The sequence below is a fragment of the Deinococcus planocerae genome (assembly GCF_002869765.1).
In the GTDB taxonomy this organism is placed as follows: domain Bacteria; phylum Deinococcota; class Deinococci; order Deinococcales; family Deinococcaceae; genus Deinococcus; species Deinococcus planocerae.
In genome coordinates, this window is record NZ_PNOR01000008.1 from 1 (window position 1) to 54132 (window position 54132).

Genomic DNA, 54132 nt, shown 5'->3' on the forward strand with positions numbered 1-54132 from the left:
GGAGTACGTCGCAGCTAAAACCGTTGGGAGCCGCAAGGCAGACGTCTAGGTTGTGGCGCATGACTGGGGTGAAGTCGTAACAAGGTAACTGTACCGGAAGGTGCGGTTGGATCACCTCCTTTCTACACGCTCCGCTTTGCTCTTCACCATCCTTGTCCTGTATCCCCACACCCCCCGCCCCCGCGGGGGGTGTGCGTTTTGGCCCCGGTCCAATTGGTTCGTGCCAGTTTGTACTGACTTGTCCCGAACCCAGGCGGATCACGGTAAGCTGCGGGGGTGACGCAGGGCCAGCCTCCCTCAGACTCGGTGCCGGACGTGACGGCCCCCGCGCTCGGGCCCGCCAAGGCGCGGATGCGGGAGTTGGCGGCGGCCTACGCGCGGACGTTGCCGGGGCTGGATACGCATAGCCTGATGAGCGGGCTGGACGCCACGCTGACCTTCATGCCGATGGGGGACCGGGACGGCGCCTACGACCCCGAACACCGCGTCGTGCTGATCAACAGCCGGGTCAGGCCCGAGCGGCAGCGCTTCACGCTCGCGCACGAGATCAGCCACGCGCTGCTGCTCGCCGACGACGATCTGCTCAGCGACCTCCACGACGCCTATGAGGGTGAGCGGCTGGAACAGGTGATCGAAACGCTGTGCAATGTGGGCGCCGCCGCCCTGCTCATGCCGGGGCCCCTCATCGACGAGGTACTCGCGCGCTTCGGGCCGACGGGGCGCGCCCTCGCGGAACTCGCCCGCCGGGCCGACGTGAGCGCGAGCAGCGCCCTGTACGCCCTCGCCGAGCGCACACCGCAACCCGTCTTGTACGCGGTGTGTGCGCTGAGCCGGGTGGACGCCGAACCCGACGAGGAGGAGGCGCGTCCCTCCCCCGCCAAGGCCCTCACCGTGCGGGCGAGCAGCGCCGCCCCCGGCGTCAAGTACAGCCTGCGGCCCGGCACCCCCATCCCGGGAGACCACCCGGTCGCCGTGGCGCTGAGCACCCTCCTGCCTATCGGCCAGGAGAGCTACGTGCCCTTTCGCTCGGGGCGGCGGATGCCCGCCTACGTGGACGCCTTCCCCGACCGGCAGCGCGTGATGGTGAGCTTCGCCCTGCCCGCGCGGGCGGCCAAGGGAGAGGACGACCCTGCGGGCTGAGGAGCCTGCCCGGGGAGGCTGGGGGGCACGGGGGTGGCCGGCACGGACGCACCGCCTGACCTTCGGGTTCGCGGTGCCCGGCGCAGAGCGGACGCCCGGCGGCTGGCAGGTGACGTGGCGGGGCTGCGCCGTGATGGGGGTGCTCAACGTGACCCCAGACAGTTTCAGCGACGGTGGGCGGCACGCCACGCTGGAGGCGGCGCTCGGTCAGGCGCGGTCCATGCGGGACGCGGGCGCCCTGATGATCGACGTGGGCGGTGAGAGCACCCGCCCCGGTGCCGATCCCGTCCCTTTGGAGGAGGAGCTGCGCCGTGTGCTGCCGCTCATCCGCGCGCTCGTGGGCGAGGGGGTCTTGCTCAGCGTGGACACCATGAAGCCCGAGGTGGCGGAGGCGGCCCTCGCCGCCGGGGCGCACCTCATCAACGACGTGACCGGGCTGCGCGACCCGGCCATGCGGCGGGTGTGTGCCGAGCGTGGGGCCCCCGCCTGCGTGATGCACATGCAGGGCGAGCCGCGCACCATGCAACGCTCCCCGCACTACGACGACGTGGTGGAGGAAGTTCACGCCTTCTTGCGGGAACGGGCGCGGGAGGTTCTGGCGGCGGGCGTTCCGGCGGTCCTGCTCGACCCCGGGCTGGGCTTCGGCAAGACGCCCGCGCACAACCTCGCCCTGCTGCGATCCCTGGAGGAGTTCACGGCGGAGCCCCATCCGGTCCTCGTGGCGGTGAGCCGCAAACGTCTGATCGACACGTTGGCGGGGGTGCCCGACCCCCAGGACCGGGACCCGGGCACACTCGCCCTGCACCTGCACGCCGCACGGGCGGGGGCCGCGCTGGTGCGGGCGCACGCGGCGGGGGCGCACGTGCAGGCGCTGCGGGTGCAGGCGGCGCTCGACGGCCCAGGCCCGCTAGAATTCCGCGCATGAGCCGTGTCGTTCTGGAGGGCCTGGAGTTTCACGCGCGGCACGGCGTGTACGAGACGGAGGCGGCGCTGGGGGCCCGCTTCGTGATCGACGCGGAGTTGCACTGGGCCTTCGCGGGCATCCCCGACGACCTGGGCGCCGCCGTGAACTACGCCGCCGCCTACGACGCCATCCGCGAGGAGGTCACCGGGCACCGCTGGAAGCTGATCGAGGTGCTCGCCGACCGGGTTGCCCGGCGCCTGCTGCGCGACCATCCCCGGCTGGAGCGCGTGACGGTGCGGGTCCACAAACCGTTCGCGCCGCTGCCGGGCGTCTTCCGCGACGTGTACGCCGAGCTGACCCTGCGCCCGGGCGAGTGATGCCCCGGGGCGAGGTCGCCTACGTCGCCCTGGGGGCCAACCTGGGCGACGCCCACCGCACCCTGCGCGGCGCGCGGGACGCGCTCGCCCGGTTGGGCCCGCTGACTGGGGTCAGTCGGCTGTACCGCACGGCGCCCGTCGGTGGGCCCCCCGGCCAGCCCGACTACCTCAACGCCGCCGTCCGGCTCGTCACGCCGCTGGGGCCCGCCGAATTGCTCGGGGCGCTGCACGAGATCGAGCGCTCTGCCGGGCGCGTTCGCCGGGAGCGGTGGGAGGCGCGCCCCCTTGACCTCGACCTGATTCTCTACGGGCGTGAGGTGCGGGACACGCCCGGCCTGACGTTGCCCCATCCGCGCGCCTGGGAGCGGGCCTTCGTCCTCGCGCCGCTGGCGGACCTCGACGCCGCACTCACCCATCCGGAGAGCGGGGAGACGGTGGCGGCGGCCCTGGCGCGGGTGGGCTGGGAGGGCGTGGCGCCCGTGGCGCCGGACTGGGAGGGGAAGACGGGCAGGGCAGCGGGCGGGTGAGGGCGCTTTCCGGGTGACAGGGCTTCCTGTCGGCGGGGGCGGTCCACGCTATGCTGCGCCTTGACATGAGCGAGCTGACCTCCCCTAAGCGTCACGGCAAGCTGGGGCGCACCCTGCTGTGGGTTTCCATCGTCTTGAGCGTGTTGCTGCTGGGCTTCGTGACGGCCCTGAGCATCCGGACCAACCCCTACGACAGTAACGCCGAGGCAAACGGCATCAGCAAGTTCAAGTTCATCGAGGAATGCCGGGCGCAACTGGCCGAGGCCCAGGAGCTGGAGACCCTGCGGGGCGTCCTTCAGCAGACCGGTCAGTTGCGCCCCAACCAGAACCTGCATGCCGACATCGGCGCCGAGCCGGCGGAGATCGTCGCCAACACCCAGGCGGCCCCGCAGGGCGGCTGGACCTTGAGCGCCCCCGCCAACATCAGCATTCAGGGCCAGCGGGCCGTGCTGGGTCAGCTCGGAATGCAGTGCGCCCACGACCGGGCCCAGGGCCGGACGATTGCCCAGATTCAGCTTCCCGGCGCCCAGTAAGTCGGCCTTCTGCGCCCGGTTGCCACCACGCCGCCCTGCGAAAGCTTGGGCGGCGTGGTCGTTTCCTCGCGCCTCAGATCACCACGTCGAGCCCGCTGAGGCACTCCTCGGCGATGGCGCGGGCCAGCGGATCGCGGGTGGAGCGGGCGTAGCTCACGCCGAGGTGCAGATGTTCCTGTCCCTCGGCGGCGCCCGAGAGGGCGAGCGTCTGGTAGTAGGCGAGGTGGGTGTGGGCGAGGAGCACGTCGCGGGTGCGCTCGGGCGGCAGGGCGCGCAGGATGCCCAGCGCCTCCTCGTAGGCGTCGGTGGCCCGGTCCTGGTCGCCCTCCACCGCCCACTCGCGCCCCAGTTGCAGGCTGCGGGCGGCGGTCAGGTAGGCGGGCCTCATGGGATGGATTCTAGCCCAGGCTATCCTGCGCGCATGACCGGCTGGCTGGGGGCCGCGCTCCTGATCCTCGCGGGGTTCGGCTGGGGCACCCGCCTCTCGGGCCGGGGTGAATCCCCCGTGCCGCTCTGGGCCGTCCTCCTTCTCACCCTGGGTGCCAGCGTGTTCGGCCTGGGGCTGACCATCGAGGCGTTTCTGGCCGGGCAGGACGGGCCGCTCCTCGTGGGCGCGGTCGGGGCGCTCGCGGCGGCGATGCTGGCGGTGTTCACGGGGCGGGAGTAGGGAAGAGGGCCGCCCTCCCGACGTGGGAAAGCGGCCCCCCGGGTTTTCTCCTGCTCAGTCCCGGCGCGGCGGGCGCGGTCCCCGGTCGCCCCCACCCCCGGCCCGGGCCGGACGCGGTTCGCGCGGGGCGATCTTGCCCTCCAGCTCGGGGCGGATCAGGTCGATCTTGCCGCGGTCGTCGATGTTGGCGATCTTCACGCGCAGCTTGTCGCCCACGTTGAGCACGTCCTCGACGGCGTTCACCCGCTGCTCGCTCATCTGCGAGATGTGAAGCATCCCGTCTTGCCCCGCGAAGAGGTTGACGAAGGCGCCGAAGGGGGCGGTCTTGACGACCGTGCCCTCGTACTCCTCGCCGACGCGGGCGGTCTTCGTCAGGCCCTCGATGCGCCCGCGCACTGCCTCGGCGGCCTGGCCGTCGGCGCTGAAGATGCGCACCGTGCCGTCCTCCTCCACCGTGATCTGCGCGCCCATCGCCTCCAGCTCGCGGATCTGCTTACCGCCCGGGCCGATCACCTTGCCGATGAGTTCGGGGTTGATCTTGAGGGTCAGGATGCGCGGCGCGGTGGGGGAGAGTTCGGGCCTGGGGGCGGGCAGCACCTCGGCCATCTTGCCCAGGATGTGCAGCCGCGCCTCGCGGGCCTGCGTGAGCGCCTCGCGCATCACGGCGGGGGGGATGCCGCCCCCCCTGATGTCCATCTGGAGGGCCGTGACACCGCCCGCCGTGCCGCACACCTTGAAGTCCATGTCGCCCAGCGCGTCCTCCAGCCCCAGGATGTCGGTGAGGATGCGGTACCGTTCCCCCTCCATCACCAGGCCCATCGCCACGCCCGCGACCGGGGCCCGCAGCGGCACGCCCGCGTCCATCAGGGCCAGCGTTCCGGCACACACCGTCGCCATGCTCGACGACCCGTTGGACTCCAGCACCTCGCCCACCACGCGGATCACGTAGGGGAAGTCGTCGAAGGCGGGGAGGACCGCCCGGATCGCCCGCTTGGCGAGGTGGCCGTGCCCGACCTCGCGGCGCGACTGGCCGCCCATGCGTTTGACCTCGCCCGTCGAGTACGGCGGGAAGTTGTAGTGCAGCAGGAAGCGGTCGTTCTCCTCGGCGGTCAGGTCGTCCACCAGCAGTTCGTCGCGCTCGGTGCCCAGGGTGGCGATACCCAGCACCTGCGTCTCCCCGCGGGTGAAGATCGCGCTGCCGTGGGCGCGGGGCAGGGGCCGGGCCTCGATCCAGATGGGCCGCACCGTGCGGGTGTTGCGCCCGTCGGCGCGCAGGTCTTCTTCGATGATCAGGCGCCTCAGTTCCTGCTTCTCCACCTTGGCGAAGGCGTCCTTGAGGGCCTGAATCTGCTCTCCGGCTCCCTCGGCCTCGGGATCGGGCACGCGCGCCTCAATCAGGCGGTTGCGCAACGCCTTGAGGTTCGTGCTGCGTTCCTTCTTCTTGGTGGTCAGCAGCGCGTCACGCAGTCCCTCCGCCCGCGCCGCCTCGGCGAGTCCGGGCACGAGGTCGGGGCTGAGGTCGCCGTCGGCGAGGAAGTTGAACTTCTCGCGGCCCAGCTCGGCGCGCATGGTCTCGATCAGGTCGAGCACCCCCTGCATCCCCGCGTGCGCGAACTCGATGGCGCCCACCAGGGCCTCCTCGTCCACCTCCTGCGCGCCCGCCTCCACCATGATCACGGCTTGCTTCGTCCCCGCCACCACGAGGTCGAGGGTCGAGCGGGTGAGCTGGTCGCTGGTCGGGTTCAGGACGTACTCGCCGTCCACCTGCCCCACCCGGACGCAGGCGGTCGGCCCCTGCCAGGGAATGTCACTGATGCTGAGGGCCGCCGAGGCGCCGATGGGGCCCAGCACGTCGGGGAGGTTCTGCTGGTCGGCGCTGATCACCGTGATGATGACCTGGGTCTCGTGGCGGTAGCCCTTGGGGAAGAGGGGCCGAATCTGGCGGTCGGTGATGCGCGCCGAGAGAATCGCCCGCTCGCCGGGCCGCCCTTCCCGGCGGTGGAAGGAGCCGGGAATCTTGCCCACCGCGTAGTGCCTCTCCTCGAACTCGACGGTCAGCGGCAGGAAGTCCAGGGTGCTCTTGTCGTCGCGCGCCTGGGCGGTCACGAGGAGCATGGTGTCCCCGTAGCGCAGGGTGACGCTGCCGCTGACGAGCTTCGCCAGCCGCCCCGTCTCGATGCTCAGTTCCCGTCCGCCGAGCATGGTGGTATACGTTTTGCCTATCACCGAGAAAGTCTATCCTGTGCGCCCGCTGGAAAAAGGGCTGGGGGACAGGGTGGAGAAAGGCTCAAGTGCCGCGAACCGGGGGCAGGTTTGCCACACTCTGAGGCATGTCCGAGCACATGTCTTTGGGGAGGGAAAAGTTGGAAGAGCTGGTCCGTACCTGGCAGGCCCTCCTCGGCCTGAACGAGTGGACCGTCCGGCTGGAACTGGTGCGGTTCAAGCGCCCCTGGCAGAGCGGTGACGTGAAAGTCGATCCGGTTCACCGTACGGCGCTGCTCCTGCTGTCCGAAGAGCCCTTCCGCGACGAGGAGGAGACCATCGTTCATGAGCTGGTTCATGTGGTGCTGTGGCCCCTCGACACGGCGGCGATGGACCTAGCGGAAGTCACCGGGCCGGAAGGGTCGGCAATGCGAGAGTTCGCACGCTCGACCGTGTTCCGCGCCCTAGAACCCGTGACGGAGCAGCTTACGCGGGCGCTCCTCAGGGCACGGGGACACGCGGCCCGCCCTGTTTGGGATGTGCTGGAGGCCGAGGCCGCCGAGCGCGCGGAGTTCGGGCGGGTGGCTGCCTCCGGAGAAGGGGGAGAAGCGACCGAGCCGCACAAGGGTGAAGCGTGAGGAGTGTTCAGTCCGCGTCGTCCCCGGGGTTTTCGGCGGTGTGAGCGGCCAAGGCCCGCGCGAGGATTTCTCGGATCAGCGGGGCTTTGGCGTTGTTGTACTCGTGCATGTAACTGAAGTCGCGCCCCGCCAGTTCCCGTTTCAGCTCCCCGTACCGCCGTCGGTCGTCCCCCTGCGTCCTGAGCCAGTCGCGGAAGATCGGGTGCCGCCGGGCCTCCGGGCTGCCGAGGGTCCAGACGTGCAGGTTGCTGTCCGTGTCCGGTCCCCCCAACATCCGGTGCTCGTGCCAGTCGGGCTCGCGGAGGACGAGACGGTAGCCCGCGCCCTCCAGGATGGGCAGATAGGCGGCCTCGTCGGTGGAGTCGGCCAGAGACAGGTCGAGGTCGATGATGGGCTTGGCGGGCAGGCCCGGCACCGCCGTGGAGCCCACGTGTTCGAGGGCCAGCACGCGCTCGCCCAGCAGGGCGCGGAGGCGGGCCGCCTCCCGCTCGTACAGGCGCGGCCACTCGGGGTCGTATTCCGTCACCTCCACCCGGCCCGTGAGCCTGGGCATCTCGCCCACCCAGGCGGCCTGCGCCTGCTCTGCGGTCAGGGGTTCGTCGTCCGGCAGGAGGGGATGTTTGCTCATCGGGAGGATTGTCTGCCTTGGCCTGGCCCCGGGACAATGCGCTGAATGGGCTAGAGGAAGGTGCCCGGTGGACGACTTCCGCCTGGCAGGTCCGCGTAGACTTGCCCCGATGACCGCCCCCTTCACCCGCGACGTCTTCCTCACCTGTCCGCTCGACTGCCCCGACGCCTGCCGCCTCCGGATTACGCTGGCGCGTGGCGAGGACGGGGTGGAGCGGGCAGTGAAGCTCACGGGCGACGCGGACCACCCCTACACGAAGGGTTTCGCCTGCGCCAAGACCGTCCACTACCCGGCGCGGCAGAACCACCCGGACCGGCCCCTCTACCCGATGCGGCGCGTCAATCCCAAGACCGACCCCGAGCCCCACTTCGAGCGCGTGAGCTGGGACGAGGCGCTGGACGATATCGCGGCCCGGCTGAGGACGCTGCTCGACACGCGCGGTCCCTCCTCCATCCTGCGCTACCACTACGCGGGCACGATGGGCCTGCTGGAGAACTCGCACGCCCACGCCTTGTGGCGCGCGCTGGGCACCCCCGAACTCGACGAGACGATCTGCGCGACGGCGGGCTCGGCGGCGTGGGCGATGGGTTACGGCCCGCGCTACGGGGTCGATCCCCTCGACGTGCCGCACGCCCGCCTTATCATCCTGTGGGGCATCAACTCGCTGAGCACGAACATCCACCTCACCCCGCAGATGACGGCGGCCCGCAAGAACGGTGCCCGGATCATCCACATCGACCCCTACCGCAACCGCACGAGCCAGTACGCCGATACCCACCTCAAGCTCAGGCCCGGCACCGACGCCGCCCTCGCCCTGGGGGTGATGCACGAACTCTTCGCCCACGGCTGGACGGACGAGACGTACATCGCCGGGGCGACGCGGGGGGTGGAGGAGCTGCGCGAGGCGGCCTCGGAATGGACGCCCGAGCGCACGGCGGAGGTCACCGGCCTGACCGTGGAGGAGGTGCGCGACCTCGCCCACGCCATCGGCACCACGCGGCCCACGTATATCCGGGTCGGCTACGGGATGACGCGGCACGAGAACGGCGGGACGAACCTGCGCGCCGTCACCCTCATTCCTGCGCTGACGGGCGACTGGCGGCACCGGGGCGGAGGGGTCGTGCTCAGCACGAGTGGGGCCTTTGCGCTCAACAGGACGCGGTTGGGGGGAGCGCACCTCGTCAAGCCCGAAACGCCGCACGTCAACATGAACGAGCTGGCGAACGCCCTCGCACCGGAAGCCGGGTTCGGCGCCGTCGTCGTCTACAACTGCAACCCCGCCGTCGTGGCGCCGGATTCGGGCCGGGTGCGTGCTGGGTTCGCGCGGGACGACCTCCTCGTCGTCGTGCTCGAACAGGCGATGACGGAGACGGCGCGGCTGGCGGATTATGTGCTCCCGGCGACGACCTTCATGGAGCACCCTGACCTGTACCCCAGCTACGGGCACCACTGGCTCGGCTACAACGAGGCTGTGCTGGAGGCCCCCGGCGAAACCCGGCCCAACACCTGGGTGTTCCAACAACTCGCCCGCCGCCTGGGCGTGACCGAGCCCAGCGTGTATTGGACGGTGGACGACCTGATGCGCGAGGTGCTGGCGACCGACCATCCCCACCTCGCGGGAATCACCCCCGAACGCCTCAAGGCCGAGGGGAGCGTGCCCCTGAATCTGCCCGAGACGTTCCTGCCCTACGCCCACGGCGCCCCGACACCCAGCGGGAAGGTGGAACTCTCGCCCGCGCCAAGGCATCACGAGCCGCAAGCGCAACTGAACGCCGACTACCCCCTGCGCCTGATCACCCCGCCCGCGCACCACTTCCTGAACAGCACCTACGGCAACCTGGATCGCCTCAACCGCGCCGAGGGGGGCGAGCCGCAGGTTCTCGTCCACCCCGAGGATGCCGAGGCGTATGGCCTGGCGGACGGCGAACGCGCGGTGATTCGGAGCGAGGTGGGGCAGGCCCTGCGCCGGGTGAGGGTGACGGACTCGGCCCAGCCCGGCGTCGCCGTGGTGGAGGGGACGTGGTGGGGCCTCTCGGCGCCCGATGGCACGAGCATCAACGCCCTGACGGCGCAGACGCTGACCGACCTGGGCGGGGGGAGCACCTTCCACAACACGCGGGTGCGGATCGAGGCGGCGGGGGACTGAGGGGGTAGGGGTTTGCCCGCCCGTTAAGCTGGGCCATGACCAGAGTCGTCCTGATCACGGGCGGGAGCCGGGGGATCGGCGCGGCCACGGCCCGGCTCGCGGCGCTTCAGGGATACGCGGTGGGGGTCAACTACCGGCAGGACGCCGGGGCTGCCGGGGAAATCGTGCGCGAGATCGAGTGTTCGGGCGGTCGGGCACTCGCCGTGCGGGCCGACGTTGGGCGTGAGGACGACGTGGAGCGGCTTTTCGGTGAGGTCGAGGCGGGGCTGGGCCGGGTCACGGCGCTGGTGAACAATGCGGGGGTGCTGGAGCGGCAGACGCGGGTGGAGGAGATGGACGCGGCCCGGCTCGCCCGGGTCCTGACGACCAACGTGATCGGCAGCTTCCTGTGTGCGGGGGCAGCGGTGCGGCGCATGTCCACCCGGCGCGGGGGCGCGGGCGGCGTGATCGTCAACGTCTCGTCACGGGCCTCCGTGCTGGGGTCACCGGGCGAGTATGTCGATTACGCGGCCTCCAAGGGGGCGGTCGATACCCTCACGGTCGGCCTCGCGCGTGAGGTGGCCGCCGAGGGCATCCGGGTCTGCGCGGTGCGGCCCGGATTGATCGAGACCGAGATTCACGCGCTCGGTGGGGAACCGGGTCGCGTCACCCGGCTGGCCCCAGGCATCCCGCTGGGGCGCGGCGGCAGCCCGGAGGAGGTCGCCCAGGCCATCCTGTGGCTCCTCTCGGACGAGGCGAGCTACGTCACCGGCGCGCTGCTCGACGTGGGCGGCGGACGCTGACGGCCCCCGGGAGTCCCGGGCCGCGAAGCTCATCCCTATCCCTACCTATACCTATACTGAGCCCCGCCATGACGACGCCTTCCGCACCCGCCGACGCTTCCCTGCCCACGACGGTGCCCGGAAAGCGACAGGACGCCGGGGACCGTCTTCCCGCCGTGGACGTGTTCCGGGGGCTGGCAATCGTGGCGGTCGTGGCGCACCACCTCACCGGGCTCGCCCTGCGGCACGCGGAGGCGGGCTCGACCCTGAGTACCGGCATCGCCGTCGTCAACCGCTCGCTGCATTTCGTCGTGCCCGCCTTCGTATTTATGACGGCGCTGGTGCTCACCCGCTCGGCGATGCGCCGCCTGGACCTCGGCAAGTATTACGCGGCGCGCATTCGCACGGCGCTGCTCCCCTACCTGCTCTGGACGGTGCTCTACGTGCTCTTCCGGGTCCTCACCCGTCAGGACCCCCCCTCGGTCCTCGCCGACCCGGAACGCTGGCAGGTGTGGGTGCAGTACGGTAAGGGGTACTTCCACCTCTACTTCCTGCTGATCGTCCTCCAGTTCTACCTCGTGCTGCCGCTGCTGCTGCCCCTGTGGCGGCGGCGCTGGCCCTTTTTGGGGGTGTTGATCGCGGCCTTCACGTTGCAATTTCTGGTGTTCTGGCTTAACCGCGCAGGTGTCCTGAGCTTCCGCTTCCCCGGCACGATGGCGCTGTGGTACGTCCCCGCCCTCACCCTGGGGATGTACTTCGGGGCCAACGAGGGAGCGTTCGAGGCGCTGTGGGCACGGTGGCGTTGGTGGTTCGTGGGGGCTGCCGTGCTGGCGCTGGCGTGGTACGTGCCCGTCGCCGTTACCCTGCTCCAGGGCGGGCGGGTGAGCAGCGTGACGTACAGCGCGGCGAACTGGACCTTCACGGCGGCGGCGGTCCTCGCCCTGTTCGGGCTGGCGCAGGTGCTGGCTCCCCTCCAGACGCGGTGGAGAGGGGTCCTCGTCTACCTGGGCACGGTGAGCCTCCAGATCTATCTGCTCCACCCGGCGGTGCTGGGGTTCCTGGAGCGGCTGGGCTTTCCGGGCCACTCGGCCACGTTCCTCGCGGTGCTCGCCCTCTATGGCCTGATCGCCCTGGGCATCCCGGTGCTGATCGCGCGGCTGCTGGAAGGCAGGGCCCTGTCGCGCTGGCTGTTCGGTCGCTGACGGCCCCGGCTCCCGGCTTCTGTTAGTCTCTGCCGCGATGAAGCGCGTGGTGCTCTCCCTCTTCCTGTCGTCCGCCGCCCTCGCCGCCACGCCTCCCGTGCCGCCTGCGGCCACGCTCCCGTCCGCCCCGCTCGCCCAAGCCCAGCCGGGTTCGGAGGTCGCCCTGCCCGAGCCCCTGCGCTTTCCGCATCCGCTCGGCGACGCTTTCTTGTTTCGCCCCGCCGCGTGTCCCCCCGCCTGCCCGCTCGTGGTCGTCTCGCACTCGCGCGGCATGACCTCCGAGGTCAGCCTGACCCGGCCCCACCTGCGCTCCCTGTACGCGCGGCTGCTCGGGGCCGGGTATGCCGTCCTCGTGAGCAACGACGCGGGGGCCACGACCTGGGGGGCGCCGCAAACGCTGACCTACCTCGCCGACATGCGCTCGCGGGCGATCCGCACCTTCCCCTTCAACGGGCGCACCTACAACTTCGGGTATTCGATGGGGGGCTTGCCCGCCCTGCTCACGGCCTTTTACCCGGTCTACCCCGTGTCGGGCGTGGTGCTGCTCGACGCCGAGGTCAACCTCCGCGACGTCTGGCAGGGAAGCAACGCCACCTTCCGGAGCGACATCGCCGCCGCGCACGGGGTGAGCCAGGGGACGCCCCTTCCCCCCCGGCGCGACCCCTTCAACGATTTCAACACTCCCCAGGCGGCCCAGGTTCCGCTGCTCGTGGCGGGCAGCCCGGAGGATCAGGTCGTGCCCTTCGCCCGTCACGGCGAGGCCATCTTCGCCCGCACCACCTCGCCCGAGAGCCGCCTCGTGCGTCTGACGGGGCCCCACCTGGGTGGCTCGCACTTCGGGGACGCCCTCGTGAACGAGATGCTGGCCTTCCTGAACCGACTGGAGCAGCGGGTCACGCCCGATCAGGGCGCCCTTCCCGGTCCGTCGGGCGAGGTCAACTAGGGCCCCTCACCCCCCCAGCATCCGCGCCCAGCCCTCCGGGTCCTCGCCCACCGTCAGCACCTTGCCGCCGCGCACCAGAGGCAGGCGCAGCAGTTCCGGTGTCTCGATGATCCGATTGATAATGGCGTCTTCCGTCGTGCGCAGGTAGGCGAGGTTGCTGCGCTCGTACGCCTTGCCCTCCGTGTCGAGCAGCGCATTGAGACCGAACTTCTGCACGAATCGGGTCAGTTCCCCCCTGGCGATGGGCTTGGCCGCCAGATCGACGAAGTGAATCTTGATCCGCCGCTCCTTGAAGAACCGCTCGGCGGCGCGGGTGGCCGCACTCTTCTTGAGGCCGAACATCTGGACCTGGAGGTCGGGCATGGGGGGAGTGTAAGGGTCCTGGTGCGCTCAGGGCAGCGGCAGGAAAAAGTTCTGGCCGTGCTGTGGACCAAAGACCGAGTACACCGCGCCGTCTTCAGGAGCGCGCGGCTGATTCCGTAGATTGAACCGCAGGTGATCGATCCGGCAGGCCAGTCGCTCGTTCGGCAGGCCGCATACCACCTCGCGATTGTGCCCATCCAGCGAGGCCACGGCTCCCGGGGTCAGCCTAGTGACCGGAAACAGATTGGCCCGCGCCACCGCGTCGAGTTCCGCCCCAGTGGGCGGGCGGCCCCGCCAGGCGATCAACTCTTCCGTGATCTGGTCATCTCCCATATTGGGGTGCAGGAACACCACCGGGCCGTCCACCTCGCGCATGACCCGCGCGGCGGCCTTGCAGTACAGGTCGATGCGGCTGCGCGCGCACACCTTGATCCACTGACGCGACGAGGCCGGACTCTGAAGGTCCAGCCCCGCCTGCCAGATATAAGCGCCGATAAGTCCTACCGGGACCAGAAAGATCAGGATGGCCAGGACGAAAAGAAGCCGCCGTGCCCCCGACCGCCTCAGTTCGTGTACACCCCCGCCCCGTCCTCGTCGCGCCCGCCCACCGGCAGCCCCAGGTGGTCGTAGGCGTGGGCGGTGGCGACGCGGCCACGGGGGGTGCGCTTGATGAAGCCGAGCTGGATCAGGTAGGGCTCGTACACGTCCTCCAGCGTCAGGGCGTCCTCCGAGATCGCGGTGGCGAGGGTGTCCACGCCGACCGGCCCGCCCGCGAAACGGTGGATCAGGGTCTCCAGGTACTTCTTGTCGCGGTCGTCCAGGCCCGCCGAGTCCAGTCCCAGGCGGTCGAGGGCGTCCAGCGCGCGGGGCAGCTCGATGAGCTTCTCGCCCGCCACCTCGGCGTAGTCGCGCACGCGCCGGAGCAACCTCTTGGCGATGCGCATCGTGCCGCGCGAGCGGGCGCCGATCTCCACGGCGGCGTCTTCCGTCAATCCGAAGCCGAGCAGCCGGGCGTCACGCAGCAGGTTCGTGCCGATCTCGCTGGGCGTGTAGTACTCCAGGTGCTCGATGATGCCGAAGCGCGACCGCATGGGTGCGGTGATCAGCCCCGGGCGGGTGGTCGCCCCCACCAGCGTGAAGCGCGGCAGCGGCAGCTCGATGGTCCTGGCCGCCGGTCCCTGCCCCAGCACGATGTCGAGCTTGTAGTCCTCCATCGCGGGGTAGAGGTGTTCCTCCGCCACCCGGCCCAGCCGGTGAATCTCGTCGATGAAGAGCACGTCGCCTTCCTCCAGCGAGTTCGTGAGGATGGCGGCGAGGTCCCCCGGCTTCTCGATGGCCGGGCCCGAGGTGACGCGGATGTTCACGCCGAGCTCATGCGCGATGATGTGCGCCAGCGTCGTCTTGCCCAGCCCGGGCGGGCCGAAGAGCATCGTGTGGTCGAGCGCCTCCCGGCGGCCCTTGGCAGCCTGGAGATACACCGTCATCTTCTCCTTGAGCCGCTCCTGACCGACGTATTCCGTCAGCGTCTTGGGCCGCAAGGCGGGGTCGTTCGCTTCAGTCATGGGGTCATATTACGCTATTTCCGAAAAACAGGGAGAGGGTACGGCAATACAGAGGCTGGGGCTGGGGCTGGGGCTGGGACCGAAAAGAGACCCCCGCCGGGAGGGAGCGGGGGCCGTGCTCTCCGGTGCGGTGCGGCTCAGCCTCCGTACAGCCGGATCAACGCGGGCAGGTCGCGCCGCAGCTCCCCACTGGTCACGTTCGCGTTGCCGTACACCCGGACAAAGCGCCCCTGCGTGTCCACCACGCTGACCTGATCGCCGTGAACGCGGGCGGCGACGTTCGCCCCGCCGGGCACCTCGTCGCTGTGGTCGTCGGAGGGGGCGGCAGACCCGGCCCTAGCGCCCGCGTGCTCCCCATGCCCGCCCCGGTCCTCAGGTTCGGGCAGGGGCTTGATGTTCGCCACGAACATGACCCGCGCCGCCTCGTCGATGGTCCCCGCGTCGCCCGTCAGGCCCGTGAAGCTCGGGTCGAAGCGGCCCAGGTAATCCCGCAGGACGTTCGGCTGGTCGTGTTCGGGGTCCACGGTGACGAGCTGGACCTGCACCCGCTCCCGCTGCTGAGGAGTCAGCCCCGCGAGGTCGTTTTTCAGCCCCGCCAGCGTCGCCGGGCACACGTCCGGGCAGCGCGCGAAGCCGAAGAAGACGAGCCGCAGCCGCCCGCCCGAGTCCTGAAGATTGGCCGCCTGCCCCCGCTCGTTCACCAGCCGCAGCGCGGGCAGGGGAATCGGCGTGTCGATGGCGGTGCCGCCCGTCGGGGTCGGCGAGGCGTTGCGGGAGAGGAGCAGCCCTCCCAACGCTGCGGCGAGGGCGAGGAGTACGGCGGTGAGCCACTTCATGGGTGCAGGCTAGGGCGGGGGCGGGGGGCGGGGTGTCCCAGGAGCGCTCGGCTCTCAGCCGTCAGCGGTCAGCGGAAGAAGACAAAAAAAGAGAGGTGGGAACGCTTTTCACGTCCCCACCCCCAAGAGCTGAAAGCTGATGGCCGACCGCTACCTCACCACGCGTAGAAGATCGCCACGATGAGCAGCCACACCACGTCCACCAGGTGCCAGTACAGGCTGGCGGCGGTGAGCGAGCCGTGGTTGTACTTGTCCATCTTGCCGGTCAGCGCCTGGTAGTACGGCAGCGCGATGCCCGTGCCGCCGATCAGGATGTGCAGACCGTGCAGCCCGACGATGGTGAAAAAGCACGCCTGCCACAGGTTCTGGCGCCAGTCGCTCTCCACGCCGAAGAGCGTGAACTCGTAGACCTGGAAGAGCATGAAGATCACGCCCAGCAGCAGGGTGAGAAAGAGCCCCAGCCGGAACCAGGTGTAGCGCCCGTGGTGGTGGTCTTGCTCGGCCTTGTGGATCACGAAGGAGGACGACACCAGAATCAGGGTGTTCAGCGCCGCGAGCCACACGTTGGGACGCAGGGCGGGCGGTTCGGCGGCCCCGATGATCCGCAGGTACACGTACCCCGCGATCAGCACGCCGAAGAGGCTGACTTCCGAGATGATGAACCACGCCATGCCCATGAAGCCGTTGTCGTACTTCGTGAGGTGGTGGTGCTCGACGGGTACGGCGTACTCACGCGTCCCGGCCCACTTGAACAGCGACCAGAAGAACAGCGGGAGGCTGGCGTACAGCACCAGGCTGGCGAAGACGTGCCCGAAGCCCGCGCTGAAGAAGGGCTGGAGCCCCTCGCGGACGTCGTAGTTCACGAACCACCCGAAGCTCAGGCCGTAGCCCATCAGCAGCAGGCTGAAAGCCGTCATGAAGGGCCAGATCGAGTCCACCGGCAGGTGGATCGACTTCGGATCGACCGGCGTGAGCTTGTCGCCGTTCTTCTCCCAGTCGTACAGCGGGCGCTCGGTGGGAAAGGTGGTCGGGAACTCGTGCGCGAAGTTGTACGCGGCGGGCGGCGAGGCCGCCGTCCACTCCAGCGTGAAGCCGCCCCAGGGGTTGGCCGACGCCGTGATGGGCCGCCGCAGGCTTTGAAGCATGTTCCACACGAACACGATGCCGCCCGCGAGCAAGACCAGCGCGCCCACGGTGGAGATGAAATTCAGCTCCGTCCAGGTGAAGTTGCCCGCCGGGTAGGTGTAGTAACGCCGGGGCATCCCCATCAGGCCCAGCACGTACTGCGGCAGGAAGGTCAGCCACGAGCCGACCATAAAGAGCCAGAAGTGCCACAGCCCGACGCGCTCGTCCATGAAGCGGCCCGTCATCTTCGGCCACCAGTAGTACAGGCCGCCGAAGGCGAGGAACGCCGTGCCGAACATCATCACGTTGTGGAAGTGCGCCACAACGTAGTAGCTCATCGTGACCTGATAGTCGAAGGGCACCATCCCCAGGGACACGCCCGTGATCCCGCCGATCAGGAAGTTGAAGATGAAGCCCACCAGCCAGTAGGTCGGCGTCTTCATCAGGATGCGCCCGCCCCACAGGGTGCCGATCAGGTTGAAGATCTTCACGCCCGTCGGCACGGCCACGATCAGGGTGGCGACCGCGAAGGCGATCTGCCACGCTTCCGGCAGCCCCACCGCGAAGAGGTGGTGGACCCACACGAGCAGGCTGACGAGCACGATGCCGAGCAGCGAGTACACCATCACCCGGTAGCCGAACAGCGGCTTGCGGGCCATCGTGGAGGCCATCTCGGCGGCGATCCCGAGGTACGGCAGCAGCATCACGTACACGGCAGGGTGTGAGTAAAACCAGAAAAACTGCTGCTGGAGAATCGGCGAGCCCCCGATGCCGGGGTTGAACATGCTGATCCCCAGCTTGAGTTCGAGGTACACGACGAGCGCGGCGGCGGTCAGCCCGCCCAGGCTGATGAGCTGGAGGATCGCGGTGGCGAAGATGCTCCACGAGAAGATCGGCATCTTCCACAGGCTCATGCCGGGCGCGCGCAGGTTCACGATGGTCGCCGCGAAGTTCGCGCTGCCGAGCAGCGAGCTCAGACCGTTGAGGATGATGGCGACCATGAAGACGGTGGCGCCCGTCTGGTTGCCGTCGACGACGAGCGGGTAGGGGAAGGTCCAGCCCACGCCGGGCACCCCGCCGTTGGGAATCGCCAGAAGCAGCAGCACGAGGCTGAAGACAAAGCCCCACACCGCGAAGGTGTTGATGCGCGGCAGGGCCACGTCCCGCACCCCGAGTTGCAGCGGCAAGAAGAAATTCCCGAACCCGAACAGCCCGATGGGAATCAGGAAGAAAAAGATCATGACCACCGCGTGCGTGGTGATGACCTGGTTGTAGGCGTTGCCCACGAGCAGCGTCTGGTCCGGCAGCGCGAGCTGCAACCGGATGGCGACGGCCAGGAGCCCCGCGAGGGCGAAGCCCACCAGGGACGTGAGGATGTACAAGATCCCGATCTTCTTGTGATCGGTGGTCATCATGTAGTCCTTGACGACCTCCCACGCGCCCCGGCGGATGGTGGCGGTGGTTTGCGGCGCTTGCTGAACCGTCACGGAGTTCCTCCTTCGTCGCCGATGGCGCGGTCGGCGCGGCCCTGGGTGTTGCCCGCCCCGATCACCGGCACGCCCCGCCAGTAGTCGGCCTCCTCGGGCAGGCGCAGGGTCCGCAGGTAGGCGGCCACGTCCTCCAGCTCACCTCGGGTGAGCACGCCGCCGCGGCGCACCTCTCCGTTTACCCGGTAGGTCGCCCCGTTGTAGGTCGGCATCTGGCTGCCGGGCTTGACCCCGGGGCTGTTCGCCAGCCAGGGAATCAGCATCTCCTGGGCCTCGCGGCCCTCCCACATCCCCGCGCCCAGCGTGCGGCGGGTGCCGAAAAAGCTCAGGTCGGGCCCGGCGGCGCCGTTCGCGGGCGTGCCCTGCACCCGGTGGCACGAGGCGCAGGCGAGCGCCCCCGTCGAGGGCTTGCCCTGCATGAAGATCGTGTACCCGCGCGCCTCGGAGCTGCCGGGAGCGGGGGTGGGGGCGCGGTAGGTCTGGGCCGTGCGCAGAAACGAGTTGTAGCGCTCCGGCTCCAGCGCGATCACCCGGTAGCGCATGTTCGCGTGGCTCGCCCCGCACAGCACCGAGCACTCGCCGTAGTACACGCCCACCCGGTCGGTGTCGATCTGCCACGTCTTCTGCGAGCCGGGAATCGCGTAGCGCTGCCCGCCCAGGTTGGGCGCCCAGAAGCCGTGGAGCACGTCTCCGGCGGTCATCGTGAGCGCAATCTGGTTGCGGGTGGGCACCACGAGTTCGTTGCCGTTGGTGACCGTTCCCCCGGCGGCGGCGGGCGCGCCCGGGTAGCCGAAGTTCCACCAGAACTGCCGGGCGAGCACGTTGATGTCCACCGCCTCGCGCGGGGTGGGGTTGATGCGCGCCATCGTCCGCACCGTGAGGACGCTCAGCAGCACCACGATCAGGACGGGCACGACCACCAGGATGACCTCCAGGCGGTTGTTGCCGTGAAACTGTGCGGGCGGGGCGTCGTTGCGGTCCGAGCGGAACTTCTGCACGCTGTAAAACAGCGCCCACGACACGGCGACGAAGATGATGATCGAGAAGGCGATGGCGGGCACGCTCATCCAGAAGACTTCGCGGTTGCTGGCCGACGCCATGTCGCCGATGCTGATCAGCCTCTCCGACTGACAGCCTGAAAGCAGCGTCGCGGCCAGCCCCAGCAGACCCGCCTGCGCGGCGCGGCGCGGCAGACCCCCCGGTGGTCCGCGTCTAGGGCGGCTATGGTTGGTGTTCAACTTCACTCCTTTCCTCTTTCCTCTTCCCCCCAGTCTAAGGCGTTCTTCAAGGTTGTGTGCCTTCCGAACTATGCCGCCGTGTGTGCCTCCACACGCAGTTCGACCGAGCGGTCAGGGGTAGCCGTATGAGACCAGATGAAGCGGTGGGCAAGTGTCCTGAACCTCGCGCCAGGGGCAAAAACTCTGGGGGGACGGCTACCGTCGCCGCGCCCCCCCCCGTGGCCCCTGCCCCGCCCGCTACGCCGTCAGCACCCGGTCGACCGCTCCCGCCACGAAGAGCAGCGCGAGGTAGAGCATCGAGTACAGGTACAGCGGCACGGCCACCCGCCGCTCGACCGCCTGCCCCCCCATCACGTGCCGGTACAGCCGCCACGAGCGCGCGAGCAGCAGCCCGCCGAGAAGGAGCGCGACCACGAAGTACAGCAGCCCGACCTCCCCGATGAAGACGGGCATCACCGAGAGGACGACGGTGTAAACGGCGTACAGCCCGATCTGGGCCACCGTGAGTTTGTCGCCGTGGACGACGGGCAGCATGGGGATGCCGACCTCGCGGTACTCCTCCTTGATCATCAGGGCGAGCGCCCAGAAGTGCACGGGCGTCCAGAAGAAGATGATCGCGAAGAGAAACCACGCGAAGAGGTTGAGGTCTCCCGTCACGGCGGCCCAGCCTACCAGGGGCGGAAAGCACCCGGCGGCCCCGCCGAGCACGATGTTGTGCCACGTCGTGCGCTTGAGCCACAGGGTGTACACGACCACGTAGGTGAAAAAGCCCGCGAGGCTCATCCACGCGGCCAGGGGAGTCGCCCACACCCACAGCGCCACGAACGAGGCGACCTGGAGGGCGGTGCCGAAGATCGCCGCGTCGCGGGTGGAGATCAGGCCGCTCGACGTGGGCCGCCCCGCCGTGCGCTTCATCAACAGGTCGATGTCGCGGTCCACGATCATGTTGAACACACCCGCCGACCCCGCCGAGGCGTACCCGGCGAGCGACACGACCACGAGCAGCCCCAGGCCCGGCCAGCCGCGCGCCGCCATCACCATCGCGGTGAGGGTGGTCCACAGCAGCAGGCTGATGACCTTGGGTTTGGTCAGCGCCAGGTAGTCGCGCCAGGTCGCGCGGGGGGCCTCGGTCACGGGGGAGAGGATATCGCCCCCGCGCATGGGTTCCGTCGTCATACGTTCACTCCTGCCCGGGCGGGCACGGCCTGGTGCCGCACCGCCGGGGCGCTCAGGGCGCGGTAGGCCAGCGTCACCGTGACGAGCCACATCACGCACGCCAGGAAGAGGTGCGTGAGCTGCATCCACGCCGGGGCCTTGAGCGCCACGTTCAGGAAGCCCGCGAGCATCTGCACGCCGATGATGCCGATCAGGGCCAGGCCCCAGCGGGTCACCTCCGGCGAGGGCCGCAAGCGGCGCAGCGCCCCCACCATCCAGACCAGATACGCGCTCGTGAGGACGGCGAGCATGGGGTGGATCACCCGCAGGTTCTCGATCAGGGAGGCGGTCGCCCCGAAGTCGCGCCGCACCGTGTCGAGCGGCGTGCCGGGCGCGGGAGAAAAGAGCAGGTCGCCGAGCGCGGTCACCGCCCCCGCCATGCCGAGCACCAGGGTCAGCCCCAGCCCGAGCACGGTCAGCCCGAGCGCGCGGCCCTGGCCCCGCAGCCTCAACCTCGGCCCGCCCGACGCCCAGAAGGCGGTGAGGAGCAGGGCGCCGAGCAGCAAGAAGGTGTTGGCGAGGTGGACGCCCTGCACGAGCCCGCGCGCCGGGTCGGTGGAGTCCGCCGTCAGACCCAGCAGCACCTGCACGCCGCCGACCAGACCTTCCAGCACGATGAGTCCCAGGCTCAGCAGGGCGCCCAGCCGGACGGGGTGGCCCTTCGGCGTCGCCCGGAAGGCCAACCCGGCAAGGGCGAGGGCGAGCAGGCCGCTCAGGCCGCTCGTGAGGCGGTGGCTGAATTCGATGACCGTGTGCAGGGCCGGGCTCTGGGGCACGACCACGCCGTTACACAGCGGCCAGTGGTCGCCGCAGCCCGCTCCCGCCCCCGTGATGCGCACCACCGCGCCCCAGAGGATCACCAGCACGTTGTACGCCAGGGCCGCCCAGGCCAGCCGGGAGAGCCACATTCCCGCGCCCGGGCGGGACGCCGCCACGACACGACTCACTTCCATGCACCGTCCTTCCCATCGAAAAACGGGCGCCCTGAGCACAACGCCCCAGCGAGGGGTCCAGGGGCCCGGTGAGGTCAACGCCTCCCATTCTAGGCGGGCGCGGCTGAAGATTGTCCCCCGCCCACGCCCTTGCGCGTCTCACCGCCCCGGGGTCACCTGCCCCGGCCCCGGGGACCTACACTGCGGACGTGGCGGCGATCATCAACCAGTGGGCAGTCATCACCATCGTCCTGAGCGGCATCGCGCTCGTGGCCGGGGTGTATTTCATCAAGCGCGGCAACCGTGAGGCGCACCTGCGCGCGATGGCGACGGCGAGCGCGCTGGCGACCGTCTTCCTGGTCCTCTACCTCACCCGGCTGGGGCTGGGTTACGAAAAGAAGTACGTCGGCCCGGACGCGTGGCGCGGCGCGTACTTCGCCCTCCTGATCAGCCACATCATCCTCGCGGCGGTCAACCTGCCGCTCGCCCTCGGCGCCCTGTACAACTCCGTCAAGGGGCTGCGCCTGGCCGGGAACCTCGGCAACATCGGGGCGCCCGCCGCCCGCAAGTACTTCAACCGCCACCGCGCCTGGGTGCGCTGGACGGTGCCCGTCTGGCTCTACGTCGCGGCGACGGGCTGGATCATCTACCTCGTGCTGGGGCGCTACGGGGAAGTCGTCAAGGGCTAGCGGGAAAGCGGCCCGTTCCCGGCGACCAGCCGTCAGCGCAGGCGCCTAGTGGCCGACCGCTGGCGGCCCAAAGCTGCTACCTTCGCCCCATGAAACGCAGCGTTCCCGACCTCCTGCACGCGGAGCAGCCGCTCGTGATGGTGACCGCCTACGACTACCCGGGTGGGCGGCACGCCCAGGCGGCAGGGGTGGACCTGATCCTCGTCGGGGACTCGCTGGGAAACGTGGTGCTGGGCTACGACTCGACCGCGCCCGTCACCCTGGGCGACATGATCCACCACGCGCGGGCCGTGCGGCGGGGGGCGCCGGAGACCTTCATGGTCGTGGACCTCCCCTTCGGCACCTACCACACGGGCGTGACGGACGCCATGCGCGCCGCCGTCCGCGTCATTCAGGAGACGGGCGCCGACGCCGTGAAGATGGAGGGCGCGACCCCCGAGGTGCTGGAGGTCGTCTCGGTGCTCACCCGCAACGGGGTGCCCGTGATGGGTCACGTCGGGCTGATGCCCCAGACCGCCACCGCCCAGGGCGGCCTCAAGGTGCAGGGCAAGGACGAGGAGAGTGCCCGGCGCACGGTGGACGGGGCCATCGCGCTGGAAGCTGCCGGAGCCTTCGCCGTCGTGCTGGAGGCCGTGCCCGCCCGCCTCGCCCGCCTCGTCACCGAGCGGTTGCACGTCCCCACCATCGGCATCGGGGCAGGGGTGCACTGCCGGGGTCAGGTGCTCGTCTACCACGACCTCCTCGGCGTGTACGAGGGCGAGGAGAAGAAGATTTCCAAGCGCTACGCCGAACTGGGCCGGGAGGCGCGGGAGGCCATCGCCACCTACGCCGCCGAGGTGCGGGCGCGGCAGTTCCCGACGAGGGAGCAGAGCTTCGTGATGAAGGACGAGGTGCTGGGGAAGCTGTACTGAGGGGTGAGCCAGACAAAAAGAAGCGTTCGCCTGTGCACGGGCGAACGCTTTCTCTTGCCGATTGCCTGTGACCCTCAGTTCCAGCGCCCGCCCCGCTGCTGCCGGGTCTCGGGCTCGGGCGCCGCGTAGGTCTCCTCGGCGCGGCTGAGCTTCTTGCGGCCATAGAGGCCTTCGAGGATGAACTCGGCGGCGGCCACGCGCACGGCGTCGTCGTTGCTGCCCGCCACCGTGACGGCGAGGTCGGTCAGGCCGGGGACCTGACGGGTGGCCTTCATGGCGCCCGCAGCGTCCCCCGACTGCGGGAAGCGGAAGACGTTGCCGTCCTCGAACCACTTCTCCAGCTCGCGCGTGTCGGCGCTGCCGAGCTGGCGGGCGTACACGGCCCCGGCGGCCTTGCGGATCACGTCACGGGCCACCGTGTCGGCGCCCTTGAGTTCGCCCTCGTACTCCAGCTCCATCTTGCCGGTGATCGCCGGAAGCCCCGCGTACACGTCGCTGACGCGCACGACCGGGTGGTCGCCCTGGGTCAGGGAGCGGCGCTCGGCGTTGGCCGACGCGACCTCCATCAGGCTGATCGGGAGGCGCTGCGAGACGCCGGACATCTTGTCCACCCGCCCGTCCTCGCGCGCCTGGAAGGCGATCTCCTCGATGAGTTCCGCCATGAAGTCGGGCACGATCACCCCGGTGTCGCGCACCGCCTCCTGCGCGGTGATCTCCATGCCCTGCCGCACGTCGGTGGGGTAGTGGGTACGGATCTCCGAGCCGATGCGGTCCTTGAGGGGCGTGACGATCTTGCCGCGCGCCGTGTAGTCCTCGGGGTTGGCCGAGAAGACGAGCATCACGTCGAGTTCCAGCCGAATGGGGTAGCCCTTGATCTGGACGTCGCCCTCCTGAAGGATGTTGAACAGCGCCACTTGCACCTTGGGCGCGAGGTCGGCGAGCTCGTTCACCGCGAAGATGCCCCGGTTGGCGCGCGGCAGCAGGCCGAAGTGCATCGAGCGGGTGTCGCCGAGCGAGGTGCCCAGCCGCGCCGCTTTGATGGGGTCCACGTCGCCGATCAGGTCCGCGACCGTCACGTCGGGGGTGGCGAGCTTTTCCACGTAGCGGGCGTCACGCGGCAGCCAGCGGATGGGGAGCTCCAAGCCGTGGACTTCGAGCAGGTGACGGCCCTCCGCCCCGATGGGGTTGAGGGGATCGTCGGGCATGTCCACCCCGTCGATCACGGGCACGAACTCGTCGAGGAGGCCGGTGATCGCGCGCAGGATGCGGCTCTTGGCCTGACCGCGCAGGCCGAGCAGGATGAAGTTCTGGCGCGCGAGGAGCGCGTTGGTGAGCTGGGGGATAACGGTCTCGTCGTAGCCGATCACACCGGGGAAGAGGTCCTCGCCGCCCCGCAGCTTGCGCGTCAGGTTCTCGCGCACCTCGTCGTGGACGAGACGAACGCGACCGTCGAAGGGCGTGCGGCCCGCGTATTCCGGCGTCTGAAGCAGTTCTCCGAGCGTCCTGGCCCTCACCTGTCCCTGTACGGCAGTCATGATTGGGGGAAGCTAGCACGCACGTCTGGGCGCGAATGTGCGGCTGAGGGGAGAAAGGGAGGGTCGGCCCCTCTCAGGAGGACAGGTGGACCGAGGTGCTCGCGGCGGTCTGCTCGTCCTCCAGCACCTTGTAGGCGCACAGCGCCGCCAGGGCTGCGAGTTCCGCAGGAACGCCGCCGAGGGACAGCCCCACGTCCTTCCCGTCCACCACGCCGCCGATGCGTCCCTCCAGCCGGTCCCCGCTGCGGCGCAACTCCACGTCCTTGCCGCTGACGCGGCCCGAGAAGCGTCCGGTCATCCGGTCCCCGTCCGCGGTCAGGCGCACGTCGTCCCCGCCCACGCGCCCGCCCAGCCGCACGCGCGCCCCCTGCGGCGTGACTTCGCCGTCCACGTCGAACCCGGCGAAGGTGCCCCCGACGCGCCCGTCCACGTTCCCGCCATGCAGCGTCAGCGCGATGTCCCTGCCCTGGAAGGGCCCGCCGACGCGCCCGCGCAGCTTCTCCCCGTCCCAGTCCGCGCGCAGGTCGTAGCCCAGCCGCGGGCCCCCGATCCGTCCGTTCAATTCACCCATGCGCCCGGGTACGCTCTGCGCCGCACAGGAGTTGCCGCGGCACACTGGCCGGGTGCCTCGACCCGCCTGTCCCGCCGACGCCGACACCATCGCCCTTCACCGCTACCTGGACGAGGCCGACGCCGCCGAGCGCCCCACCTATGCCGCCTGGGTCGCCGACGCCCTGAGACGCGGCGTGTACGCCGGGTTTCTCGCCAGGGACGGAGGAGAGGTCGTCGCGGGCGCGGGCCTGACCCTGCTGGAGTGGGGCCCCACGCGCGGTGACCCCAGCCCCTACCGAGCCCGGATCGTCAACGTCTGGACGCACCCGGGGCACCGGCGGCGCGGCCTCGCCTGGACCCTCGTCACCCTCTGCCTGGACGCGGCCCGGGAGCGCGGCGTCACCCGGGTCGGCCTGGGCACGAGCGAGACGTCCCGCCCGCTGTACGAGGCGCTGGGCTTCCGGGCGAGCGGGACGGAGATGCACCTCAGGCTGGAAGACGTGCCCTTCTGAACGTGCCCCACCGCCCTCCCGGGTCCCCGACGCTACACTCCCCCCATGTACCGGGCGGTCATCGGCCTCGAAGTTCACCTGCAACTGCGCACGCGCACCAAAATCTTCAGCGCGTGCCCCGCCGACTACCACGGGGCCGAGCCCAATGCGTTCACCGACCCCCTCACCCTCGGGCTGCCGGGCACCCTGCCCACCCTCAACCGCGAGGCCGTCGAACTCGCCATGATGTTCGGCCTCGCCCTGGGCTGCGACGTGTCGGGGTTCACCCAGTTTCACCGCAAGAACTACTTCTACCCCGACGCGCCCAAAAACTTCCAGCTCTCGCAGTACGACCGCCCCATCGCGCGGGACGGGGTTCTGGAGGTGGGCGGGGGCCGCGTCCGCATCAAGCGCGCCCACCTGGAGGACGACGCCGGGAAGCTGCTGCACCCCACCTACGCCCCCTACAGCCTGCTCGACCTCAACCGCGCCGGGTCTCCTCTGATCGAGATGGTGACGGAGGCGGACATCCGGGGGGCGGAGCAGGCCCGCGCCTTCCTGGAGGCGGTGCAGGCCATCGCCCAGTCCCTGGGGGTCAGTGACGCCACGCCCGAGGAGGGCAAGATGCGCTGCGACGTGAACATCAGCGTCCACCACCCCGGCGAGCCCTGGGGCACCAAGGTGGAGGTCAAGAACCTCAACTCCTTCCGCTCGGTGGGGCGCGCCATCGAGTTCGAGGCGGCGCGGCAGGAGCGGGTGCTGAGCACGGGGGGCCGCGTCACCCAGGACACGCTGGGCTGGGACGAGGGGGGGGGCAAGACCTTCCTGATGCGCACCAAGGAGGGCGAGGCCGACTACCGCTATTTCCCCGAGCCCGACCTCCCGCCGCTGGACATCACGCCGGAGTGGGTCGAGCGCGTGCGGGCCCGGATGCCCGAGCTGCCCGCCCAGAAGCGCGAACGGCTGGTGCTCGCGGGCGTGCGCGAGAGCGACGCGGAGACGCTGAGCCTCAACGTCCCCCTGGGCCGCTTCTACGACGAGGCGCTGGCGAGCACGCCCGCCCCCGACGCCCAGAGGCTCGCCAACTGGCTGCTGACGGACGTGGCGGGGTTCCTGGCCGCACGGGAGGAGACGATCCGTGACACGGGCCTGAACCCCGCCCACCTCGCCGCCCTCGTGCGCCTGTTGGGTGCGGGCACGATTGGCGGACGGGTCGCCAAGGACCTTCTCGCCGACGTGATGGCGGGGCAGGACCCGGAGGCGCTCGTGCGCGAACGCGGCCTGAGCGTGGTGACCGACACCGGGGCCATCGACGCCGCCATCGACGCGGCGATGCGGGCCGACCCGGCGACCGTGGAGAAGGTGCGCGCCGGAAACGCCAAGGCGATGAACGCCCTGTTCGGCCCGGTGATGAAGGCGACCGGGGGCCAGGCCAAGCCGGAGGTCGTGCGCGAGCGGCTGCAAGCGAAGTTGGGGCTGTGAGGGGGGGCGGTAGGCTCTGCGCCGTCCGCCGTCCGCCTGGGTCCCCGGCGACGGGAGACGCCCCGTGACCCCGGCCCGCTGGCGCTCCGCCGCGCTCGCCGCCCTGACGGTCCAGGTGATGGGCCTGTTCGCCCTCGTCGCCTACGCCCTGTGGCGCGGGAATTTCTCGACGGGGGCGTGGTTCACGGCGGTGGAGGCGTTCTTGTCGGGGCTCGTGCTCGCGTGGTGGACGGCGGTGTTTCGGCGCTTCACGCGGGGGCGGGCGGTGGCCCCCGGCGACGGGGCGCTGCGGGCGCTGAGCCTCGCTTTTCCGTGGCTGACGTCCTTTCGGCTGGTGCTGTGGTTTCTGCTCCTGCTCAGCCTGGCGAACGGCGGGGCGCCCGAGGCGAACGGCGTCGCCCTGACGGCCCTGATGACGGTGTGGCCTGCGAGCATCCTGGCGGGGAACGCGGTGTACGGTACCCTCGCGCGCCTCGCGCCCCAGCCGGGGGACCCCCTGCGGCGCAAGCGGCTCGCCGACTGGCTCAACGTGGCCGCCGCGCTCAGCCTGGCGATGGCGGTGTTCAACGTGGTGCCCATCGCGGGCTTCAGCGACCGGCCCACCCTGGGCGCCCAGCTCGTCTACGGGCTGAGCGGCGCCCTGGACGTGCTCGCCACCCTGCTCGCCCTGCGCGCGGTGCAGGTGGCCCCGGCGGGCGAGGAGCGCTGAGCGGTAGCTAGTACTCGACCTTCGCCACGCTGCCCTGCCACGCGCGGAAGGCGGCCAGCGCCTCCTCGCGGCCCTCCTGGGTGGTCGGGAGCTGGCGCTCGGCGTGGGGTTTGGCAATCTCCCCGTAGATGAACTCGTCGGAAAAACCGATGGCGTCCGCGTCCGACTGGGTGCAGGCGTAGTGCAGGGCGCAGAGGCGGGCCCAGTAGATCGCGCCCAGGCACATCGGGCACGGCTCGCAGCTCGTGTAGATCTCGCAGTCGGAGAGGTGGAAGCGGCCCAGGAGCCGGATCGCCTCGACCTCGGCGTGGGCGGTGGGGTCGCTGTTCTGGGTCACGCGGTTGACGCCCGTGGCGACGATCTCGCCGTCCCGGACGATCACCGCGCCAAAGGGGCCGCCCTGCCCCTGCAACACGTTCTCCAGGGCCAGGCGGGCCGCCTCGCGCATGGGGGAGCTGGCGGGGAGGTCGGGGGTGGGAGTCGGGTCGGTCATGGGTCACCTTCCAGGTGGCCCGGGGAGCAAAGAGCGGGCCGCGCATGGTTGGTCGCCTGCGGCCCCGCTGGTTATCCATGCAGAACAGTGGGCGCCCCCAGGGTACGGCGGCGGCGGGGCGGGGACAAGCCGGGCCCCCCGCTCCCCAACATCCTCATTCCCGGCGAAGGGTATGCTGCGCGTCAGTCATGACTCAGGAAGACCTCAAGCACGGGCGCGGTTTGCCAGGGCCGCTGGTGTCGCTGGGCGACCTCGCGTGGGACGTGCTCGCCAAGCCCGACACCATGCTGATGGCCGGGGGCGACACCACCGGACGCCTCGAACTCTCGGGCGGCGGCTCGGCGGCCAACCTCGCCGTCTGGGCGAGCCGCGCCGGTTTCCCCTCCGCCTTTGTCGGCAAGATCGGGCGCGACCGCTTCGGCGAACTCGCCACCGCCGAACTGGAGGCCGAGGGCGTGACGGGCCACCTCGTCCTCAGTGACGAGCACCGCACGGGCGTCATCCTCGCCCTGATCGACCGCCGGGGCCAGCGCGCGATGCTCACCGGGCAGGGGGCGGACTGGGAGCTGCTGCCGGGGGAATTGCCGCGCGACCTTCTCGCGGGCGCCGGGCACCTGCACCTCACCGCCTGGAGCCTCTTTCGCGACCCGCCGCGGGGGGCCGCGCTGGAGGCCGCGCGGGTCGCCAAGGCGGGCGGGGCGACGCTGAGCCTCGATCCCGGCAGCTTCCAGATGATCGGGCAGATGGGGCGCGAGGATTTCCTGGAGATCGTGGACGCCGTGCCCTTCGACGTGATCTTCCCCAACGCCGACGAGGCCCACGCCATGAGCGGCTGCACCGACCCGGACCGGGCGCTGGGCTGGCTGCGCGGGCGCTACCCGCACGCCCTGGTGGTCCTCAAGCTCGACGAGGAGGGCGCCCTGCTGGAGGGGCCCGGTCAGCCCCGCACCCATGTCCCGGCGACCCGGGACCGCCTGATCGACGCGACCGGGGCGGGGGACGCCTTCGGGGGCGCCTTCCTGGCCGGGTGGCTGCGGCACGGGGACGCCGCGCAGGCCGCCCGCCTCGCCGTGCAGGTGGGCGGCTGGGTGGTCGCCCGCTTTGGGGCCCGGCCCCCTGCCGACGCCGACCTCGGGGCCCGGCTCGCCGCCTTCCGCCCGGAGGTGGGGGCGTGACGCGGCTGCAAGGGAAGGGCACGCCCCTGTGGGTGTGGCTGCTCCTGGTCCTCTTCATTCTCCTGCTGCTGGCGGCGGGCGGGGTCTTCGCCTTCCTGCGCAGCCTCACCGGCCCGGCGGGCGGGCAGGCGTACACGCTGGAGGTCAAGCCGGGGGACACCCTCCCGGCCATCGCCCGGCGGCTGGAGGCGCGCGGCATCGTGAAAAATGCCCGCGCCCTGCGCTTCGTGATGGACCGCAACGGCACGGCGGGGAGCCTCAAGGAGGGGCTCTACGACCTCAGCGGCACCATGAACGTCTATCAGGTCGCCGAGAAACTGGCGGGCCCCGCGCGCATCCCCACCGTCAGCGTCACCGTCCCCGAGGGGCGGCGAATTCAAGACATCCCGCCCATCTTCGAGAAGGCAGGCTTCGCGGCGGCGCAGGTACAGGCGGCCCTCAATGACGCTTCCCTGAGCCAGTACGCGCGGGGCAAGCAGAAGAACCTCGAGGGCTTCGTCTTCCCGGCCACGTACGAGTTCCGGGTGGGCGAGACGCCCAGGAGCGCCGTGCAGGAGATGGTGGCCCGGATGGAGCGGGAGTTCACCCCGGCGAACGTGGCCAAGGCCAAGGCGCTGGGCCTCGGCGTGCGCGACTGGGTGATCCTGGCGAGCATGGTGCAGGCCGAGGCCGCGAACGACGAGGAGATGCCGATCATCGCGGGGGTGTTTCTCAACCGCCTGCGGGACGGCATCAACCTGGGCAGCGACCCCACCGTCGCTTACGGGCTGGGCAAGGACCTCCCCGAACTCGACCGCAGCGCCGGGGACTTCACCAAGGACACGCCGTACTCGACCTACACCCGCCCGGGCCTGCCCGCCGGACCGATCAACAACCCCGGCCAGGCCGCCCTGCTGAGCGTCCTCTCGCCCGAGCGCAAGCTGGACGACGGGCGCGACGCCCTGTACTTCCTGCACGGGCTGAACGGCAAGATCTACGTCAACCACGACTACACCGCCCACCTGCGGGACATCGACCGTTACCGCTGAGGTGTCTGGCGCCGCCAGACGGCCCTGACACCTAGACTCGCCCCATGCCCTCCCGCGACTTCCTGGAACGGCGCAACGCCCTGTGGGCGCGGCTGCGCGAGTTGACTCCGGGCGCCCCCGACTTCGAGGCGACCCTCACCGAACTCTCCACCCTGATCGGCTGGGAGAGGGAGCGGGTGCTCGCCGGGCTGGGGTTGACGCCCGAGGACGCGCCGCCGCCGGGTGAGGAGCGGTCGTGAGCGCCGGAGGTGGCTCGGAGGTCGTTCCCTTCGACCTGGGGCGGATGTTCCTGGGGGACGTGCCGCCGCTCTTCTTGCTGGAGATCGTCTTCCGCACCGGGGTGATCTTCCTGTGGCTGGTCTTCTTGCTGCGGGTGACGGGCAAGCGCGGGCTGGCGCAGCTCAGTCCCCTCGAACTCGCCATCGTGATCGCGCTGGGGTCGGCGGCGGGGGACCCCATGTTCTACCCCGAGGTGCCGCTCCTCCACGCGATGCTGGTGCTCGCGCTCGTGGTGGGCTTTCAGCGGCTGCTCGCCTTTCTCGTCGTTCGGAGCGAGCGGGTCGAGACCTTCGTGGAGGGCACGCCCGTCGAACTCGTGCGGGGCGGGGTGATGGGGCGGGAGGCGCTGGGCCGCGCGGGCCTGAGCCGCGAGGACCTCTTCGAGCGGCTGCGGGCCCAGGGGGTGCGCCAGCTCGGGGAGGTGCAGCGCGCGTACTTCGAGCAAGACGGCAACCTCTCCGTCTTCCTGCACGGGGAAGGCGCCCCGGCGGGCCTCCCGGTCGTGCCGCCGTGGGACCTGGAACCCCCGAGGCGTCTCCCGGTCGGCGAGCGATACGCGGGCGAGGTCGCCTGCACGGGCTGCGGCACCCTCCTCACGCCGGAAGGTCCCCTGCCCCCCTGCCCGGGCTGCGGGTGCGACACCTGGACGCCCGCCACCACCGATCCGCTCGGCGGCGGCGGCGGAGCGCCCCAGGGCGGTGGGGGCAGCGGTCACGGCCCGCCCGGCATGGGCCCCGCCTGAGGCTCAGGCCTGCGCCCCGCGCGGCACCCACTGCGGCTCGGGCTCGATCTGCTCGGCGGGCGCCTTGCCCGGCTCCAGGCCGCTCGACCGCGCCGTCTGGAGGGGCGTGAGGCTCATCTCGCCCCGGCACTCGATCTGGCACGAGAGGCGGGCCGTGCCCAGGAGCCCCTTGTCCGCGAGCTTGTCGCGCTCGGCGACCGTCATGGTGTCCGGCTCGCCTTCTGAAAAGCTCACCCGGCAGGTCGTGCAGCGGGCCTGCCCCCCGCAGCGGTGCAGGATGTCCACCCCGCCCCGCTCCAGCGCCAGGACCAGCCGCTCGCCTTCCCGCCCTTCGATCATCCCGTACCCCTCGACCGTGATCTGCGTCATGGGTCAGGATGGCACGGGGAATGGGCCGGGGGAGGACACGACCCGCGACGCTCGGCCTCACCGGGTGGGGGAGGGAGGTGGGTGTGGGCCCGTCGGCAGCGCCTCAACGGGAGGCCGGGGGCTGGGAGAGCCGGGTCAGGGCCCGCTGCCCCGCGCGCACGTAGGCGCCCTGGCCGCTTTCCCTCCCGAAGGTGAGGTCCGCGACCGCCCGGCACGCGGCGAACCAGCGGGCGCGTTCCAGGGTGGGTCCGTCCACCGGGCCGTACGCCCCGAGGGCCGCGTGGAGCAGCGCGTCCCCGCCCCAGTGGAGGAGGCCGGAGAGGTCGCGCGCCGGGTCGCCCAGCGCGGCGTCGCTCCAGTCGATCACGCCCGTCACGTTGCCCCCCTCGTCGAGCAGGACGTGCTCGGCTGCGAGGTCGCCGTGGATGAGGCATCCGGCGACGTGCCCGGTGGGGGGCGGGTGGGCGAACACGTCCCGCCAGCGCCGCCCCACCTCCGGGGACACCTCCCCGCCGTCCACCGCGAGGGCGAGGTCACGGGACGCGTCGCGCGACCACTCTTCGAGCCGGGGGTCGTCGTCCTCCTCCACCCCGAGCGCGCGGGCCTCCCCCGCCGGGAGGTCGTGCAATCGGCGCAGAAAGGTGCCGAGGTCGTGTCCGATGACGGCGAACCCGGTGGGCCCGGTCTCCAGCAACAGGGCGGGCGTTCCCGCGAGCCTCGCGTAACCGGCGTAGGTCACGCCCGCGTCCGGGCGGGGCGGACGGACCACCCCGTCCACCGGGAGGGCCAGCGGGAGCCGGGGGGCCAGCCACGCCGTAAGCCTCGCCTCGGTCAGGAGGGCGGTGGCCGCGCCCGCGCGCTTCGGAAACCGGAAGACGTACTCCCCGCCGACATCGAACGCGAGGTGATCGGTCCCCTCCCCGAGCAGCGTGACGCCCAGGTGCGCCAGCTCGGGAAAATCCGCCCGGATGAGCGCCGCAGCCGTAGGCAGGTCGACCCTTCGTGCCGAGTCGGTCATGGGGAGAGGGTACAGGGGACCGGCCCCCATGACGAAGGCTCGGTCCTGGTCGGGGGCGCCGCCTAGGTCGAGGACCCGGACAGGAACTCGGCCAGGAGGTTGTTCACCCGCACGGGCTCGTCGCGCATGACCCAGTGGCTCGCGCGGGGCAGGCGCACCACCCGCACCCCCGGCACCCAGCGCTCCAGCCCGTCCGCGTGCTCGGGAAGAAGGGCCACGTCACGCTGGCCCCAGATCACCAGCGTGGGCACCCGCACCTGCCCCCCGGGCGCGCCCTTCCGGCGGACCTGCCGGGAGCGCCGCAGCGCCCGGTAGTAGTTGATCATGCCCGTCGCCGCACCCGGCTGGTCCCACGCCTGGCGGTACAGGCGCCGGTCTTCATCGGTGTAGGCCCGCGGGTTCGTGCCGCGGAGCGCCCACGCGCCGAAGCGGTGCAGGAACCGTTCGGGCAGCCAGGGGAGCTGGAAGAAGAAGATGTACCACGACCGCCGCCACTGCTCGGGCTTGCGGGCCACCTGCCGCGCCCGGGCCGGATGCGGCGCGTTGAGGATCACCAGCCGCCGCACGACCTCCGGCTGCCGGATCGCCAGCGCCCAGGCGACGATGCCGCCCCAGTCGTGGCCCACCACGTGCGCCCGCCCGCCCCCCAGCGCGCGGATCAGGGCCGCCACGTCCTCCTGGAGGGTGCCCACCCGGTAGGCGTCCACCCCGGGCGGCTTCTCGCTGAGGTTGTAGCCCCGCAGGTCGGGGGCGACCACCCGGAAGCCCGCGCGCGCGAGGGGCCCGATCTGCCGCTCCCACGACCGCCAGAACTCGGGAAAGCCGTGGAGCAGCACGACGAGGGGGCCCCGGGGATCGCCCGCCTCGACGTAGTGGAGGCGCACCCCGTTCACGACGATCTGCTGATGGGTCGGCATACCGGGCAGTCTTCCCGACGGGCGGGCGGGATCGGTGCGAGGAGGGGAAACGTTTCTTGACCTGGGCGGCATGACCTTTCCCGCCTCACCCCCCCGCCCGTTCGAGCCGCGTTCCGGGGGCGCCGGGGTCCGCTTCCCCCTCGCGCGGGAGCAGCCGCCACGCCCCCACGTCGAGCAGGCCGCGCGGGGTGAGCTTGAGGGCCGGAATGACGCTCAGGCCCAGGAAACTCAGGGTGGTGACGGGGTAGGGGAGGGTGCAGCCGAGCGACCGGACCGCCGCCGTCACCCCCGCGAGCCGGGCGGCGGCCTCGTCCGGGGGCAGGTCGCTCATCAGCCCCGCGAAGGGGAGGGGGAGATGAGCGCGCACCTCACCCCCCGCGACGACGACCACGCCGCCGCCGAGGTCCTCCAGGGCCCGGCCCGCCGCCCGGACGTCCGCGTCCGTGCCGCCGAGCACCGCGACGTGGTGGGCGTCGTGCAAGACGCTCACCGCCAGGGCGCCCCCCGTCATCCCCGTGCCCGAGGTCCAGCACGCCGCGTGTTCTCCCCGCCCGTAGCGGTCGGCGACGACGAGCCGCGCGTCCCCGGTGCCCGGCCTGCCCGCCCCGGTCGTGATCTGCCCCCGGCGCACCTCCATCACGGGCCAGTGACCGGGAACCTCGAAGGTCGCCCGGTCCCACCCCGGCCCGAGGTTCACCCCGCCGCCGGGCAGGGGTGGGGTGACGCCCCCGGCCCGCGCCTCCTGCCCGCCCACGAAGGTCTCCAGCACCTCGAAGCCCTGAAGGTCGCGCAACAGCACGAAGTCGGCGTGGTAGCCGGGCGCGACGAGTCCGAGGTCGTGCAGGCCCCAGTATTCGGCGGGGTTGCAGGTCACGAGCGCCACCGCGTCCGCGGGGTGGAGGCCGCCCGCCACGCACGCGCGCAGGAGGCGGTCGAGGTGCCCCAGCGTCAGCAGCTCGTCCACGCTCACGTCGTCGCTGACGAGCATGGCGCGGCGGGGGCGCTCACGGAGGACGGGGAGCAGGGCCTCCAGGTTCCGGGCCGCCGACCCCTCGCGGACCATCAGCCACAGCCCGGCGCGCAGCCGCTCGCCCGCCTCCTGCGGGGTGGTCGCCTCGTGGTCGGAGTGGACGCCCGCCGCCGCGTAGGCCATCAGGTCGCGGCCCGTGACGCCCGCCGCGTGGCCGTCCACCCTACGGCCCCGGCCCGCGCCCAGCACGTCCCAGACGCCGGGGTCGCCGCCGAGCACGCCGGGGTAGTTCATCAGCTCGGCGAGGCCCAGGACGCCGGGGAGGCGCAGGGCGGAGGCCACCTCCGCCGCGTCCATCCGCGCCCCGCCCCGCTCGAACTCGCTCGCGGGCACGCACGACGGCACCGAGGCGAAGACGCGCAGGCCCGACCCCCGCCCCGCCTCCAGCATCCAGGCGAGGCCGGGTGCCCCCAGCACGTTCACGACCTCGTGCGGCTCGGCGACCACCGCCGTCGTGCCGCGCGGCAACACGGCCCCGGCGAAGCGGGCGGGGGTCAGCAGACTCGACTCGATGTGGACGTGGGCGTCCATGAAGCCCGGCGCGAGGAAGGCCCCGCGCGCCTCCACCGTCCGCGCCGCCCGCGCGCCCGCGCCCGTCCCCACCAGGGCGGCGACCCTCCCCTCCGCGACAAGCACGTCCGCCCCGAAGACCTCGCCCGTCGCGGGCTGCACCACACTCGCCCCGCGCACGAGGAGGTCGCCCTCCTCCAGCCCGCGCGCCACGCGCACCAGCCGCTCGCGCCCCGCCCGTTCCCCGCCTGCCTCCGGTGCCTCCATGTCGCAGTCTAAGCGGGGGGTCGTCATCCCGGCTACCTCCCCTTGAGGGGCCCCGGCCCCGCGCCCCGCTCGGCGAGGGCCCACGCGAAGGCCTGGGCGTCGTTGAGAGGCGGGGTGGAGGCCGCCCTGGTCGGCGTCTCCCCGCCCTCGGGGGAGGCGAGGCGCCGCGCCCGGAACATGCCCGGATGCTCCTCGAACACGGCCACCACATCGTCGGGGAGCCCCGCGAGGTGCGCCGCAAAGGCCTGTTCCTGGGCGAGTTCGGCCTGCGCCGCGCCCGGCCCCAGCTCGGTGAGCAGGCGGTCGATCAGCCCGAAGACGCGCGCCGCGTACGCCTCGACCTCCTCGCGGCGCGGCAGGGCGCCCCGGTGAATCACCCGGTTGCGGAAGTCGCTCCCCAGCGCCCCCGGGGTCAGGAAGTCGGGCGCGCGCCCCTCGCGCAGCAGGTAGGCCAGGGCGAACATCCCCAGTTGCCGCTCGGACTGGCTCGCCACGTGCCGCCAGGTGCCGTCGAGCGCCGTCAGGGCCTCCCCGAAGCCCAGCGCCGTGTCCGCCGAGCGCTCCAGCGCGTACGCCCGGACGTAGAACTCGAAGAACCGTTCGAGCGCCGCCGAAAAAGACGCCACCGCCTCGCGCGCGTAGCCCTCCAGCAGGGCCCGGGTGCCCAGGTCGAAGAGCACCTCGAACTTGTGCTTGCGCACGAACACGACGTAGCGCGCCCCGCACGCCGGACACGTCAGGTCGTGGATCAGGCTGTCCGCGAACTCGGCGGGCACCTCACGCGCGCACCCGGGGCAGGTGGTGGGGAAATTCATGGGGGAAGTCTAGGGCCCCGGCTACTGCACGTTGCGGGCGAGCATCTGGAGGGTGTAGGGGCCGGTCGTCGGCGTGAAGGTGGTGATTCCCCGCGCCCGGTGCTTGCCCTGGAAGGCCAGCGAGACGACGCCCGTCCGGGCCACCGGGTCGTACGTGTACCCGAAGGGGGTGATGGTCCCGCCCGCCTGGTCCCGCGAGGTCAGCAGGTCGGCGACGAGGGAAGGCGTCATGTCCACGAAGGCGCCGGTCGTCTTGAAGCCCGCGAGGAAGGGGGCGCAGTCGGCGGTCGGCGTCGGCGCGCAGCGGGCGCGGTACTCGCGCAGGATCACGACGCGGTTGGCCGGGTCGTCCGCCCAACTGTCCGCCACCTTGTCGGGGTCGGTGGCGGCCCACCCGGAGCGGGGTTCGACCCGGTAGACGAGCTGGAGGTACTGCCGGTTGTAGACGACCGAGCCTCCGCTGGCCTCCGCCCGGTCCTCGGGCACGAGGACGGCGAGGCAGGGGGTCGTGGCGTCGCACCCGCCGCCGTTGACCGTGAAGCCGGAGGTCCGCACGGCGAGCGCCGACCGCACCCGGTCTCCCACGTACCCGGTCACGTCGTTGAGTTCGCCCAGGCGTTGCGAGAGCGCGTTCGTGCGCGCCGAGACGCTCAGGGTGGAGGTCTGCCAGTTCGTCACGAGCGCGAAGATGATCCCCATCAGGCTCATCGCCACGAGGAGTTCGACCAGGGTCAGGCCCGCCCGGGCCCCCCTCACGCCGGTCTCCCCACGTCGAGCACGAAGGTCTGGGTGGGCTGGCTCGGGTGCGTGCAGCTCAGGGTCACGCGCTTGATGAGCACGGGCGACGTGCCGAGCTGGTTTGCGACCGCCCCCGTGCAGGTGTAGCCCGCGCCGGACGGGACGGGGGGAAGGGTGCCCGTGTCGAAGCCCGCCTGGGTGCTGTACCTCACCCGCACCCCCTCCATGAACCCCTTGGCCCCGACCGTCACCGCCTGATCCGCCCGGGTCTGCCCGTTGAGCTTGAAGATCGCCGGGAACGTCGCCAGCACGGCGACCGACACGACCGCGAAGATGGCGAGTGCGACGAGCACCTCGATCAGGGTCAGGCCCCGCTCCGAGCCTCCCCTCACTGGAAGATCACCTTCCCGAAGACGCCCGTCAGGCGCAGCGTCCGCTTGAGGGTGAGGTTGGTGGCCCACGTCACCTCGTAGGTCGCGGGCGTGTTCTCGGTCGTGCCGTACGGGGGGGTGAAGCTCACGGTGCCGCCTCCCCCCGTCACGCTGAGGGTGGTGCCGGGGGGCAGGGCGTAGGTCTGGGCGGTGCCCCCGCTCGGCAGGCACACGGGCGTGCTGAACCTCCTGATCTCGTACCCGGTGGCGCCCGAGGTGGCCCCCACGGGGGCGATCTGCCAACACGCGTTGGCCCGCTTGGCCCCGGTGCGCGCCCGGCTCACCGCCTGCGCGAACTGCTGCGCGCCCTCCGTCACGGCGGTGCTCGCCCGCCAGCGCGCGAGATTCACCATCCCGACCGCCGCGAGAATCCCGATGATCGCCACGACCACGAGCAGCTCGATCAGGGAAAAGCCCCGGGTCCTCACTGCTGCCTCCAGGTGCCGGGCTCGGTCTGCACCCGGAAGACGCCCCGGGCGTTCAGAAGCTGGCTCCGGAGGGACACGGCGTCGTAGTTGATGAGCAGGCTGCCCGTCGCCTGGGTGGTCGTGTCGTCGGTGGTGATGCCCTCGATGGGCCCGCCGCGCACGGCGATGGCCCCGTTGAGGGTCATGTTGCCGTTGAACTTCCCGCCCTGGTTGCCGCGGATGTAGATCATACCGTCGAAGGTCACGTTGCCGTTGATGTTGGAGTTGATGTCGCCGTCCACGATCAGGACGCCGCTGCCCCGCGCGTTCCCCGAGAAGATGCGGTCGAAGTCGGCGGCGGAGACGCGCTTGATCTCGCCCTGGGGCAGGGTGGGGTCGTTGTCCAGCGGCACGAGGTCGTTGAGTTCCTCGTCGCTCAGCCCGAAGAGCTGCTCGGTGAAGAAGGGGTCGGAGGGGTTGCCGGGGGTGGGCGAGGCGAGCAGGGGATCGCGCTCGCCCGCGCAGAGGGTCGAGGTCGTGCAGTCGTTCGTCGTCTGCCCGCCGCTCGTCATGCTGATGTCGTCGAGTTTGTTGCTCTTGGCGGTGATGTCCGCGGCGCTGCGCATCCCGGTCACGTCCCGGAAGACCTGCGTCCCCTCGGGCAGGCTCGCCGGGGCGCCCGAGGGCCAGCCCAGCCGCACGGTCCCGTTCCCCGCGTCGACGGCCTGAACGGTGGCCGCCTTCCCGGCGATGGTCAGCTCCTCGCCGACGAGGAAGTCCCCCGCGTTGGACACCCTGAGGTCGCCCGGGTTCCCCACGGTGGGGGAGGTCTGCGCCACCGCGTTGAGCATCACCGTGACGTCGCCGCTGAGGGTGAGCGGAGCGGTGGGCGAGGTGGGCAGGACGCGCACGAGGCTCAGCGAGGCCTCCTCCTTGCCGTCCACCCGGAAGGTCGCGCCGTTGACCCGCACGTAGTCGCCCACCAGAACGGCGCCCGTGTCCTCGACGGGCAGGGTGACGCCCGGTTGCAGCGCGGGCAGCGAGAGGGGCGTCCCGCCGCTTCTGACCCGGGTCGCCACCCCGTCGTTGGCGCGGCCCTCGGTGCGCTGGTTGCCATTGCTCGCGTCGATGGCGGGCAGCGAGGTCAGCCCGGCCCGCGAGCGGAAGGTGCGCGGCAACCGGGCGTTCGTCACCACGTAGTCCTGAACGACGACCTTCGCGGCGCCGGGCGCGCTCCCCTGCGACCGCAGGGTGAAGGTGGCCCCGGTCGTCTTGGGCGTGACGTTCAGCAGGCTCAGCTCCGCCGTCCCCGCCGTGCCCAGGGAATACGTGCCCAGCGTGCCCAGCCAGGCGGTCAGCTCGCTCGTCCGCGTGCCCGTGTAGGGCGACGTTCTGGCGAGGCTCCCGACCCGCGCGGCGAAGGTGTTCTGCCCGCTCTCGGCCACGAGCAGGGCCTGGTAGGCGCCGCGCTCGTCCACCCCGCCCCCCCGCGCCCCGAGCGCGAGGGTGGCCGTCGTGCTCACCACGGCCATCAGGATGATCGCGGTGAACAGCAGCACGACCACCAGGGCGACGCCCTCCTCGTGGCGGTCTCCGGGAGCGCGGTCAGCTTGTTGTCTCATGAAGTCAGCTTAAGGTCGAATGAGAACAGGCGGAACACCCGTCTGGGGGTCACCCGGCGGGGCGAAAACTTCACGGCAGGCGCGCGTGGGTGCGCCGGGGCTCACCTCGGGGAGGTACCCTCCGGCAGCCGCGTTCCGGACGGCGCGATCACGTAGCCCAGCCCCCCGCTGTGGGTCAGCCACAGCCGCTCGAAGGCCGCGCGCGGGTAGGTCCGGCGCACACCCGCGTCGCTGGGGGCGGCGGGGTCGTTCAGGACCGGGTTCCCCGCCGCGTCGAAGCCCACGAGGACCATCAGGTGCCCGTCGCTGTAGCTCAGGGGCGCGCCGGGCAGTTCACCCTTCTTCCACCCCAGGCTGACCGCCAGCGGCACCCCCGCCGCCGTGTACCGCTCGGCCTCCGCGAGGCTGGGCAGCCGGGTGACGTAGGCGCGCAGGCCGTGGGCCCCCGCGTAGGCGGTGTTAAAGGGCCAGTTGCCCGTGCCGTCGTACGCCCGGTCGTAGGTGCCCCTCGCCGCCTGGGGCACGGTGACGTTCACCCCGTACCCCGCGAGGATCATGGAGACGCTCGTCGGGCTGCACCACACCTCGCCGCCGCCCTCGTAGAGCATCTGCGAGCGCCCGGGCACGTCGTTCACCTTGCCCCAGGCCCGGCGGTCGCCCGGCTGCCCCAGCCCCGCCGCCCGCTTCGCGCGGTCACTCGTGTTGAAGGCGAGCAGGCGCACGCCCGTCCCCGCCCCCCGCAGGGTCACCCGGTACTGGTAGGCGCCCGCCTTGCCACTGAGCCGCAGCGTGTCCGTCAGGACCTGCCCGGCCCCGTCCTTCTGCCCGTTCAGGCTGGTGCGCCCTTCGGCGCTGCTCCAGGTGCCGAAGGAAAACCAGCGGCTCCAGCCCGCCCCCGTCTGCGCCCGCACCTCCACGCTCACGCTGCCCCCGCCCGGCGTCACCGCGTTCCACGACGGCACGAGTTCGTCGAAGGGGGCGACCCCCAGCGGCGCACCCGTCAGCGTGCCCGTTTCCGCGCCGGGGGCGAGGGTGAGGAGGTCGCCGCGCACCTCCACCCCGCGCCGCTCGCCCACCGCCCAGTCGCCCGCGCGCTCGTGGAGGATGGTGGTGGAGTTGGGGTACGTCATCGTGAGGGCCTCCGCGCCGCCCGCGAGGAGCAGCGCCAGGAAGAGGATTGGGCGCATATGGGCGTGATTGTGACGTGCGCAGGGCTGGAGCGGGTGAGTCCGTCCCGCCTCACCCCCCCTGCATGGACAGGAACGCCTCCGGCAACGCCCCCCGCCACGTCACCCAGTTGTGCCCGCTGGGATACTCGCGGTACTGGTGCTCGATCCCGGTGTCGGCGAGGAGGGCGGCCATGCGGCGGTTCGGGCCGGTCAGCCACTCCAGCGTGCCCGTGTCGAGGCTCAGGCGCAGGTGACGGGGCGGCTCCTGTTCCAACCTCTCCCGCAGCCACTCGCCCGCCGTCGTCGTGTCGATGGTGCCGTCCGGGTCCGTCGCGCCGGGCCGGGCGATGAAGGCCCCCGAGTGGCTGACCACGCGCCGGAAGAGGTCCGGGTGCGCGCTGCCGAGGTGCAGCGAGATCAGCCCACCCAGCGAGGCACCCCACAGCCCCCGCTCGGAGACGGTGGCGTGTTCGCCCTCCACCTGCGGGAAGACCTCCTCCCGCAGAAAGTCGAGGTAACGGTCATTCAGGTAGTACTCCTCGCTGCGGTCCCCCGGCTCCACGAAGACGAGGACGGCGCCGGACGCCAGCCCCCGCTCCACCGCCCGGTCCATCACCTCGCCCAGCCGCCCCGTGCGGTAAAAGGCCACCCCGTCCTGCACGTAGTAGACGGGGGTGGGGGCGCTCGGGTCGTGTCCGTGCGGCGTGTGGACGATGGCGCGGCGGGTGCCGGGGAAGACGCTGCCGGGCCAGCTCAGGCGATGGGCCGTGCCCTTCTGCGTCGCGTCGGGCCCCTGCCAGAGGGGATGCTGTACGGACTCGCCCACCACGGCGGCGCGGGGGTAGGGCCACCAGGGGTTGAGGGACCGCTGCGGGTTGTCGGGGTCGGCGAAGGGCTCGCCCGCCGCGTCGAGCCAGGCGTACTCGACCCAGGCGCCGCGCGGGAGGGTCAGGGTGATCGCCTGGCCGCCCTCCACGGGCAGGGCGGGTTTCTTGCGCCAGTCGGTGAAGTCGCCGACCAATGCCACGGCGCCCGGCGGGGGGGTGAAGGTGACGCGGGTGCCCTGCACGGAGACGGCCATAGGGGGGATTGTAGGGGGAGAGCGCCCGCCCCCGGCCAGCCTGCGTCGAAGGGCACGGCAGAGGAGCGGGGCGTCACCCCCCTCAGGAAGATGACGCCCCGCTCCGCCTGCCCCTCAGGCCCCGGAGGTCTGCTCGCCCTGCCCCCCCGCGTTCCCGTGGCCCCGGTACTGCTCGCGCAATTCGCGCTTGAGGAACTTGCCCGTCGCGCCGATGGGAAGGCTCTCGGCGACGGCGGTCGCGTCGGGAAGCCACCACTTGGCGAACTTCGGGGCGAGGAAGCCCACGATCTCCTCGTGGGTGACCGACATGCCGGGCCGCAAGACGACGACCGCCAGGGGCCGCTCGTCCCACTTGGGGTCGTCCATCGCGATCACCGCGCACTGGGCGACGGCGGGGTGGGCCATGATCGCGTTTTCCAGGTCCACGCTGCTGATCCACTCGCCGCCCGACTTGATCAGGTCCTTGGCCCGGTCCTGGATGTGCATGAAGCCCCGTTCGTCGAGCGTGGCGATGTCCCCCGTGTCGAACCACAGCTCGCCGCCTTGCTCGAAGAAGTTGCCGCCCCCCTCGCCCTTGAAGTACCCCGAGGCGATCCACGGCCCGCGCGCGACGAGGCGCCCCATCGTCTTGCCGTCGTGCGGGAGGCGCTCTCCGTCCTCGCCCAGGATGTCGAGGAACACCAGCGGCGCCGGTCGGCCCTGCTTGGCGCGCAGGGCGTAGCCCTCGTCGCTGCGCTCGTCCATCCCGGCGGGAACCTTGCTCGCGGTGCCGAGGGGATGCGTCTCGGTCATGCCCCAGGCGTGGGCGAGCGAGAGACCGTGGCGGTCCTCGAAGGCGCGGATCAGGCTCTCGGGGGCCGCGCTGCCGCCGACGACCAGCCGCTCCAGGCGGTGCAGGTCGTAGGGGTGGCCCTCCGCCTTGGCCCGGTCGAGTTCGGCGAGCAGGCCCATCCAGATCGTCGGCACGCCCGCCGTGATCGTGACCTCCTCGTCTTGCAACAGTTGCGCCACGCTCCGCCCGTCGCTGAAGACCCCCGCGAAGACCTGCCCCGCCCCGTACATCGCGCAGGTGTACGGCAGGCCCCAGGCGTTGACGTGGAACATGGGCACGATGGGCAGCACGGTGTCGCTCTCGCCCACGTCGAGCATGTCCTTGGGCGCGGCGGCGAGCGAGTGCAGGATGGTCGAGCGGTGGGTGTACACCACGCCCTTGGGGTTCCCGGTCGTGCCGCTCGTGTAGCACATGCCCGCCGCGTCCCGCTCGTCGATCTGGGGATACTGGCTCAACGGCTCGTGACTCATCACCCAGGCGTCGTAATCCTCGGCGCCCTCGATGGGGGCGGGCGTGGGCCCCAGCACGAGGATGCGCTCGATGGTGGGGCAGGCGGCGCGGATGGCCGGGATCAGCCCCGCGAAGACGTTCTCGACGATGAGCACGCGGTCTTCGGCGTGGTTGAGAATCCAGGCCACCTGATCGGCGTGGAGCCGGATGTTCACCGTGTGGATCACGAACCCGCCGCTGGGCACGCCCAGGTACGCCTCCAGGTGTCGGTAAGAGTTGACCGCCAGGGTCGCCACCCGGTCACCGGGTTGCAGGCCGAGCCCCTGCAATCCTGCCGCCAGCCGCAGCGCCCGCCCCGCGACCTCGCCGTAGGTCGTGCGGTGCTTGCGCGGGATAGGCTGGCCCGCCTCGTCGCGCCCGCCCGGCAGCAGGCTCACGACCTCTCTCCCGGCAAAGAGCGTGCGCGCCCGCTCCAGGATGAAGGGGATCGTGAGCGGAACGTCCATCATGTTGCCTTGCATACCTGACCTCCGAAAGGGGACGGCGCCGTCCGCTGTGGGCGCGGGCGCCGCAACTTGACCTTGAGTACGGGCGGCATTCTAGCGGCAAGCTGAACCGAGTCCAATCAAACCGGCCCGGCCACCGGGTCCCGCCCGTGCGGCGGCCTCGCCCATGCGCCATCCCGGGAGGGACGCGCAGACGCCGGGACGAGCACGCCTCAGGTCTCCCACCCACGCCAGGAACCGCCAGAACCACGCCCGCCTCCCCGAGTGGTGTCTCATGCCCCAGCGTACCCGGCCCGGGTCACTCCGGTGCCGTCTCCCGGTCGCGCCCCATCAGGTACAGCTCCAGGATCTGCACCGCCGCCGCCTCGTCCTCATCGGAGGCACCCAGGGCGCGGGCGCGGCGGGTGGTAAAGCGCTCGTCCTGGTACTCGACCCGGTAGCCCTTCTCGGCGAGGATTCTCCCGAAGGCGCGCACCCGGTCCGCCGAGGGGCTGTGCGCCCCGTCCGTGCGCAGCGGGAGGCCCAGGAGCAGCAGCCCCGCGCCCGTCTCCTCGACCTTGAGCCGCACCGCCTTGAGGTCCAGCGGCAGCCTCTTCCGGTCCACGCTGCCCCGCCCGAAGGCCAGCCGCCCCGTGCTCACCGCGAAGCCGATGCGGCTCTTGCTCACGTCGAGCGCGAGGACGACGGGGGCGGGGGCGGGGGCGGCGGGCGGGTCGGTCATGGGGGCGAGTGTAGCGAAGGGGGGAGGCTTCTCGGGTAGGCTGGCCCCCATGACGGCCCACCCTGTGATCCTCGCCCAGACCCGTGCGGGCGTGCGCACCCTCACCCTCAATCGCCCGGAGCGTCTCAACGCGGCGAACGACGCCCTGCTCCTCACCCTGACCGAAGAGCTGAAGCGCGCAGGCGCCGACCCCGCCGTCCGGGTCGTGGTGATCACGGGGGCGGGGCGGGGCTTTTGCGCCGGGCAGGACCTCGGGGACGTGTCGGGGCGGGACATGACCTTTACCGAGCACCTGCGGGCGACCTACAACCCCTTGATTCGCACCATCCGCACGCTCGGCAAACCCGTGGTCACGGCGGTGAACGGGGTGGCGGCGGGGGCGGGGGCGAGCCTCGCGCTTTCCGGCGACGTCCGGCTGTGGGCGGGGTCGGCCAGCCTGATCGAGGTCTTTTCCAACATCGCCCTCGTGCCGGACTCGGGGAGCACCTGGTTTCTCCCGCGTCTCGTGGGCTACCACCGCGCCTTCGAGCTGATGGCCCTCGCTGAACGGGTGGGACCGGAGGACGGGCTGCGGCTGGGCCTGTGCGAGCACGTCTACCCCGACGAGACTTTCGCCGACGAGGTGCAGGCCTACGCCGAGCGGCTGGCGGCGCGGCCCGCCCACGCCCTGGGGCTCACCAAGCAGGCGCTCAACTTCGCGCTGAACAGCACCCTGGAAGAAGCGCTCGACCGGGAAGCCGAACTTCAGCAGCTCGCCGGGGACCACTGGGAGCACGAGGAGGGCGTGCGCGCCTTCAAGGAGAAGCGGGCGCCGGACTTCGTGCGGGAGGGGTGAGGCGCCCCGTCCTTTTCCCCTGCACCCGAGGAGCCGCCGGGGAGGGCGGCGGAGGCCCCTCGCTACGTCGTGGTCTTGTTGATCAGGCGGTCGCAGGGGGCGGATGGCGCCTGCCCCCTCGCCCTTCCCATACCCGCGTGCAGAGGTTGACAACCTCTGCATACCACGCTATTTTTCTCCTATCACCGCCCGAGAGGCGGCTTTTTTATTGTCCCGACTGTCCGGCTGAGGTTGGCATCTGAAGCCGCAGGGTTCCTTTCAGAGAAGAGGAAAGGCCCGGCTTTGCTCGGCGTCCTACCCTTCCCGGGGCAACCGCTCCGACCCAACCCACGTCTGGGGGAGACGGAGCCCGCCTGAGGGTGGCTGGCGCTGTGCCGAGGTCGGCATGAAAAACGCCGCCCAGCCGGGTGGCGAGGCGGCGCGTTGGGGCAGATGGTCCGGCGCGGGTCAGTTGCCGCCGTTTTCCTGGGGCGTGGACTCAGGGGTGCCGCCGACCTCGGCGGGGTTGTTCTCCAGGCCGCCCTCGCCGGTGGTGGCGGGGTTGCTGTCCACGACCTCGCCGGGGTTGGTCAGGCCCGCGCCCTGGGTGGGGGCGAAGGAGTTCACGTCGTCCGCCGTGCCCTCGGCGCGCGCCACATCCGAGCCCGAGTCGCCCGTCGGGGCCACCGTGGCGCCCGTGCCGGTCTGCTCGGCGACCGAGCGGGTGTCGGGAGTGCCGTTGGATTCACTGTCGCCGTCGCCCGCCGCGCCCGTGGCCCCGGGGGTCCGGTTGCCCGACGCCTGCCCCGCCGTGCCCTCCGGGGTGCCGTTGGGCGCCGTGCCCTGGTCGCCCACCTCTCCGGCCTCGGCGCCCTGCCCGCCCCCGCCCCCGGTGGCCGCCGTGCCCGAAGCGCCGTTCGCGGTGCCCTGCCCACCGCCCTGGGTGCCCTGGCCCGTGGCCTGTGCGCCGCTCCCCTCACCCTGGGCGGCCTGCTCGCTTCCGCCGCCAGTTTCGCCGGAGGTGGCGCCCTCGCCGCCCCCCTGCGTGGCCCCGGCTCCACCGCCCGCGGCCCCGGCGCTCTGGGGGTTCCCCGTACCGCCGCCGCCCTCGGTGCCCGCCTCGCCCGCCGTCTCTCCGGCAGGGGCGGCGATGGTGCCCTCGCCGGAGGGGGCTGCCGCGCCCTGCGCTCCTCCCAGGCGCGGCAGGATGATGAGCATCGCCACCCCCAGGATCAGGCCGAGCGTCACGCCCAGCGCCCACGACATCACGTCGCCCGCCACCCATCGATTCGTCCTCGTTCGCTTCATATCCGTCAGCATACGCCGCGTCCCTGGGGACGTTTCTCTCCCAGGAAGCCCAGGCGCTCACCAAACCTCCAGGGACTTAGAGGGCGCGCAGCCGGTCCCCCGCCCGCTCCGCCGCCGCGATCACCCGCGCGTCCGGGTCGTCCCCGGCAGCCTCCAAAGCGTCGAGCGCCGCGTCCGTGGCGGGTCTGCTGCCCAGGGCGCGGCAGGCGGCCTCGTGCACGCGCCACCGGGGGTCGTGGCAGAGGGTCAGCAGCACGTCCTCCGCCCCCGGGCCGCCGCGATCATGGTGGGCTAGACCTTCTTCGCGAGCCCCACGCTGACGCCCCACGCTGACCAGGGATCGCAGGGGCCTCACCCGGCCCCAGTCGTCCTGCACGAGGACACTCCTCCTCTCCCGGGTCACGCCGACGCGCGCCTCCAGCGTCGGCGCTGAGCGCAGGGTCTGCCTCTGCGCCCCGAACTCTGAATCAGAGCAGGGCGTCCGGCGGGGCATCCCGGCCCTCCTCCTCCGGCCACCACTGCAACCGGGCGAGGTCGCAGCGTCCGGCCTCGTCGAAGGTGATCCCCTCGGCCTCCAGCAGGCGCTCCTGCACGTCGCCAAAACCCAGTTTGTGCGTGCTCACGCGGCCCTGGGCGTTGATCACCCGCTGCCAGGGAAGCGCCTCCTCGCCCGTCTGGGCCTTTCCCGCGAGGCTGCCCAGGACGAAACCCGCCAGCCGCGCCCCCCCCGGCCCGGGTCGCCCCGCCAGGAGCGCGAGTTGCCCGTACGTCATCACCCGTCCCGGCGGAATGCGGGCCACGAGCGCGAGGACCCGCTGATGGAAGCTCGCCTCCGTCACCTCGCCCGGCACGTCACTCGCCACGGGGCGGCCCCCACATCGCGTCCTCGTCGGGAAGGGGGAAGCCGGAGCACTTCAGGGCGAGCAGAATCTGCCCCCGGTGGTGCGCGTCGTGGATGAGCATGTGGGTGACGAACTGCGCGGCGCTGGGGTGGGAGAGATTCCCGGTGCCTTCCGGGTTAATCGCCGTCTCCAGCGTCGTTCCCCACACCGCCCGCAAGACCTGGGCCGCCCGGCCCGGGTCCTCCTGGGCGACAAAGGCGTCCTGCCGCGTGTCGTCGTAGAGGATGGGGAGGGGCTCGGCGGCGCCCGCGTCCAGTGGCGAGAGCCATCCCTTCGTCACGCCCGCCATGTGCGCGAGGTGCTGCGCCACGGTCATCCCGCCGCCCGGCGTCACAGCCCGCATCATCTCGGGGGTGAGGTGCACGCACAGCACGTCGTTGACTCGAACGTTGCCTCCTACCGCCTGCACCGTCGCCCCCGCCAGTTCCCCGGCCATCGCATTTGGCATGGGCCCAGCCTACCCGCCAAAGCCGACAGGACGTGTCGTATCCGGCCCTTACCCCACCAGCATTCCGGCGAGGGTGCCGCTGAGGAGATTCGCCAGCGTGCCCGCCGCGACCGCCCGCAGGCCGAGCCCAGCGATGTCGGTGCGGCGCGAGGGCGCGATGCCCCCCAGGCCGCCGAGCAGGATGGCGAGGCTCGACAGGTTGGCGAAGCCGCACAGGGCGAAGGTGATGATCGCCTCGACCTTGGGTGAGAGCCCGCCTTCCCTGAGCACCTGCGCGAACTCGACGAAGGCCACGAACTCGTTCGTGACGAGTTTTTGCCCGATGAAGCTCCCCGCTGTCGGTGCGCTCTCCCACGGCACCCCCATCACGAAGGCGAGCGGCGCGAAGACCCACCCCAGCAGGCCCTGGAGGCTCAGGTCCGGCGCCCCGAAGAGCCCGCCCACCCAGCCGAAGAGGGCGTTCAGCAGCGCGATCAGCCCGATAAAGGCGATCAGCATGGCGCCCACGTTCAGGGCCAGCCGCAACCCGTCGCCCGCCCCGCGCGCCGCCGCGTCGATGACGTTGACGGGCCTCCCCTCCGGGTCGTCGGGGACCTCGCCCCGGTAGTCCTGCGGGGTGTCGCGCTCGGGCAGGATCAACTTCGCCATCAGGAGGCCCGCCGGGGCCGCCATGAACGACGCCGCGATGAGGTAGTCGAGCCGCCCCCCCAGCAGCGAGTAGCCCACGAGCCCGCCCCCCGCCACGCTGGCGAGCCCGCCCACCATGACCGCGAACAGCTCCGAGCGGGTCATGCCCCCGATAAAGGGCCGCACGACGAGGGGCGCCTCAGTCTGCCCCACGAAGACGTTCGCGGTCGCCGACAGGCTCTCGCCCCGGCTGGTGCCCAGCAGTCGGCTCAGCCCGCCGCCGAGCACCCGCACGACCGCCTGCATCACCCCGAGGTGGTAGAGCACCGCGATCAAGGCGCTGAAAAACACGATGATCGGCAGCACGTTGAAGGCGAAGACGAAGCCCACCCCCTCCAGCGCCCCGTTCGTCAGGTTCCCGAACACGAAGTTGATCCCCTGCTGGGCGTTGTTCACCACCGCCTGCACCCCCGCCGACACCGCGTCGAGGGCCTGACGCCCCAGCGGCCAGCGCAGCACCGTCAAGGCGAAGGCGACTTGCAGGGCCAGCGCCAGCCCCACCGTCCGCCAGTTCACCGCCCGGCGGTCCGCGCTGAGCGCCAGCGCCAGCCCCAGCAGCACGGCCACGCCGCCTACCCCCCACAGCAGGTCTGCCATGCGCCCACCGTAAGCGCCCGGGCTCCGCGCCGGGTGAACCCCCTGTGAAGCGGCGTCCCCTCAGCCCAGCCCTCAGCCCAGCGGGGCCGCCTCTACCCGCACCTCGCCCGGACGAGGCCCGAAGCGCAGCGGCGCGTGGCCGGGCACGGCCTTCGCGGCGAACTCACCCAGCCCCAGGCGGTCGGGCGCCTCCAGGTGGTAGCGGAAGTTCCACAGGTAGTGCTGCACCACCCGCTCGGGCAGGCCCAATTTGGCCGCGTGCCGCCGCGCCACGTCCGCGAGGTGCCCCAGCCCCTCCCGCCGCGCCTCCCGCATCGCCTGCACGAGGGGGGTGGGGGGCGGCGCGTCCTTGCGGTACGCCCAGACCGCGAACACGAAGGGGTGCCCGGTGAGGCGAAACCACTCCTCGGCGAGGTCGGTGACCGTGACCCCGCGCGCCGTGTGGGGCAGGCCAGTCATCGTCGTCTCCGGGGTCAGCGGCCCCACCACCCGGTACCACTCGCGCAGGGCGCTGTCCCCGATCCGCAGCACCCCGTCGTAGCCCGCGGCGAGCAGGTCCTCCGCCTCCCCCTCCGCCCGCTCCAGGGTGGGGCTTAGGCCCCGCGCCGCCAGCAGCACCTCCAGCAGCGCCACGCTCATCGCGCTCTGCCGGGTCAGCGCCACCCGCCGCAGGGCAGGCAGCGGCACCGTGTGGAAGAGGTTCACCGAGTACACCGGCCCCAGCACGCTCACCGAGAAGTCCGGCAGCGCCTCCAGCCGGTCCGCGTGCCGGATGAACTCCACCGCGCTGATGTTGGCGATGTCCACCCGCCCCTCCAGAAGCGCGGCGTTCATCTCGGTCGGCACGCCCGTCACCGCCGTCACGCCCGGCGGCAGCACGAGCGAGTCGAGGATGGGGGCGACGTTGGTGTAGTGAATCCAGCCGGCGCGGTAGGTCATAGGGGGTGCTCCGCACGGTCAGTGGTCGGTGGGAAGTGGTGAGTGGGAAAAGCACGGCCAAAGCAGAGCGCAGATGCCAAAGCCTCCACTAACCACTGACCACTTCCCACTGACCCTCTCACGGCACCACCTGCACGCTCACCGCCCGCCACTCCCCCTCCCGCCGCGCGTATACCCGCAGGAAGCTCTGCACCCGCTCGCCGTTCGCGTACAGGGTCCCGCGCGTGACCGCCGCGTCGCCGAACACGCGGGCCGCGTGGCGCTCGAACATCAGGGCCGCGTCGGGGTTGCGGGGCATCTGGGCGAGCAACTCGGCCCTGAAGACCACCCGCCCGTCCGGGAAGAAGGCCAGCCAGTCGTCGGCGAGGATGCGCTCCAGGGCAGAGGCGTCCTTGCGGTGGTAGGCCGCGTTCCAGGCATCGTCTAAGCTCAACACGTCGTCGAGGGCGCTCAGTCCGCCGCCTCCGCAGGGGAGCGCGGGAAGACTTCGAGTTCGTTGTAGTAGGCGTCGCGCAGCACGGGAAGGCGTCCGGCCCGCCGGATCATCTTCACCATGCCCGCTTGAGAAAGCGCCATCGGGGAGGTCGCCCCCGCCGCGTGCGCGATGTGCTCCTCACCTATGGTGCCGTCGATGTCGGAGACGCCCCAGTCGAGGCTGACCTGGGTGAGTTCGGAGCCGATCATCACCCAGTAGCCCTTGACGTGCGGGAAGTTGTCGAGGTAGAGCCGGGCGACGGCGAGGTTCCGCAGGTCGTCCAGCCCGGTCGTGAAGTCCGTCTTGCCGAGATTCTGTGCCAGCGTGTTCCCGAGCGGCTGGAAGGCGAGCGGGATGAAGGCGTGGAAGCCCCCCGTCTCGTCCTGCAACTCGCGCAGGCGGTGCATGTGGTCCAGCCGCTCCTCCAGCGTCTCGATGTGGCCGTAGAGCATCGTCGCGTTCGTCCGCATCCCCAGCGAGTGCGCCTCGCGGTGAATCTGGAGCCACTTCTCGGCCTTGACCTTGTTCCTCGCGACCTGCCGCCGCACCCGGTCGGCGAAGATCTCCGCCCCGCCCCCCGGCATCGCGCTCAACCCCGCCGCCTGCAACTCGCGCAGGACCTCCAGGGTGGGCTTCTTGCTGATCTTGCTCAGGTGCTCGATTTCGGCGGCGGTGAACGCCTTGACCTGAAGCTCGGGGAACGCCTCGCGGAGCCGCCGCACCATCTGCGGGTAATACTCCCACCTGTGGTTGGGGTGGTGGCCGCTGCTCATGTGCAGCTCGGTGATGCCGGGGAGGTAACGGCGCCTGACCTGCTCGACCACCTCGTCGGGCGAGTAGTCCCAGGCGCGATCCTCGCCCTTGTGGGCGGCGAAGGCGCAGAAGGTGCAGCCGACGTAGCAGATGTTGGTGAACTCCAGGCGCATGGAGTGGACGAAATACACCTTGTCGCCGTGCAGCCGCTCCTTTTGCAGGTTCGCCAGCCGCATCAGGGCGCTCAGGTCGCGGGTGTGGTACAGGCTCAGTCCCTCGGCGAAGGTCAGGCGTTCGCCCGCCTCCACCTTCTGTGCGATGGGGACGAGCCGGGGGTCGCGCAACCACTTCATGAGGGGCAGGATACGCCCGGGGCAGGTGGGGAAGTGTCCCGGGAAGGGAAGGGAGGCCCGCGCTGTCCCCGGGTTGCTCTCGACTTGGTTAAGCTGGAAGCACCATGCCTGAGCGCATCGTCATCGACCCCAACATCTGCAATGGCCGCCTGGCGGTGCGCGGCACCCGGATCGCGGCGCAGACGGTGCTGGAGTTCCTCGCGGCGGGGGACGGCATCGAGGACATGCTGGCGTGTCTGGAGTATGGGGCGCGGGTCCTGTCTCACCGCTTCACCCTGGAACGAATTGCCTGAATGCTTCCACGCCCTCAGCCAGGAGGCTTCCTTCTGGACGAGAACCTTTCGCCCAAAATGCGGGCGCGACTTGGGGAAGGGGTGAAGGTGGTTCACGCCCGCGACCTTAGGCCAAACCCAACTGACCGCAAACTCTGGACCTTTGCCGAGGAGCACAGCCTGGTCATCGTGACCAAAGATGCCGATTTCACAGATCGCATCCTGCTCACGGACGCGCCCCCTCCCTGGGTCGTGCAATTGCGCTGCGGCAACCTCCGCGCACGCGCGCTGCTTGAGTTTCTGGAGCGGCAGTGGCCTCAGATCCTGATCCTTCTGCCTGAGCATCGGCTCGTCCTGGTTCACCTCGACCACATTCAGGCGCTGGGTTAAGAGCGTTCCGCCGGGCCTCTACCTCCTACAGTTTGACTTTTCGGCCCTCGTCAACCTGGCCCGCCCCTTCCTCCCTCTGCTCCCCCCGCCCCGTCTGGCCCTGATACGCGCGGCTGCCCAGCCAGTAGCGCGTCCCCCAGCGGTAGACGAGCAGGGCGACGGGACTGGCGAGGAAGGCGCCCAGCGCCCCGCCGACCGACAGACCGATCAAGACGGCGACCATCAGGGCCGAGGGGGGAATCTGGATGGTCCGGCCCATGATCACCGGGCTGAGCAGATTGCCGCCGACCTGATTGAGGATGAAGTACAGCACCGCCACCAGCACCACCGCCGTCGTGCCCAGGGGGATCGCCTGGAGCAGCGCCGGGACCACCGCGATCAGGATGCCCACGTAGGGCACGAGCCACATCGCCGCCGTAAAGAGGCCCAGCACCAGCGGGGTGGGGACCTTGAGCAGGAACAGCCCCGCCGCGGCCAGCGCCCCGACACTCAGGCCGACCAGGAGGTTGCCCCGGATGGCCCGACCGAACGACACGCTCACGTCCTCGGAAAACCGCTCCACGCCGGGCTGCCAGTCGCGCGGGAAGACCGCGAGCAGGCCCCGGCCCACCCGGCGGTAGTCGAGGGCGAAGTACAGCGTCAGGGTGAGCAGCAGCCCGGCCCGGCCCAGCCAGTTCAGCCAGTTCGTCAGCACGGCGGTGCTGGAGGAGAGCAGGCGGTCGAGCAGCGGCCCCACGTCGCGGGCGATCTCCTGGGCGCGAGTCTGGACGTACTCGGCGAAGCGGTACTGGAGCTGGTCGATGCCGGGGTCGGGGTTGGGGTTGTCCAGCGTCCGTTCGAGGAGTTCGGTTACCCGGTCGGCGATGGCGGGGAGGCTCACGATGAAGCTGTTGACCTGGCCCGCCAGGCGCCAGAAGAGCAGGACCACGGCGGCGAGCACGAGCAGGGTGAGCAGCAGCACGCCCCAGCCCCGGGCCAGGCCGCGCCGCTCCAGCCAGGTCAGCGCGGGGTTGGCGAGGTAGGCCAGGCCGTAGGCGAGGGCGACCGTGACGAGGACGCCCGAGAGGCTGCGGACCAGGAGAAAGGCCAGCACAAGGAGCCCCAGGTAGCACAGCAGCCGCACCTGCGGCCTCGTCCACAACTCCGCCAGAAACTGCGGCACGGTTCGGTTCGGGTTCATGGCTTCTCCTCGCGGTGGGGTGGGAAGGCCTCCCCAGACACTAGAACACTTGCCGGGACGAAGACGAGCCTTCGGGGGCCGCGCCTGGAGGCTGGCGACGGGCGACCCTTGCCCGGCCCTCCCACCGCGCTACCCTGTCCCCCGTATGCCTGACCCCCTGACCACGCTGGACATCGAGAAACTCGTCGCCGGAGGGCTGGGGTTGACCCGGGACGACTCCGGCGTGGTGCTCGTGCGCGGCGCGCTGCCGGGCGAGCGGGTGCGCGCCTCCGTGCGGGCCGGGCGGGGCGTGCGCCAGGGCGTGACCCGCGAAGTGCTGCGCGAGAGCCCCGACCGGGTGGAGGCCCTGGGGCTCCCTACCGCGGACCTCGCCCACGCCTCCTACGCCGCCCAGCTCCGCTTCAAGCGCGGCTTCGTGGAGGAGGCCCTCGCGCGCATCGCCAAGCTGCGCGCCCCCGTGGGCGAGACGGTGCCCAGCCCGCGCGAGTGGGCGTATCGCAACACCACCCAGTACCTCGTCACGCCGCAGGGCCTGGCGTACCGGGAGAGAAGGGGCAAGGAGCCCCAGGTCGTCGGGCAGGATCCCCTCGTCATGGAGGCGATCCAGGCTGTGATGGAC

At 71.2% G+C, this 54132-nt stretch carries 60 protein-coding genes and 1 rRNA gene (1 of these 61 only partly in view); 25 read left to right on the forward strand and 36 right to left on the reverse strand.

All coding sequences use genetic code 11. The features are described 5' to 3' along the window. The 6 genes from A7B18_RS05930 to A7B18_RS05955 form a co-directional block, all read left to right on the forward strand. A 16S ribosomal RNA gene (locus tag A7B18_RS05930) occupies nt 1–122 on the forward strand; the annotation flags it as partial. A gap of 229 nt (nt 123–351) precedes the next feature. Next, nucleotides 352–1140: an ImmA/IrrE family metallo-endopeptidase gene (locus A7B18_RS05935; protein ID WP_102125900.1), complete on the forward strand. Its 789-nt coding sequence runs from the start codon at nt 352–354 to the stop codon at nt 1138–1140. 73 nt (nt 1141–1213) lie between these two features. Beyond that, nucleotides 1214–2065 (forward strand): dihydropteroate synthase, encoded by an 852-nt coding sequence (gene folP, locus A7B18_RS05940; protein ID WP_102125776.1) that lies wholly within the window; start codon nt 1214–1216, stop codon nt 2063–2065. Next, complete coding sequence (gene folB, locus A7B18_RS05945; RefSeq protein ID WP_102125777.1) at nt 2062–2421, forward strand: dihydroneopterin aldolase; 360 nt, start codon at nt 2062–2064, stop codon at nt 2419–2421. The genes folP and folB overlap by 4 nt, the downstream gene beginning before the upstream one ends. Then, on the forward strand, nt 2421–2948 hold the full coding sequence (folK, locus tag A7B18_RS05950) for a 2-amino-4-hydroxy-6-hydroxymethyldihydropteridine diphosphokinase (RefSeq protein ID WP_102125778.1): 528 nt from the start codon (nt 2421–2423) through the stop codon (nt 2946–2948). Before folB ends, folK begins: the two co-directional genes overlap by 1 nt. Before the next feature lie 65 nt (nt 2949–3013). Continuing rightward, a complete protein-coding gene (locus tag A7B18_RS05955) occupies nt 3014–3481 on the forward strand; it encodes a hypothetical protein (RefSeq protein ID WP_245872760.1) in 468 nt (155 codons plus the stop codon). Between the two features lie 73 nt (nt 3482–3554). Here the strand turns inward: A7B18_RS05955 and A7B18_RS05960 are convergent, their stop codons facing one another. Continuing rightward, the gene (locus A7B18_RS05960) at nt 3555–3869 is read right to left on the reverse strand and encodes a hypothetical protein (RefSeq protein ID WP_102125780.1); all 315 of its coding nucleotides are present in this window, start codon (nt 3867–3869) and stop codon (nt 3555–3557) included. 33 nt (nt 3870–3902) lie between these two features. Between A7B18_RS05960 and A7B18_RS05965 the strand changes: the two genes are divergently transcribed. After that, a complete protein-coding gene (locus tag A7B18_RS05965; RefSeq protein ID WP_102125781.1) occupies nt 3903–4148 on the forward strand; it encodes a hypothetical protein in 246 nt (81 codons plus the stop codon). 54 nt (nt 4149–4202) lie between these two features. On the opposite strand, the gene pnp is transcribed toward A7B18_RS05965, so the two are convergent. After that, nucleotides 4203–6374, reverse strand: a complete 2172-nt coding sequence (gene pnp, locus A7B18_RS05970) for a polyribonucleotide nucleotidyltransferase (RefSeq protein ID WP_102125782.1) — start codon at nt 6372–6374, stop codon at nt 4203–4205. Nucleotides 6375–6478: 104 nt separating this feature from the next. Here pnp and A7B18_RS05975 point away from each other — a divergent pair, with 104 nt between their 5' ends. Beyond that, a complete protein-coding gene (locus A7B18_RS05975) occupies nt 6479–6988 on the forward strand; it encodes a hypothetical protein (RefSeq protein ID WP_102125783.1) in 510 nt (169 codons plus the stop codon). Nucleotides 6989–6995: 7 nt separating this feature from the next. Here A7B18_RS05975 and A7B18_RS05980 read toward each other — a convergent pair whose 3' ends face one another. Then, the gene (locus tag A7B18_RS05980; RefSeq protein ID WP_102125784.1) at nt 6996–7616 is read right to left on the reverse strand and encodes a GrpB family protein; all 621 of its coding nucleotides are present in this window, start codon (nt 7614–7616) and stop codon (nt 6996–6998) included. A 109-nt stretch (nt 7617–7725) separates the two neighbouring features. Here A7B18_RS05980 and A7B18_RS05985 point away from each other — a divergent pair, with 109 nt between their 5' ends. The 4 genes from A7B18_RS05985 to A7B18_RS06000 all read left to right on the forward strand — a co-directional run bounded on the left by A7B18_RS05985 (nt 7726) and on the right by A7B18_RS06000 (nt 12668). Continuing rightward, complete coding sequence (locus tag A7B18_RS05985) at nt 7726–9762, forward strand: molybdopterin oxidoreductase family protein (protein ID WP_102125785.1); 2037 nt, start codon at nt 7726–7728, stop codon at nt 9760–9762. A 35-nt stretch (nt 9763–9797) separates the two neighbouring features. After that, on the forward strand, nt 9798–10544 hold the full coding sequence (locus A7B18_RS05990; protein ID WP_102125786.1) for an SDR family oxidoreductase: 747 nt from the start codon (nt 9798–9800) through the stop codon (nt 10542–10544). A gap of 68 nt (nt 10545–10612) precedes the next feature. Beyond that, nucleotides 10613–11725 carry an acyltransferase gene (locus A7B18_RS05995; protein ID WP_102125787.1) on the forward strand — a complete coding sequence of 371 codons (1113 nt, stop codon included), beginning with the start codon at nt 10613–10615 and terminating at the stop codon, nt 11723–11725. A gap of 37 nt (nt 11726–11762) precedes the next feature. Then, nucleotides 11763–12668 (forward strand): alpha/beta hydrolase family protein, encoded by a 906-nt coding sequence (locus A7B18_RS06000; RefSeq protein WP_102125788.1) that lies wholly within the window; start codon nt 11763–11765, stop codon nt 12666–12668. 6 nt (nt 12669–12674) lie between these two features. Here the strand turns inward: A7B18_RS06000 and A7B18_RS06005 are convergent, their stop codons facing one another. The 8 genes from A7B18_RS06005 to A7B18_RS06040 all read right to left on the reverse strand — a co-directional run bounded on the left by A7B18_RS06005 (nt 12675) and on the right by A7B18_RS06040 (nt 21447). Continuing rightward, nucleotides 12675–13031: an ArsC/Spx/MgsR family protein gene (locus A7B18_RS06005; RefSeq protein ID WP_180970037.1), complete on the reverse strand. Its 357-nt coding sequence runs from the start codon at nt 13029–13031 to the stop codon at nt 12675–12677. Between the two features lie 27 nt (nt 13032–13058). Further along, entirely contained in the window at nt 13059–13457 is a 399-nt protein-coding gene (locus A7B18_RS06010; protein ID WP_180970038.1) for a hypothetical protein, read from the reverse strand. Nucleotides 13458–13594: 137 nt separating this feature from the next. Further along, nucleotides 13595–14593 carry a Holliday junction branch migration DNA helicase RuvB gene (gene ruvB / locus A7B18_RS06015; RefSeq protein ID WP_102125790.1) on the reverse strand — a complete coding sequence of 333 codons (999 nt, stop codon included), beginning with the start codon at nt 14591–14593 and terminating at the stop codon, nt 13595–13597. 137 nt (nt 14594–14730) lie between these two features. Further along, nucleotides 14731–15429 (reverse strand): SCO family protein, encoded by a 699-nt coding sequence (locus A7B18_RS06020; protein WP_102125791.1) that lies wholly within the window; start codon nt 15427–15429, stop codon nt 14731–14733. Between the two features lie 155 nt (nt 15430–15584). Then, nucleotides 15585–18041, reverse strand: a complete 2457-nt coding sequence (locus A7B18_RS06025) for a cbb3-type cytochrome c oxidase subunit I (RefSeq protein ID WP_102125792.1) — start codon at nt 18039–18041, stop codon at nt 15585–15587. Beyond that, nucleotides 18038–19279, reverse strand: coding sequence for a cytochrome c oxidase subunit II (gene coxB / locus A7B18_RS06030; protein WP_245872761.1), 1242 nt, complete (start codon nt 19277–19279; stop codon nt 18038–18040). Before coxB ends, A7B18_RS06025 begins: the two co-directional genes overlap by 4 nt. A gap of 237 nt (nt 19280–19516) precedes the next feature. Then, nucleotides 19517–20455: a heme o synthase gene (locus A7B18_RS06035; RefSeq protein ID WP_180970039.1), complete on the reverse strand. Its 939-nt coding sequence runs from the start codon at nt 20453–20455 to the stop codon at nt 19517–19519. Continuing rightward, entirely contained in the window at nt 20452–21447 is a 996-nt protein-coding gene (locus A7B18_RS06040) for a COX15/CtaA family protein (RefSeq protein WP_102125793.1), read from the reverse strand. Before A7B18_RS06040 ends, A7B18_RS06035 begins: the two co-directional genes overlap by 4 nt. Before the next feature lie 188 nt (nt 21448–21635). Here A7B18_RS06040 and A7B18_RS06045 point away from each other — a divergent pair, with 188 nt between their 5' ends. Together A7B18_RS06045 and panB are read left to right on the forward strand one after the other, a co-directional pair. Continuing rightward, nucleotides 21636–22115, forward strand: a complete 480-nt coding sequence (locus A7B18_RS06045; RefSeq protein ID WP_102125794.1) for a DUF420 domain-containing protein — start codon at nt 21636–21638, stop codon at nt 22113–22115. An 89-nt stretch (nt 22116–22204) separates the two neighbouring features. Next, nucleotides 22205–23026, forward strand: a complete 822-nt coding sequence (gene panB, locus A7B18_RS06050) for a 3-methyl-2-oxobutanoate hydroxymethyltransferase (protein WP_102125795.1) — start codon at nt 22205–22207, stop codon at nt 23024–23026. Between the two features lie 74 nt (nt 23027–23100). On the opposite strand, the gene A7B18_RS06055 is transcribed toward panB, so the two are convergent. Both A7B18_RS06055 and A7B18_RS06060 read right to left on the reverse strand, forming a co-directional pair. Continuing rightward, entirely contained in the window at nt 23101–24561 is a 1461-nt protein-coding gene (locus A7B18_RS06055) for a sigma 54-interacting transcriptional regulator (protein WP_102125796.1), read from the reverse strand. A gap of 73 nt (nt 24562–24634) precedes the next feature. Further along, on the reverse strand, nt 24635–25132 hold the full coding sequence (locus tag A7B18_RS06060) for a hypothetical protein (protein WP_102125797.1): 498 nt from the start codon (nt 25130–25132) through the stop codon (nt 24635–24637). Nucleotides 25133–25184: 52 nt separating this feature from the next. Here A7B18_RS06060 and A7B18_RS06065 point away from each other — a divergent pair, with 52 nt between their 5' ends. From A7B18_RS06065 to A7B18_RS06075, 3 genes are all read left to right on the forward strand, one after another. Next, complete coding sequence (locus A7B18_RS06065; RefSeq protein WP_245872762.1) at nt 25185–25625, forward strand: GNAT family N-acetyltransferase; 441 nt, start codon at nt 25185–25187, stop codon at nt 25623–25625. 45 nt (nt 25626–25670) lie between these two features. Beyond that, a complete protein-coding gene (gene gatB / locus A7B18_RS06070; protein WP_102125799.1) occupies nt 25671–27086 on the forward strand; it encodes an Asp-tRNA(Asn)/Glu-tRNA(Gln) amidotransferase subunit GatB in 1416 nt (471 codons plus the stop codon). A gap of 64 nt (nt 27087–27150) precedes the next feature. Then, entirely contained in the window at nt 27151–27795 is a 645-nt protein-coding gene (locus tag A7B18_RS06075; RefSeq protein WP_245872763.1) for a hypothetical protein, read from the forward strand. A gap of 7 nt (nt 27796–27802) precedes the next feature. Here A7B18_RS06075 and A7B18_RS06080 read toward each other — a convergent pair whose 3' ends face one another. Continuing rightward, complete coding sequence (locus A7B18_RS06080; RefSeq protein ID WP_219722095.1) at nt 27803–28288, reverse strand: nucleoside deaminase; 486 nt, start codon at nt 28286–28288, stop codon at nt 27803–27805. A gap of 188 nt (nt 28289–28476) precedes the next feature. Here A7B18_RS06080 and A7B18_RS06085 point away from each other — a divergent pair, with 188 nt between their 5' ends. The 4 genes from A7B18_RS06085 to A7B18_RS06100 are packed head-to-tail and all read left to right on the forward strand — an operon-like array spanning nt 28477 to nt 31512. After that, nucleotides 28477–29463: a carbohydrate kinase family protein gene (locus A7B18_RS06085; RefSeq protein WP_102125800.1), complete on the forward strand. Its 987-nt coding sequence runs from the start codon at nt 28477–28479 to the stop codon at nt 29461–29463. Beyond that, nucleotides 29460–30491 carry an endolytic transglycosylase MltG gene (gene mltG, locus A7B18_RS06090; RefSeq protein WP_102125801.1) on the forward strand — a complete coding sequence of 344 codons (1032 nt, stop codon included), beginning with the start codon at nt 29460–29462 and terminating at the stop codon, nt 30489–30491. Before A7B18_RS06085 ends, mltG begins: the two co-directional genes overlap by 4 nt. Before the next feature lie 44 nt (nt 30492–30535). Then, nucleotides 30536–30730 carry a hypothetical protein gene (locus A7B18_RS06095; protein ID WP_102125802.1) on the forward strand — a complete coding sequence of 65 codons (195 nt, stop codon included), beginning with the start codon at nt 30536–30538 and terminating at the stop codon, nt 30728–30730. Next, entirely contained in the window at nt 30727–31512 is a 786-nt protein-coding gene (locus A7B18_RS06100) for a YetF domain-containing protein (RefSeq protein ID WP_245872764.1), read from the forward strand. The genes A7B18_RS06095 and A7B18_RS06100 overlap by 4 nt, the downstream gene beginning before the upstream one ends. Nucleotides 31513–31515: 3 nt before the next feature. Here the strand turns inward: A7B18_RS06100 and A7B18_RS06105 are convergent, their stop codons facing one another. From A7B18_RS06105 to ruvX, 13 genes are all read right to left on the reverse strand, one after another. Continuing rightward, nucleotides 31516–31881: a 2Fe-2S iron-sulfur cluster-binding protein gene (locus A7B18_RS06105; RefSeq protein ID WP_102125803.1), complete on the reverse strand. Its 366-nt coding sequence runs from the start codon at nt 31879–31881 to the stop codon at nt 31516–31518. Nucleotides 31882–31984: 103 nt separating this feature from the next. Then, nucleotides 31985–32899, reverse strand: a complete 915-nt coding sequence (locus A7B18_RS06110; RefSeq protein ID WP_102125907.1) for a phosphotransferase — start codon at nt 32897–32899, stop codon at nt 31985–31987. A gap of 62 nt (nt 32900–32961) precedes the next feature. After that, on the reverse strand, nt 32962–33816 hold the full coding sequence (locus A7B18_RS06115) for an alpha/beta fold hydrolase (RefSeq protein ID WP_102125804.1): 855 nt from the start codon (nt 33814–33816) through the stop codon (nt 32962–32964). Between the two features lie 85 nt (nt 33817–33901). Further along, nucleotides 33902–35623, reverse strand: a complete 1722-nt coding sequence (locus A7B18_RS06120; RefSeq protein ID WP_180970040.1) for an adenine deaminase — start codon at nt 35621–35623, stop codon at nt 33902–33904. A gap of 32 nt (nt 35624–35655) precedes the next feature. Beyond that, complete coding sequence (locus tag A7B18_RS06125) at nt 35656–36438, reverse strand: hypothetical protein (protein ID WP_102125806.1); 783 nt, start codon at nt 36436–36438, stop codon at nt 35656–35658. Nucleotides 36439–36459: 21 nt separating this feature from the next. Then, a complete protein-coding gene (locus A7B18_RS06130; protein ID WP_180970041.1) occupies nt 36460–37194 on the reverse strand; it encodes a PulJ/GspJ family protein in 735 nt (244 codons plus the stop codon). Then, nucleotides 37191–37568: a PulJ/GspJ family protein gene (locus A7B18_RS21870; RefSeq protein WP_180970042.1), complete on the reverse strand. Its 378-nt coding sequence runs from the start codon at nt 37566–37568 to the stop codon at nt 37191–37193. The genes A7B18_RS06130 and A7B18_RS21870 overlap by 4 nt, the downstream gene beginning before the upstream one ends. Then, nucleotides 37565–38035 (reverse strand): GspH/FimT family pseudopilin, encoded by a 471-nt coding sequence (locus tag A7B18_RS21875; protein WP_180970043.1) that lies wholly within the window; start codon nt 38033–38035, stop codon nt 37565–37567. The genes A7B18_RS21870 and A7B18_RS21875 overlap by 4 nt, the downstream gene beginning before the upstream one ends. Further along, nucleotides 38032–39636 carry a pilus assembly PilX N-terminal domain-containing protein gene (locus A7B18_RS06140; protein ID WP_146009474.1) on the reverse strand — a complete coding sequence of 535 codons (1605 nt, stop codon included), beginning with the start codon at nt 39634–39636 and terminating at the stop codon, nt 38032–38034. The genes A7B18_RS21875 and A7B18_RS06140 overlap by 4 nt, the downstream gene beginning before the upstream one ends. Nucleotides 39637–39737: 101 nt before the next feature. Further along, on the reverse strand, nt 39738–40823 hold the full coding sequence (locus tag A7B18_RS06145; RefSeq protein WP_102125809.1) for a peptidase C39 family protein: 1086 nt from the start codon (nt 40821–40823) through the stop codon (nt 39738–39740). 52 nt (nt 40824–40875) lie between these two features. Further along, entirely contained in the window at nt 40876–41886 is a 1011-nt protein-coding gene (locus A7B18_RS06150) for an alpha/beta hydrolase (RefSeq protein ID WP_102125810.1), read from the reverse strand. A 114-nt stretch (nt 41887–42000) separates the two neighbouring features. After that, a complete protein-coding gene (locus A7B18_RS06155) occupies nt 42001–43689 on the reverse strand; it encodes a long-chain fatty acid--CoA ligase (protein ID WP_102125811.1) in 1689 nt (562 codons plus the stop codon). Nucleotides 43690–43972: 283 nt separating this feature from the next. Then, nucleotides 43973–44395: a Holliday junction resolvase RuvX gene (gene ruvX / locus A7B18_RS06160; RefSeq protein ID WP_180970044.1), complete on the reverse strand. Its 423-nt coding sequence runs from the start codon at nt 44393–44395 to the stop codon at nt 43973–43975. Nucleotides 44396–44444: 49 nt separating this feature from the next. Here ruvX and A7B18_RS06165 point away from each other — a divergent pair, with 49 nt between their 5' ends. Beyond that, a complete protein-coding gene (locus A7B18_RS06165; RefSeq protein WP_102125813.1) occupies nt 44445–45230 on the forward strand; it encodes an enoyl-CoA hydratase-related protein in 786 nt (261 codons plus the stop codon). A gap of 447 nt (nt 45231–45677) precedes the next feature. Here A7B18_RS06165 and A7B18_RS06170 read toward each other — a convergent pair whose 3' ends face one another. The 8 genes from A7B18_RS06170 to mqnE all read right to left on the reverse strand — a co-directional run bounded on the left by A7B18_RS06170 (nt 45678) and on the right by mqnE (nt 51671). Continuing rightward, nucleotides 45678–46517, reverse strand: a complete 840-nt coding sequence (locus A7B18_RS06170; RefSeq protein WP_146009475.1) for a hypothetical protein — start codon at nt 46515–46517, stop codon at nt 45678–45680. Between the two features lie 76 nt (nt 46518–46593). Further along, entirely contained in the window at nt 46594–47010 is a 417-nt protein-coding gene (locus A7B18_RS21310) for a HEAT repeat domain-containing protein (protein WP_146009476.1), read from the reverse strand. Continuing rightward, nucleotides 46985–47380, reverse strand: a complete 396-nt coding sequence (locus A7B18_RS06180; RefSeq protein WP_245872765.1) for an MGMT family protein — start codon at nt 47378–47380, stop codon at nt 46985–46987. Before A7B18_RS06180 ends, A7B18_RS21310 begins: the two co-directional genes overlap by 26 nt. Further along, nucleotides 47370–47867, reverse strand: coding sequence for a DinB family protein (locus tag A7B18_RS06185; RefSeq protein WP_245872766.1), 498 nt, complete (start codon nt 47865–47867; stop codon nt 47370–47372). Before A7B18_RS06185 ends, A7B18_RS06180 begins: the two co-directional genes overlap by 11 nt. Before the next feature lie 48 nt (nt 47868–47915). Then, nucleotides 47916–49151 carry a NupC/NupG family nucleoside CNT transporter gene (locus A7B18_RS06190; RefSeq protein ID WP_102125817.1) on the reverse strand — a complete coding sequence of 412 codons (1236 nt, stop codon included), beginning with the start codon at nt 49149–49151 and terminating at the stop codon, nt 47916–47918. 72 nt (nt 49152–49223) lie between these two features. Then, complete coding sequence (locus A7B18_RS06195) at nt 49224–50090, reverse strand: menaquinone biosynthetic enzyme MqnA/MqnD family protein (RefSeq protein WP_102125818.1); 867 nt, start codon at nt 50088–50090, stop codon at nt 49224–49226. Between the two features lie 118 nt (nt 50091–50208). Beyond that, nucleotides 50209–50526, reverse strand: coding sequence for a nuclear transport factor 2 family protein (locus A7B18_RS06200; protein ID WP_102125819.1), 318 nt, complete (start codon nt 50524–50526; stop codon nt 50209–50211). Between the two features lie 14 nt (nt 50527–50540). After that, nucleotides 50541–51671, reverse strand: a complete 1131-nt coding sequence (gene mqnE / locus A7B18_RS06205) for an aminofutalosine synthase MqnE (protein WP_102125820.1) — start codon at nt 51669–51671, stop codon at nt 50541–50543. 104 nt (nt 51672–51775) lie between these two features. Here mqnE and A7B18_RS06210 point away from each other — a divergent pair, with 104 nt between their 5' ends. Further along, nucleotides 51776–51964, forward strand: a complete 189-nt coding sequence (locus A7B18_RS06210; RefSeq protein WP_102125821.1) for a DUF433 domain-containing protein — start codon at nt 51776–51778, stop codon at nt 51962–51964. Next, on the forward strand, nt 51965–52333 hold the full coding sequence (locus tag A7B18_RS06215; RefSeq protein WP_180970045.1) for a DUF5615 family PIN-like protein: 369 nt from the start codon (nt 51965–51967) through the stop codon (nt 52331–52333). It abuts the gene before it with no gap. Between the two features lie 25 nt (nt 52334–52358). Here A7B18_RS06215 and A7B18_RS06220 read toward each other — a convergent pair whose 3' ends face one another. Next, nucleotides 52359–53513, reverse strand: a complete 1155-nt coding sequence (locus tag A7B18_RS06220; protein WP_102125823.1) for an AI-2E family transporter — start codon at nt 53511–53513, stop codon at nt 52359–52361. A 145-nt stretch (nt 53514–53658) separates the two neighbouring features. On the opposite strand from A7B18_RS06220, the gene A7B18_RS06225 reads away from it, so the two are divergent. Beyond that, nucleotides 53659–54132, forward strand: the start of a protein-coding gene (locus A7B18_RS06225; protein ID WP_102125824.1) for a class I SAM-dependent RNA methyltransferase. It continues 759 nt past the right edge of the window; only the first 474 of its 1233 coding nucleotides appear in the window; it begins with the start codon at nt 53659–53661; its stop codon lies off the right edge, out of view.

Coding starts and splice junctions, on each gene's coding strand:
- A7B18_RS05935 (WP_102125900.1), top strand. CDS start 352: ATGCGGGAGTTGGCGGCGGCCTACGCGCGGACGTTGCCGGGGCTGGAT.
- folB (WP_102125777.1), top strand. CDS start 2,062: ATGAGCCGTGTCGTTCTGGAGGGCCTGGAGTTTCACGCGCGGCACGGC.
- folK (WP_102125778.1), top strand. CDS start 2,421: ATGCCCCGGGGCGAGGTCGCCTACGTCGCCCTGGGGGCCAACCTGGGC.
- A7B18_RS05955 (WP_245872760.1), top strand. CDS start 3,014: ATGAGCGAGCTGACCTCCCCTAAGCGTCACGGCAAGCTGGGGCGCACC.
- A7B18_RS05960 (WP_102125780.1), bottom strand. CDS start 3,869: ATGAGGCCCGCCTACCTGACCGCCGCCCGCAGCCTGCAACTGGGGCGC.
- A7B18_RS05965 (WP_102125781.1), top strand. CDS start 3,903: ATGACCGGCTGGCTGGGGGCCGCGCTCCTGATCCTCGCGGGGTTCGGC.
- A7B18_RS05975 (WP_102125783.1), top strand. CDS start 6,479: ATGTCCGAGCACATGTCTTTGGGGAGGGAAAAGTTGGAAGAGCTGGTC.
- A7B18_RS05980 (WP_102125784.1), bottom strand. CDS start 7,616: ATGAGCAAACATCCCCTCCTGCCGGACGACGAACCCCTGACCGCAGAG.
- A7B18_RS05985 (WP_102125785.1), top strand. CDS start 7,726: ATGACCGCCCCCTTCACCCGCGACGTCTTCCTCACCTGTCCGCTCGAC.
- A7B18_RS05990 (WP_102125786.1), top strand. CDS start 9,798: ATGACCAGAGTCGTCCTGATCACGGGCGGGAGCCGGGGGATCGGCGCG.
- A7B18_RS05995 (WP_102125787.1), top strand. CDS start 10,613: ATGACGACGCCTTCCGCACCCGCCGACGCTTCCCTGCCCACGACGGTG.
- A7B18_RS06000 (WP_102125788.1), top strand. CDS start 11,763: ATGAAGCGCGTGGTGCTCTCCCTCTTCCTGTCGTCCGCCGCCCTCGCC.
- A7B18_RS06005 (WP_180970037.1), bottom strand. CDS start 13,031: ATGCCCGACCTCCAGGTCCAGATGTTCGGCCTCAAGAAGAGTGCGGCC.
- ruvB (WP_102125790.1), bottom strand. CDS start 14,593: ATGACTGAAGCGAACGACCCCGCCTTGCGGCCCAAGACGCTGACGGAA.
- A7B18_RS06020 (WP_102125791.1), bottom strand. CDS start 15,429: ATGAAGTGGCTCACCGCCGTACTCCTCGCCCTCGCCGCAGCGTTGGGA.
- A7B18_RS06035 (WP_180970039.1), bottom strand. CDS start 20,455: ATGACGACGGAACCCATGCGCGGGGGCGATATCCTCTCCCCCGTGACC.
- A7B18_RS06040 (WP_102125793.1), bottom strand. CDS start 21,447: ATGGAAGTGAGTCGTGTCGTGGCGGCGTCCCGCCCGGGCGCGGGAATG.
- panB (WP_102125795.1), top strand. CDS start 22,205: ATGAAACGCAGCGTTCCCGACCTCCTGCACGCGGAGCAGCCGCTCGTG.
- A7B18_RS06055 (WP_102125796.1), bottom strand. CDS start 24,561: ATGACTGCCGTACAGGGACAGGTGAGGGCCAGGACGCTCGGAGAACTG.
- A7B18_RS06060 (WP_102125797.1), bottom strand. CDS start 25,132: ATGGGTGAATTGAACGGACGGATCGGGGGCCCGCGGCTGGGCTACGAC.
- gatB (WP_102125799.1), top strand. CDS start 25,671: ATGTACCGGGCGGTCATCGGCCTCGAAGTTCACCTGCAACTGCGCACG.
- A7B18_RS06080 (WP_219722095.1), bottom strand. CDS start 28,288: ATGACCGACCCGACTCCCACCCCCGACCTCCCCGCCAGCTCCCCCATG.
- A7B18_RS06085 (WP_102125800.1), top strand. CDS start 28,477: ATGACTCAGGAAGACCTCAAGCACGGGCGCGGTTTGCCAGGGCCGCTG.
- A7B18_RS06095 (WP_102125802.1), top strand. CDS start 30,536: ATGCCCTCCCGCGACTTCCTGGAACGGCGCAACGCCCTGTGGGCGCGG.
- A7B18_RS06105 (WP_102125803.1), bottom strand. CDS start 31,881: ATGACGCAGATCACGGTCGAGGGGTACGGGATGATCGAAGGGCGGGAA.
- A7B18_RS06110 (WP_102125907.1), bottom strand. CDS start 32,899: ATGACCGACTCGGCACGAAGGGTCGACCTGCCTACGGCTGCGGCGCTC.
- A7B18_RS06115 (WP_102125804.1), bottom strand. CDS start 33,816: ATGCCGACCCATCAGCAGATCGTCGTGAACGGGGTGCGCCTCCACTAC.
- A7B18_RS06120 (WP_180970040.1), bottom strand. CDS start 35,623: ATGGAGGCACCGGAGGCAGGCGGGGAACGGGCGGGGCGCGAGCGGCTG.
- A7B18_RS06125 (WP_102125806.1), bottom strand. CDS start 36,438: ATGAATTTCCCCACCACCTGCCCCGGGTGCGCGCGTGAGGTGCCCGCC.
- A7B18_RS06140 (WP_146009474.1), bottom strand. CDS start 39,636: ATGAGACAACAAGCTGACCGCGCTCCCGGAGACCGCCACGAGGAGGGC.
- A7B18_RS06145 (WP_102125809.1), bottom strand. CDS start 40,823: ATGCGCCCAATCCTCTTCCTGGCGCTGCTCCTCGCGGGCGGCGCGGAG.
- A7B18_RS06150 (WP_102125810.1), bottom strand. CDS start 41,886: ATGGCCGTCTCCGTGCAGGGCACCCGCGTCACCTTCACCCCCCCGCCG.
- A7B18_RS06155 (WP_102125811.1), bottom strand. CDS start 43,689: ATGCAAGGCAACATGATGGACGTTCCGCTCACGATCCCCTTCATCCTG.
- ruvX (WP_180970044.1), bottom strand. CDS start 44,395: ATGACCGACCCGCCCGCCGCCCCCGCCCCCGCCCCCGTCGTCCTCGCG.
- A7B18_RS06165 (WP_102125813.1), top strand. CDS start 44,445: ATGACGGCCCACCCTGTGATCCTCGCCCAGACCCGTGCGGGCGTGCGC.
- A7B18_RS06170 (WP_146009475.1), bottom strand. CDS start 46,517: ATGAAGCGAACGAGGACGAATCGATGGGTGGCGGGCGACGTGATGTCG.
- A7B18_RS21310 (WP_146009476.1), bottom strand. CDS start 47,010: ATGCCCCGCCGGACGCCCTGCTCTGATTCAGAGTTCGGGGCGCAGAGG.
- A7B18_RS06185 (WP_245872766.1), bottom strand. CDS start 47,867: ATGCCAAATGCGATGGCCGGGGAACTGGCGGGGGCGACGGTGCAGGCG.
- A7B18_RS06190 (WP_102125817.1), bottom strand. CDS start 49,151: ATGGCAGACCTGCTGTGGGGGGTAGGCGGCGTGGCCGTGCTGCTGGGG.
- A7B18_RS06195 (WP_102125818.1), bottom strand. CDS start 50,090: ATGACCTACCGCGCCGGCTGGATTCACTACACCAACGTCGCCCCCATC.
- mqnE (WP_102125820.1), bottom strand. CDS start 51,671: ATGAAGTGGTTGCGCGACCCCCGGCTCGTCCCCATCGCACAGAAGGTG.
- A7B18_RS06210 (WP_102125821.1), top strand. CDS start 51,776: ATGCCTGAGCGCATCGTCATCGACCCCAACATCTGCAATGGCCGCCTG.
- A7B18_RS06215 (WP_180970045.1), top strand. CDS start 51,965: ATGCTTCCACGCCCTCAGCCAGGAGGCTTCCTTCTGGACGAGAACCTT.
- A7B18_RS06220 (WP_102125823.1), bottom strand. CDS start 53,513: ATGAACCCGAACCGAACCGTGCCGCAGTTTCTGGCGGAGTTGTGGACG.